Below are 53,662 nucleotides of genomic sequence, written 5' to 3'. Positions count from 1 at the left end.
CGAAAAGAGCACTAAAAAACACTGGCTAACCACGGCCAGTGTTTTTCTTTGCTATTTAGACTGATTCTCCAGCACTTTCTCATTTCTTTGATGAACCCTGTCCAAATAACCTTCATATAATGTGAGTTCCTCACCCTCGAGCTGGCTGGCAAAAATCTTCCCGCTGAATCCTTTCAGGGACTGCAGAAACCGCAGCATTGTATCCTGAATCGTCAGTTCAGTGCCGAGGAGCTCTGACAGTGATGCCATGACTTCCGGGTGGATTTCCGGAAAGATAAATTTCCTGCTTTCTTCCCTTTTTCCGGCGTGATAAAAGTCTCTTATGACCTGCGCCCGGTCCGAACCGCTGCCATTCACACAAAGATAGATCTGCACGGCCACACCGTTCCGGATCCTCCTCTGTGAAATGCCGGCGAACTTCTTACCATTGATGCTGAGGTCATAACTGCCAGGGCAGTAGGAATTGACGATTTCTTTTGCTTCGATGTGAACCGGGAAGTCTTTGAACATTTCCTTTGTCAGCTGAAGCATTGCATCGTACCCGCGATTGATATCGATCCCTTTTTCCGAGTCGGGGAAAACCAGGGACAGATTGAGGACCCCTTCGTCCAGGACGACCGCCAGCCCGCCGGAGTTTCGGACTATGTATCGATATCCGCTGTCTTCCAGTACCTTAAGACCCGCTTCAAGCTCCGGAAGCTTTGTATCCTGTATCCCTAAGACAATCGTATCGTGATGAACCCATGACCTCGCGGCAGATGGGGAATTCCCGGCACCTACCGAGGTGCAAAGGGTGTCATCCATCGCAAAGGATTGAAGCGCATCAAACATCGGGCCCAAACTGGATTGGTCTATGATTCGCCATTCTGGCTGTATTAACAATGATTGATTCTTTTGCAATTCCATCGATCTTTCTCCTTCAATTATCATGGGGATTATTATACCACAACCGGGCTGAACCGGAGATATCGTCCCTTGAACCCAAAAACGGCCCCCGGAGGAGACCGCTGCTTGTATTTATATAGCCTGTGCCGCTGTGATCAGCGCCAGTTTATAAACGTCTTCTTCATTACAGCCGCGGGACAAGTCATTGACCGGTGCGTTCAATCCTTGAAGGATCGGGCCTACCGCTTCAAAGTTCCCCAGGCGCTGTGCGATTTTGTATCCAATGTTGCCCGCCTCAAGGCTTGGGAAAACGAAAACATTGGCATCACCTTTAATTACTGAATCCGGAGCTTTTTTGCTTGCAACGGAAGGAACGAAAGCGGCGTCAAACTGGAACTCTCCGTCCAATGTCAATTGAGGTGCCTTTTCCTTCGCGATGTTTACAGCTTCGGTTACCTTTTCCGTTTCAGGAGACTTCGCTGATCCTTTTGTTGAGAAGCTCAGCATGGCGACACGCGGGTCGATATCAAACATTTCCGCTGTTTTCGCACTTTCAATTGCGATTTCAGCTAAATCCTGACTGTCCGGTGTAATGTTGATCGCACAGTCTGCAAATACATATTTTTCATCTTCCCTTACCATGATGAATACACCCGATGTTTTGCGGACTCCTTCTTTTGTCTTGATGATCTGCAGTGCCGGACGGACGGTGTCTGCAGTGGAATGGGCCGCACCGCTTACCAGCCCGTGCGCTTTTCCTGTATAGACAAGCATTGTACCAAAGTAGTTTTCATCCAGCAGGATTTTTTTCGCATCTTCTTCAGTCGCTTTGCCTTTTCTTCTTTCCACAAAGGATTGCACAAGTTCCTCCATGAACTCGTTGTCTGATGGGTCAAGGATTTCACAGCCTTCAAGAGAAGCATTGACCTCTTGAGCCTTTGACTGTACGCTGACGGCATTTCCGATGATGACCGGTGTAAGGATTCCATCTTTGGCCAGACGGGAAGCGGCTGCCAGGATTCGTTCATCCTGTCCTTCAGGAAATACAATTTTTAAATTTTTGCCAGTAACCTTCGCTTTTAGTGATTCAAATAGATTGCTCATGAAAAGCCCTCCTTCATATATCCACTTTTAGCATACTCTTCTGCGGAAAGATTTCAAGAATAACAGACAGTGGCAGCGTTTCCATTTAAAATGTTTTTGTTTTTCGAAAATTTGTTCCTTTTCAACCTGCTTTATTGTTCCCTTTCCGTTGTGCCGTTATGCAATTCAGCTCAAAAACCCCCTTAAGAATTGTCGTTTTTCAGTCAAGATTCCAATTCGGGATATTGGGCCAAACTATGATATAGTAAGGGTGCATATAAGTTTAAAAGGAGTGATTGACATGAGTGAACCGGCTCAAACGTTAGATGGCTGGTATTCTTTGCATGATTTCCGTGCAATGGACTGGACTTCTTGGAAAATGGTTTCAAGCGATGAAAGACAAGCGGCAATCAAGGAGTTTCACGGATTCCTTGAAAAGTTGAATAATACACAGAGCAAAGAAGAAGGAAGCCATGCTCTATATACAATCGTCGGCCAAAAGGCAGATTTCATGCTGATGATCGTCCGCCCGACGATGGAAGAGTTGAATGAGCTTGAGACTGAATTCAATAAACTGACAATTGCTCAGTATACTGTTCCGACATTCTCTTATGTGTCAGTAGTAGAATTGAGCAATTATCTTGCTGACGGCGAAGATCCATACGAAAATCCGCATGTCCGTGCCCGCCTATATCCGATCCTCCCCAAGGCGAAGCATGTATGCTTCTATCCGATGGACAAGCGCCGCCAAGGCAACGACAACTGGTATATGCTTCCGATGGAAGAACGCCGCAGCCTTATGCGCAGCCATGGTATGATCGGACGCCAGTATGCAGGCAAAGTAAAACAGATCATCACTGGTTCTGTCGGTTTTGATGATTATGAGTGGGGCGTTACATTGTTTGCTGATGATGTCCTTCAATTCAAGAAGCTGGTATATGAAATGCGCTTTGATGAAGTCAGCGCACGTTACGGCGACTTCGGCACATTCTTCGTTGGAAACCTTCTGGAAGAAGACAATATCGGCCGATTCCTCGAAGTTTAATACCTACTGAAGACCAAACAGGTGATTTTCTGTTTGGTCTTTTTTTTCAGGCTCTTTTCGTAAATTTTTATGCTATTCTATGTAAATCTAAAATAATATCCTGATATTCACCCCATAGAACCCCGGGTAAGCACAAAAGAAAAGAGCTGCTCTTTCATGTTCCAGAGTAAAAAAACTTGGAATTTTTCCATAAGCAACAAGTTCCTTTTATACCGGAACAGCCCTTAAGAGAACGCCCGGCTTTCGTTCAATCACCCAGGCCACCTTCTGCAGATGAAATTAGTTTGTGACATCAGAGACTCTGCATATCAACTAATGGATACTCATGAAAATCTCCTTAATTGTATCTCTGTTTTGGAATAATCCGTCCTCCCTCCACATAAAAATGAAATAGTGAAAATAGGCACACTCTCTTTTATCATCATCTTCTTTATTCCTAAAGAAAGGGAGTATCAGCCGTGTATCTGCGTTTTTTTGACTCAGCTGTGTAACACCTTCGTTAAGAAGGATTTTCATTAATCAAGGAGGTCTGTATTGTGAAACAATCAAGCGGTTCAAATCCTTATGGATATGGTTACAGCCAGCCCTATTACGGCCAGCCCCCGACCTATTCCGGAGGGCAGTATTACGGCGGCCAGGGCATGCAGGGTCAACAGGTCGGCGGTGTTCAAAGCCCTTCACAAAACCTTCCCGGCCAGCTGCCTTTAGAAGAATCATATATCGAAAATATCCTCCGCCTTAACAAAGGCAAAGTCGCAACTGTCTATATGACTTTTGAAAACAACCGTGAGTGGAATGCCAAAGTATTCAAAGGGATCATTGAAGCTGCCGGCCGTGATCACCTGGTCCTGAGTGACCCTCAAACAGGTATGCGTTACTTGCTGCCGATGATCTATCTCGACTACATTACATTTGATGAAGAAATCGAATATGAATATCCATTTGGTTCAGGGGCGGGACCGGCAGCCTCTTATCCGCCAAGGTAATAGGCTAAACAAAAGACTGCATGCTGATTAGGCACGCAGTCTTTTCGTTTGGCTTTTTTTCGTAAACTTTGTTGCTATTCAATATAATTACAAATAACATCCTGTAAATCACCGTAAAAATCCCGGTGAGCAGGAAAGAAAAGAGCTTCTCGTTCTTTATCGAGAGTAAAACCTTTGAAATCCGAATGCAACAATATATGCGAAAACAGCCTTTCGTTTACATTGATTTTACCGCTGTGATGATTAACAGAACCCATGCAATCAGGAATGCGACCCCGCCTAAAGGCGTGATGGCCCCCAGGACTTTGACGCCTGACAGGCTTAAGACATATAAGCTTCCTGAGAATAACACAATTCCGATAAGCATTAACCAGCCCGACCAGTTAAGCAGTGAACTCGCAGCAATATTCCCAGCCAGCACCCCGATGATCAGGATCCCGATCGAATGGAACATCTGGTACAGCACCCCTGTATTCCATGTGTCGATATACTTCTGTGAGATTTTCCCTTCCAATGCATGGGCTCCGAAAGCTCCCAGTGCCACCGCTAGAAAAGCATTGATGGCCCCAATAATGATAAATGTTTTCATCTTCCAACACTCCGTTCAGTAAAATTTAAAATTCAAACAGCGAGTCTCCATTTGCTCCGTCATCCGTTTCCAACTTGCTTTCTTCACTGATTCTGACTGTCTGGGACTGCTGGCTGCCGGCAGGCATTGTCATTTGCTGGGCCGGCATTTGATTTGAGTAAGCAGGCTGGCTTGAGCTGATACTGTCATTTTCCAGCATGACTTCGCATAGCGCTTTGATTGAATTGATGTGTTCACGGATGTTTTGCGGCCTTTCTGCTTTCTTGGCTCTTAGCAGTTCCTGTTCCATTTTATTAATCAATGAGACGTGAGATATATTCATCGTGTCCCTCCTCTGCTCTTTTGTTTTCGCCCTTTTCGGAAACTTTATTGTTATTCAATATAAATTTCAAATAATATCCTGTTAAATCGCCGTAAGATCCCGGTGAGCAGGAAAGAAAAGAGCTTCTAGTTCTTTTTCGTGAATAAAAACTTTGTAATCCGAAACCAACAATATATGTGAAAACAGTCTTTATTTTATGTAGTCTGCAGATTGATTTCTGCTTCAGGTTCCCGCTCCAATTTCACAAAAGAATTTTATTAGTAATGAACCAATTCCCTATAACATCTCGAATTGTCTCATTTCATCGTCTTTTAACCAAACAGCACTCTTAAAAAGAATGCCCGCCAATGACAGGAAATCTACTTTCCGTTTCCAGCTTTCGATGTGAATTTCAAGCAGCTTTCTCCCGAAGAACGCAAAACGATCAGGGAAGGCATCGCCTTGGTCTTAAATCCATAGCCTTTGCATCCTCGTGGATGGGCAGGTTCCCATGTTGTATAAAAATGTTGGCATTGAAAACAATTGATCTTTTTCTCCGGCAATTTCCTCGTCTCCCTATCCAGTCATTCTTCCCTATTCTATCAAACTTATATCAAAATTGCCTGCTGAAAACCGTTCTGGTCCCTGGTACAATTTGCCCTTTTTGCATGAGGCACTGAAGGCTTCCCGGTACCTCTCAAATAAACTATTTGTACCAGGAACCTACATGACGAAGCTCTTTCCGTAAACCTTGCTGCTATATAATATGCATTCCAAATTAAACCGGAGGAATTCGCCAACGGGATAGCAAGGAAACCGGCGCTATTCCGTCACTTTGGAAAAAGATCCTGGAATGCATCTGAAAAACGGCATTAATTGCAAAAACAGCCTGGAATCAATGAAAAAAGCAAAGCGTTTTCCGCCTTGCTTCGCTTCAAGCTCCAATGTTTCACGTGAAACAGCTGTTTATTTGTCGGAACATGACATATTTACTCTATACACCAGTCGATCTCTTCTCCTCCATTTTCCTTCAGCCACTCATTTGCCCTGGAAAAAGGTTTGCTTCCAAAGAAGCCTTTTCGGGCAGAGAATGGACTGGGGTGCGGAGACTGGATGACAAAGTGCCTGCTGCTGTCGATCAACTTCAGCTTCTCCTGGGCGGGGCGCCCCCACAACATAAATACAAGCGGATTCTCCCTATTATTCAGGAGCTCGATCACCTTGTCTGTGAAGGTTTCCCACCCTTGTCCTTTATGGGAATGCGCTTGCCCTTCCCTGACTGTCAACACGGTGTTCAACAGAAGCACTCCCTGCTCCGACCACTTACTCAGGTTTCCATGATCCGGGATGCCACAGCCGATATCATCATGAAGCTCTCTATAAATGTTTTTTAACGAAGGGGGAATTCTCACATCTTTCCCTACTGAAAAACTCAAGCCTTGTGCCTGCCCCCGGCCGTGATAAGGATCCTGGCCAAGCAGGACCACTTTCACTTCATTATAGGGCGTCGAATTTAACGCATTGAAGATATTCTGTTTCTCTGGAAATACCTCTTCCGTCCGATACTCGTTTTCAAGAAACTCCTGCAATTCATGAAAATAAGTTTTTTCTGTTTCGTTTTCCAAAACATGGTTCCAATCGTTTCTAAGAATACCTGCCATGATTTACACCCTTTCATGCTAATTCTTATATTCGATCGTTACGTTGTAGCCAAGCTGGCTGAAGAACTCCTTCAGGGATTTTTCAGCATTCTTTTCTGCGGTCTGAAGCAATCCCTGGTCAATCGCTTCCTGCTGAATCAAGTCCTTGGCTACCTCAGCAAAAGCAAAACCTTCTTCCCAATCGACTTCATTCCTGAAGATTCCTTCCACAGAAAAGGTCTTAACGTTCTCCATATCGATTGAAGGCGATTGAAGGATTTCTGCTCTTGGCAGCTTAATCGTCATTTCTTTTCCCTCTTCATCTATCAAAATATCATTTTCGGACACTTTTTCCAGGTCGACCCCGGCTAAAACAGACCCTGGGACCACCAGTAACAATTTCCGCTTCGTTCCGGGAATGTCCGCGGAAATTTCTTTCCCGAAAACTTTATTGTCTTCCTGCTCAATTACTGCCTTTGTGAAAGACTGTGCTGTTGCCAGTGAGTTCATGTCTTTGATCTGTTCCACAAAGGACCCCTGTTCCTGCTGGAAAGTGCTTCCCGAAAGCCAGGAATATATCCCTATCGATAATCCCGATATAACCAGAATCACAATGAACAGCAAAATGAGGAACTTACTCTTCCAAACACTGAATAGTGCTTTTCCAGCCTTGAAGAAAGGCATTCTGATTTTCCCTCTATCTAAAACGGCCGTGGCGCTTGCCTGCTGGCTGCTATCCCTTATTTCTGCTAAAAGAGACTCTATTTCTCTAATTCTAGCTTCATTACTTTTCAATCCATTCACCATCCTCCCTCATATTATAGAAAATATTGCCGAAAGTTGGAATACATATTTCCTAAAGAGGGTAAAGTACTTATTACTATTCAGATGGAGGAAAAACCCATGAAACCCTTGATGAATTGGGGTAAAAAGAGATCTGTTCTCATTACACTCCTTATTTTGGTATATTTTGGATCGGTCATGTTCTATCAAACTCACAAACCCCTCCCCGAGGGCATCTCCTACGAGGGCGAAATCTTCAGGACAAATGATATCGACTTCCTTTACGACCTCTCCTATAAAGATCCCGCTGGACAATTTTTTCATGAATCAAGGATATTCGAACGGGTCAATCAAATGATTGCAGAAGCAAAAGATTTTGTCGTCATCGATATGTTTCTTTTCAACAGCTATTATGATGGAGAATATGAAATGCCCGATTTAGCAGGAAACCTTGCAAAGGCTTTGATTGAAAAAAAGCGGCAGGACCCTGATATGGAAATGGTTTTCATCACCGACCATGTCAACACTACATACGGATCGCACCCTGCTCCTGAAGTGGAAGACCTTAAGGAAAACGGTATAGACGTCATGTACACTGATCTGTTGCCTTTAAGAGATTCGAACTTTGTCTACAGTTCCGTTTGGAGAACTTTTTTTCAATGGTTTCAATCGGAACCAGAAGATAAAGGATGGCTGCCAAATCCAATGGCGTCCACCGCCCCTAAAGTAACAGTGAGGTCCTACCTCGAGCTATTGAACGTGAAAGCCAATCACCGCAAAGTTGCGGTTACTGACCAGTCTGCCCTCATCACCTCTGCAAATCCCCATAACGCGAGCGGACTGCACTCTAACATTGCCTTTGAAGTCAAAGGCCCGATCATCGGGGATATCCTCAAGACAGAAAAAGCCGCTGCCAGGTACTCGGAAGGGCCGAAGCTGCCGGATTACAACAGCAGCGGGGAAAGTGGCGGCAGCATTAAAGCACAGGTGCTGACGGAAGGGAAAATCCATGAAAGAGCCCTGGAAGAACTGGATAGAGCCGGAAAAGGTGATACCGTCTGGCTCGGAATGTTCTATATCGCCGAGCGGAAAGTCATTAACAGCCTGATCGGTGCAGCGCGGCGGGGGGCGGAAGTGAGGATGATCCTCGACCCGAATACCAATGCTTTCGGCCAGCAAAAGATGGGGCTTCCCAACATCCCGGTCGCTTCCGAGCTCCATCGCAGAGGAGAGGAAAACATCCACATCCGCTGGTACAATACGAAAATGGAGCAGTATCACACAAAGCTCCTTTATATTGAGAAGAAAGATAAAGCCATCATCCTCGGCGGTTCGACGAACTACACGACAAGGAACTTCGAAGATCTGAACCTTGAAACCAATCTTTGGGTGGAAACTCCCCTTGACCAGGAAGTGAACAAGGAAGTGGCGGATTATTTCACCAGGCTGTGGGATAACAAGGATGGGCTGTACACAGAAAAGTTCAAGGAAAAAGATTATGAAATCACCTGGTTGAAGTACATTGGCTACCGCATCCAAAAACTTCTAAATTTCACTACCTATTAATCTTGTTTAGCTCTTTGAAAACCGGGTAAATATGAATATACGCTTCAGTAAATAATTAGAGGAGGCAGTTACTATGTATGAAGTACACACTGTAGAAAATGGAGTACATGCAACGAAGGTAATTGAAGAATTGAATTCCCTTGGCTATGACAAAGATCATATCTATATCTTTGCCCATGACAAGGAGCGCTCAAAAGACCTTACTGAAGGAACACATACGGAAAGCGTCGGGATGAGCGAACAAGGTATGTTCGATTCCCTGGGCAACACATTCAAGAAGCGCGGAGATGAGCTTCGTTCCAAGATGAGTTCCCTTGGCTTAACCGAATCAGAAGCAGACCACTATGAAGAAGAATTGGACAAAGGGAAAGTAGTCGTTGTCGGAAGCAAAAGCGAATAATCCTGTTGGCTGACTGCTTTTTATCTTAACCTTTAACAGCTTTTTATCTTAACCTTGATTGGCTCCCGAATGGGGGCCTTTTTTTATGGTTATAGTAAGAACCGTGTAAGCACACGGTTCAGCGGCTGTTCTTTCCGGTTCCTCTTGCAATTTCAACGGCTGCCCGAAACGTTGTTTTCGCAATCCATTGGCGATTTTAGTAAAATGGGAACTAATCATATTTATAACCGGATAAGGAGGCCATGGTATGGAACCTATTACGCTGGCAAAGGTTCAGGAATTGATCAATGAATTTGCCCGGAAAGACGTTTATATACATTTGGAAACAACAAATGGGGCTTATGCTTCCCACTTTAATGAAGACTTCTTCTCTGCAGGCGCATACATACGCAACGCCAGAGTGAATTATGAACACGGGAAAATCATCGGAGACGGGCCTTTCAGGGCCGGCCTGAAACTCGATATCGGCTGGATTTATGCTGAAGGCCTGACACATTATGAGAAAACAGAGAAAAACCAGCTGCTGCTTGCAGGACATGACAATAGCGGCAAGCTCGCTGTGGCACTGCAGATCAGTCCAACACCTTTTTAAACGGACTCCCTTTGAATTCTAGGAGGTTACAGTATGGAAAAAGAAAAACAAGTTCTTGTAATATTCCCTCACCCCGATGATGAAGCATTCGGTGTTTCCGGGACGATTTCAAAACATATCAAAGAAGGCACTCCTGTTACGTATGCCTGCCTGACACTTGGAGAAATGGGCCGCAACCTGGGAAATCCCCCATTTGCAACCCGCGAATCCCTTCCGCTCATCCGTAAAAAGGAGCTTAAGAAGGCGGCTGAAGTCATGGGAATCACTGACTTGCGGATGATGGGCTACCGTGATAAGACGCTGGAATTTGAAAATGACGAAAAACTGGCCAACATGGTGACAGAGCTCATAGAAGAATTGGATCCTTCGCTGATCATCACATTCTACCCAGGGTACTCCGTACATCCAGACCATGAAGCCACAGCGCGTGCAGTGGTAAGAGCCGTCCGCCGCCTTCCTAAAGCTTCCCGTCCAAAGCTTCACTGCCTCGCATTTTCAAATGACTGCAAAGAACATTTGGGGCAGCCGGACATCACGAATGATATCCGGGATGTAAAAGACCAAAAGATCGAGACTATGAAAGCACACAGCTCACAGACAGCCTGGATGCTTCCACAGATCGAGCAGGGAATTGCCGCGCAGGACCCTGAAGCCCTTAGATGGGTGACAATCGAACACTTTTGGACTTATGACTGGGAAAATGACCAGGTCAAATAGCGCCGGACCGAATCACAAAGGGCGGGAATCCTTCATTCCCGCCCTTTTTCTATTTTTAGCCCTTCCTGTTTTTATAAATGGCTGTTTTAGCATATATTGTTATTTTTGGAGAAACCCAAGATTGGACTCTATGTCTTTTGAATGCCTCTATATCACGCTGCTTTTCGCCCTCTCCCTGCGGTTAAGCCATACTTGTGTCAGCGTATCCATTGGAAAACCGTCAAACCTACTCCACACTTCCAGGATTTCTTCTGCTGCCTTCATTAGATTTCCCCTTTATCAATTAAATGTCCACTATATATCTACTATTATTATTCACGTTATTCCTGCAGCACCGTTGGATATTTCAACCAATATGATGCTATACTTTATGAAAGTCTTATTTCAGGAGGACAAGCTTTGAATAACAGTATATTGCCTATAAGCGAACAAAGCTCCAACGTCATGGATTTCTTAAAGAATGCAATCTTGATACTTGATACTGACTATCGCATCATTTATTTGAATCCGGCGTGCGAACAATTGTTAGAGGTAAAAAAAGAAAAAGTCCTTCTTATGAATGCATATGACCTGTTTCCGGATGCCCCGGAAGATGTACGCCATATAGAAAACACAGTAAAATACGGAAAGCCTGTAAAGGTCAGAAGAATGCCTTACCAGTTCGGAAAGTTCAATAGCTACTTCAACCTGGAAACCCATGTATTGGAAGAAAACGGAAGCATCATAGGAGCGTTGGCTGAATTCTCTGATGTAACCGAGTTTGTCCAAAAAGAAGAAAAATTCAAGTTTAACCTGGAGCAGATGGCAGCCAATATCATCCTCCTCCCTGAAGGAAAAGGGGTCCTTCCGCTCAATCAAACGATCATTGATGACTTGGAAATTGAACTGATTACTGAAAAGGTGTTAATCAGTGTTTCCAAACAGAAGCTTTCTTCGCTGATTGTTGATCTTTCCTCCATCATTGAAGCCAACCAACAATTTTTCCATTCCATCAGCGGGCTCCTCAATGCCCTCAGGCTCCTTGGTGTCTCTGTGGCAATCACAGGCATGCGCCCTGCAGTAGCGCAGGAAATGGTAACCTCAGGGGTTTCCCTCAATAAATATGATGTTCAAGTCATCCGCTCTATAAGGGATGCATTTTAGGAAGAAATTTTTCTTCCTTTTTATTTAAGGGATAAAATGAGTGATTACTCACTTTACATTAAACTGTTTGTGATTTATTATAAAAGTGAGTAATCACTCATTAACGTGGAGGTGTTCATTTTGGAATCCATCATCAATATGAAAAGTATTCACAAATCCTTCGGCAAGCAGGATGTTCTCACTGATATTTCATTGAAGGTGCCGAGGGGCGAAATTTACGGATTGATAGGTCCTTCAGGATCTGGGAAGACGACCCTTGTAAAGATGCTCATAGGTTTGGAATCACCTGACTCAGGAACTGTTGAATTTAAAGGCAGTCCTTTAAAGGCAGCAGCAGTTTATACATCTGTGGGTTATATGGCTCAGTCAGATGCTTTATACACTGAACTCACAGCTAAGGAGAATCTAAATTTCTTCGCTTCCCTTTACAGCCTGAAAAAGAAGGACAGGGAGGACAGGATCCGGAGCGTCATGAAAACGGTCGATCTCCTTGCTCATCTCGATAAACCTGTAGCCCTTTATTCAGGCGGGATGAAACGCAGGCTTTCACTTGCCATAGCCCTTCTTCATGACCCGGAAGTGCTCATTCTGGATGAACCGACAGTCGGAATCGACCCTGTGTTAAGAAAGCAGATCTGGGAGCAGTTCCAAGAGTTGAAAGGAAAAGGCAGGACCTTGCTGATCACCACCCATGTCATGGATGAAGCTGAACGATGTGACAGGCTTGGACTGCTGAGGAATGGAACTCTGCTTGGAAGTGAGGAACCCTCTTTAATTAAAGAAAAATATGGTGTCTCCTCACTCGAAGAAGTCTTCTTATCAACGGAGGTGCATTAATATGTCAAGAATCACTGGATTTGTCATCAGAATCATCAAATAGCTTTTCAGGGACAAACGGACATTGGCATTGATGTTTCTTGCACCGATCCTGATCTTAACAATGATGTGGCTCATCTTTGATTCAGACCCATACGTCCCAGAGGTCGGTATTGTGGCGGAGAACGAGAAGATGGTTCAAACAATCGATGAAGATAAATTCATCTCATTCGACAGCCAAAAAGAAGCTCAAGAATCCATCAATGAGGGAGAGCTTGACGGCTACCTTTCCATTAAGCAAGGCGCATCCCCGGCACTTGTGCTGGAGGGCAGTGATCCTTCGATCAATCAAAGTGTCATGAAAGCAGTTCAGTCCGTTTTCTCCAATCAGGAGGGTACAACAAGCCTTAATGTTGAATATATCCATGGAGAAAAGGATATGGGCATGTTCGATTCCTTTGGCCCGGTACTTCTAGGATTCTTCATCTTTTTCTTTGTCTTCCTGATCAGCGGTGTATCTTTTTTACGGGAAAGAACGAGCGGGACCCTCGAACGGCTGCTTGCAAGTCCATTAAAGATTTGGGAAATGGTCGTGAGTTATGTACTTGGATTCGGAATTTTCGCCGTACTGCAGGCAGCTTTCATTTCCTGGTATGCCATTTATGTACTCGACATGCTGATGATGGGAAGCTTCATCAATGTACTCATCATCATAGCGTTACTATCCCTGACAGCACTGACGCTCGGCATCCTTTTATCTGCCTTTGCACAGAATGAACTGCAGATGATGCAATTCATTCCAATTGTCGTGATACCTCAGATATTCTTTTCCGGTCTCTTCAATCTGGACACGATCACTGATTGGCTGAGCTGGATTGCTCCTTTCACACCGCTGTATTATGCAGCGGATGGGCTGCGGGATATCATGATCAGAGGTGCATCTTTCGGTGATTTAATTGGAAATATGTCCTACTTATTTGGATTCTCCCTGCTGTTCATTCTCCTGAATGTTGCAGCATTGAGAAAATACCGTAAAATATAAGATACCTCATTCTTATAAGGAGTTTTCCATGACTGAACAAAATGACATGCTCGATATTCTATTGAACAGTGAAGAAAAGCTGACGGAAAAACAAAAAAGAATCCTTGAAGCAGCATTAGAGATCTTTGCTGAAAAAGGTTTCTCAGCGACCTCGACAAGTGAAATCGCCAAAAAGGCAGGCGTTGCTGAAGGCACGATCTTCCGCCATTATAAAACCAAAAAAGACCTATTGCTCTCGATTGTAGCGCCGACGATGGCCAAGCTTATCGCTCCTTTTATCATCCGGGACATCAATAAGGTCCTTAACACGAAATATGAGAGGTATGAAGACTTCCTGAAAGCAATGATCCTGAACCGCCAGGCTTTTCTGAAAGAAAACATGGCGGCATTCCGGATCCTTATACAGGAAATTCCCTTCCACCCCGAAATGAAGGAGCAATTCAAAGAACATGTCGCCAGTAAGGTATACGAACGGTTTACGCACTTGGTCGAGTTTTATAAAGACAAAGGCCAGATCATCGACCTGCCGACAGAAGCTGTCATCCGCTTTACGGCTTCCAGCGTATTCGGCTTCCTGCTCATCCGTCATTTATTCCTGCCTGAAGCCGACTGGGATGATGAAAAAGAAATTGAAATGACCATCCGGATGGTCATGAATGGAATCAGGGTTGAGGAATAAAAGAAAAAGGATGTTCTGTTAATAGCAAAGGACAAACTTGGTTTTTTTCTGTGATCTTTGTCCGAATACCGGGGGGATTCGGACTAACTTGGCTCCCTTTCCGGCATTTCTGTCCGAATACCGGGGGGATTCGGACTAACTCGGCTTCCTTTCCGGCATTTCTGTCCGAATACCGGGGGGATTCGGACTAACTCGGCTTCCTTCCCGGGATTTCTGTCCGAATACCGATGTGATTCGGACAAAATCAGCTTCCTTCCCGGGATTTCTGTCCGAATACCGATGTGATTCGGACTCACTTGGCTTCCTTCCCGGCATTTCTGTCCAAATACCGGGGGGATTCGGACTCACTCGGCTTCCTTTCCGGCATTTCTGTCCGAATACCGGGCTGATTCGGACTAACTTGGCTTCCTTCCCGGGATTTCTGTCCGAATACCGATGGGATTCGGACTCACTTGGCTTCCTTTCCGGCATTTCTGTCCGAATACCGGGCTGATTCGGACTAACTCGGCTTCCTTCCCGAGATTTCTGTCCGAATACCGGTGGGATTCGGACTAACTCGGCTTCCTTTCCGGCATTTCTGTCCGAATACCGCCACAATTCATACTAACTTGGCCCCGTTTCAAAGTTCCTGTCCAAATACCAGCAAACAAAAAAGAAGCGCCCAAATCCTTGCGATCTGGGCGCTTCTTTTTCGGTTTTACCTCTAAAAATTTCACTAATGTTTACAAATCCCACTTCTCCACTTCAAGCAATTCGATCGGTTTGTCACTGAAGAACCTGATGCCAGAAGAACTTTGGTCCGGATAGATCCTTGCTGTCATCACTTTTTCCCCTCCATTGATAAACACTTCAACTGAAGAGTGGTCGATGAAGATTTGAAGCTTCAAAACATTATCCTGTAACTCTGTTTCCGCTTTTCTCACTCCTCCGGGGCCCTCGCCTGCCAGACTGCGGTCAAGGACGATGCTTCTCTCCTCCTTAAGATAAAGCAGTTCTGTTTCCTGCTTGTGCCCAGCTCTCAGCTTCAAGCCGAATTGGCCGGCATCCTTCGCATCAATGGCCACTTTCAGTTCCACTGCACTCCCTTCAATCCCGGTCAGAGATGTTTCCCCTTCGACTTTTACATTCTGATAATATTTATGATTATGCCGCCTTTTCCCCAACTCCGGAACGGGCTTTGATTTCAATTTCCCGTTTTCCAACACAAGCTCCCTTGGAATGGTCATCGCCCCCGCAAAACCTTCTTCCTGTTCAGGCATATGGCTTTCCCACATATTCATCCAGGCAATCATGATTCTTCTGCCGGAAGGATCGAGCATTGTCTGCGGCGCGTAGAAGTCAAAGCCGTGATCCAGCACCTCAAATTCACCATGAGATAATGTACCTGTTTCATAATCAAGCTGGCCCGCTACATACCCGGCCTGGTGAAGGTTATGGTATCTGTTGCCCTCCGGCTTCATACCTTGCGGAGACATCATAAGGATGGTTTGTCCATTTAATTCAAAAAGGTCGGGGCACTCCCACATGTATCCAAAGTTTCCTTCCCCTTTTGCTGCCACATTGAGGAACTCCCACTGAATCATGTCTTTTGATTGGTATAAAAGAACCTGGCCGACATGGTCTTTGGTGCGTGAACCAAGCACACAGTAATACAGGTCATCTTTTTTCCATACCTTTGGGTCCCTGAAATGATATGGATGAATATCCCCCTCGGGAGCGGCGTCAATGACCGGATTCTCAGCAAGCTTTTCAAATGTGATTCCATCTTCACTGACAGCGAGCGCCTGGACTTGATAGAGGTCCTTGTCATGATCGGGCCCTGTCCACCTGTTGCCTGTATACATCAGGTAAAGCTTGCCTTCCTTTTCAATGGCACTGCCGGAAAAGCAACCACCCTGGTCATAATCTTCCCCCGGTGCCAAAGCTAATGGCGCTTCTTCCCAATTGGCCAGATCACTGCTTTTGAAATGGCCCCAATACATCGGCCCCCATTCTGTAGAGTAGGGGTGATGCTGATAGAACAGGTGGTATTCCCCCTTGTAGTAACTAAAACCATTCGGATCATTCATCCAATATGCCGGCGGAGCCGGATGATAAGCCGGTTTCCAATGACTTCCGCTCACCTTTTCCCGCATGGCATTTACTGATTCTGCTGCCTCTTTGATCTTTTTTTGATGAGTGTTCATAATCTTAACCCTCCTGTTCCCATAATAAGTTCTATTGAATCCTCCTTGAGGTTCTTTAAAACCTTTTATAGATGCCTCTTCTTAAACCACGTAATTTTATCAAACGCCATTTTCCCCTATGAAGAATTATCACGTTGACTGATTATCTCTATCATAAATAACCCTTTCCCTCTAAACAAGAATGCCCCCTACCGGAAATGGATAGGAGGCAGGGGATTTCTATTTCCCGCCTGTGAACGATACCCCTTTAATAAAGTATTTATTAAAGAAGGCATAGATTAACAGGACAGGTAACGTGAAGGCCATCGAGGCCGCCATGATATAGTTCCAGTAGCTGACATACTGGCCTTTGAACGTGTTAAGGCCGAGCGGCAGCGTATACATTTCTGTGTCCGTCATGATGATCAGCGGCCTCATGAAGTCGTTCCAGAAGCCCATGAAGACGAAGATTGCCTGAGCCGCCAAAGCCGGCTTAGCAAGGGGCAGAACGATTTTGAAGAAAATGCCGAGCCTGCTCAGTCCATCGATCTGCGCCGCTTCCTCCAGCTCCTTCGGGAAGTTGACGAAGAACTGGCGCATCATGAAGATGAATGTGGCATTGATCATGGCTGGAACGATCATCCCCTGGTAGGAGTTCAGCCAGCCAAGTTCTTTAAGAATCAGGTAGTTCGGTATCATTGTTACCTGCGCCGGAATCATAAGTACAGCAAGAATGATGATGAACAGGGCCTTCTTCCCAGGAAATGTTAAACGGGCAAGGGCATAGCCGGCCATCGAGTTAAAAATGATATTCAGGAACGTACCCGTACCGGCGATGATCAGACTGTTCAGCATCCAGCGGGGAAAGAGATCCTGTTCTATAAAAATTTGCTTATAGTTGTCGAGTGTGAAGTTCTTTGGCAAAAAGTTCAGGGTTCCGCTCACGATTTCTTCAAGTGTTTTGAAGGAAGAAGAGAGTGCCCAGAAAAACGGAATCAAGGTCGTGACCGCATACGCAACAAGGATGATATATAACAAGCGCTTGCTGAATGACATTTTTTTCGGTTTCATATGATCCTCCTTAATATAGCGATTCTTCTTTTGATAATTTACGCTGAAGCAGGGTTGCCACTAGAATGATAATCGCAAGAGCAAATGCCAGCGCTGCTGCATATCCCATTGTCCCCAATGTCTTGAATGCATATTGATAGATTAGTAGAACGACTGTCAGCGTCGAGTTATCAGGTCCCCCCGAACCCCCTGAGAAGATGTAAGATTGATCAAATAACTGGAAGGTACCGATAAGTCCCATAATCACGACGAATGAAGTGACCGGGCGCAGGAACGGGACCGTTACATAAAAGAATTTCTGGATTGCATTGGCCCCGTCAAGATCAGCAGCTTCATAAAGGGAATCCGGAATATCCTGGAGTGCTGCCAGATAGATGACCATGAAGAATGGTGCTGTTGCCCAGATGTTCATGATCATGATGGCATTTAAAGCTATATCCGGATCACCCAGGAAGTTGTATGTCGGCAGGCCGAGAAAATCCAGGGCATGGTTGATCAGGCCGTTTTTGTTATACATCCACATGAAAATCAGTGTTAATACCGCGGAAGACGTCAGGGTGGGAAGGAAATAGACGATACGGAAGAACTTCTCTCCTTTTAACCCCGCATTCAGAGTGGCTGCGAGTACAAGAGCCAGGAATGTCTGTACAGGAACTACAATGAGTACATATTTAGCTGTGTTTTTCAAGGCAATGATCGCCCTCTGGTCATCCAGGATCCTTGTGAAGTTTTCCCATGCCACAAAGTTCAAGGCCGTGCCTCCGAGCAGTTCTACTTTATGGAATGCGAGGAAGACAGCATATAGAATTGGACCGATGATGAATAGTGTAAGTACGAATATGGCTGGGGACATAAAGAAATATCCTTGTCCTGCTTCTCTCAGCGCTTTCTTGGAAGTTTTTCTGGTCATCTTATAACCCCCGATTGATTTAATGATTGGTATGTTTACATGAACTCTTTCTATCGAAGTCAGCTGAAAATCCAGGACTTCGACAGAAAGAATACAGTAAAAAAAGGAAGGGAAAGAAGAACTTATCGAAGTCCTTCTCTCCTTAAGAGAATTAATTGCTTTCTATTTCACTGTTGGCCTGTTCCTGTGCTTCTTTAAGGGCTTCATCCAGTGGACGGTCGCCAAGGAAGGCACTTACGAACTGGTTGTTGAAGTTGTTCACGATGATCGGCAAGTTTGTTCCTTCAGACCACACTGTCGCATAAGGAGCACCCGCTACAAGTGCGCTGCGCAGTTCATCCTGGTCGTAACCAAGTTTTTCAGCGACAGATTTACGAGTTGGAAGCGCAAATCCTTTAGATGTCCAAGTTTCCATACCTTCTTTCCCAGTCAGGTAAGAAAGCAGTTTCCAGGAAGCTTCTTTTTTCTCAGACGCCGCGTTCATCACATAGGCAACTGTGTAAGCCATTGTGCCTTTTTCGCCATTTATCGTTGGAACTTCTGCTGTGCCGTAATCCACACCTGGGAAGGTATCTTCCATGAATGGAATCGCCCAGTTTCCTTCAATGACCATTGCCGCTTTTTCCTGGCCGAACATTTCCGCTCCCCAAGTAGCTCCCACTTCAGAAGGCTGTGCCGATGTTTTGGCTTCGTTATGCTGATCGATGATCGGCTGAAGTGCATCCACTACTTCAGGAGAAGCGAAGTTGGCTTTATCGTCTTTCACGACTTTTCCGCCAAGTGATTGAGCGATATAGTAAAGGCGGGCAAGTTCAGGCGCTACACCAAATCCATAGACATCGCCATTTGTGAGCTTTTCAGATGCCGCTTGGAACTCTTCCCATGTCTTTGGAACTTCCACGCCTGCTTCCTCAAGCATTTTTTTGTTATAGAACAATGCCAATGTTGAGTAGTCCTTCGGGAATCCATAAGTCTTGCCATCCACTTGGAATGCTTCCAGCATTGGTTTTTCAAAATCCTCGACATCAAATTCCTCTGTTACGTATTCATCAAGGGGCTCCACTACACCTGTTTCAACCAATGCAGGTGCTTCAAAGGCATCAAGATAGAATACGTCAGGTCCCTCACCGCCAATAAGGCGTGTTTTGATGACATCCATATACTGCTCAGAAATAACTTCCAACTTAACATCTATATTCGGGTGTGACGCCTCGAAATCATCCAGTGTCTGCTCAAGGAGTTTTTGTTCAGAAGGATTTCCTCCCCAGCCGGCAAGTGTGACTTGGACCTTTTCCCCATCCCCTTCACCGCTGCTGCTATCGCCATTATCAGAGTTGCTGCATCCCCCAAGGACTGAACCAACCAGCATTGTTGTAATTCCTAAACCAGCCAACCATTTCTTCTTCATATTAAGACCCCTTCCATTTGTTTATAAAAATTATTTAAAGGAAAAATGCATCCTATAAACCAAGATCAACTTTGTTCAATTTCACAGCCAGAGGAATTTTCCAGAATCTCTGTTTGGATTTTGCCGCAGTCCCGTGTAACTTTAAGGGACAGGATACCTTCGCCAATCCTCATTGAATGGACAGTAAGTTCATTCATCCCATCCAGAAGGAAAGGATCGATGGTGATTTTCTTCTCTGTACTGTCCGGCACTATTCCTAACAGCCCTTGAATGAACACAAGCGGAGTTCCTGCTGCCCAGGCCTGAGGAGAACATGCCACAGGGTACTTGACGGCCTTGCCTATCTTATCTCCATATCCGCAGAACAGCTCGGGAAGCCTGTCATATTCGAAGTGGGCACCTGCGTCGATAAGCCCTTCAATCACTTTCTTGGCATGCTGCTGATATCCCAGCCTGCTCATTCCGAGCAAAATCATACTGTTATCATGCGGCCAGATACTGCCATCATGGTAACTCATCGGGTTATAGCCGGCTTCACCCTCTCCCATCGTCCGGATGCCGAACCCAGAGAACATCTTCTCGGATGTGAGCATATCACTGACTTTAAGGCTTCTTTCTTCGTTAAGCATCCCGGAGAAAAGTACATGTCCCGGGTTTGACGTGATCGTGCCTACCTGTTTCTTATCCTGGTCAAGCGCGATTGCGTAAAATTGCTGGTCATCCATCCAGAATTCCTTCTCAAACTTGGCTTTTAAGCTGTCAGCCTGCTTCGACAAATCCTCGGCCTGCTCTGTTTTGCCGAGCTTTTCATATATGGACGCAATTCCTTTCTTTGCCTGATAGACATATCCTTGAACTTCAGACAAGGCGATCGGTGTCTCAGCATAATCACCATTTCGGTGGACAATGGAATCACCGGAATCCTTCCATCCTTGGTTGGCGATGCCTTTCTCCGCCTCCTGGTGATACTCGACGAATAAGTCTCCATCCCTGTCGCCGTATTCATCGATCCATTGCAGCGCTCTCTTCACGTTCTCTTCTAATCTGTGGAATGTATCAAGGTCATTCGTCCATCTTACGTACTCTGTCAGAAGGACCAGAAACAGCGGTGTGGCATCGATGGTTCCGTAATATGGCGTGAAGGGGATCTGGCCCGTATTTGCCAGCTCGCCAGAGCGGATCTCGTGCATGATTTTCCCCGGCTGCTCATCCCGCCAAGGATCAACCTTTGTTCCTTGCAGGCTTGCCATAGTAAGGAGCGTTCCTTTTGCCACCTCTGGCTGGAAAGCGAGCATTTGCAGAGCGGCTATCAAACTATCGCGCCCGAATGGAACACCGAACCATGGAAGACCGGCAACCGGGAACCGTCCGTATCCGATATCAGTCAGCAGGACCCTTAAGTCATCGGTTCCTCTGTCCACAAGTCTTTGCAGCGGCAGATAATCTGTCTCGACAGAAGTCATGCTGTTTTCCCATTCCGTATAGGAAGCTTTTAGCTTTTCCAGAGCCTCATGCGCAGGAAGATGAACCTGATTTTTTTCCTCCCCTTCTTTGGGAGCAATCATGAACGTAATCGCCTTTGACTCCTCATGCCCCAGCGTTATGGAGAAGTGAACATCCCCCTCTTCCGATGCCCTGTCATGAGGTGTGTCCCACTTAACAGATGTTGTTCTTTTCACTTCATCTGCTCCTTCATACAGGAAGTCGAGCTGATTCTTGTTTATCTCCTGCCCCGTCCTTCGTCCGACCTTTCCCGTCTGGAAGCCCCTGACGATGAACATGTCTTTGAAATCAGCATCGAAGTGTGCACTTAGTTCAAATGAGACCGTCTTTGGGTAATAGTTTTTGGCTGTCACTGTTTCATAGAGAATGTCATCATATATAAATCTCGTTCTTTCTATTTCTACAGATTCACGCCATAGAATCAGGCTGCCTTCTTTTTCCTGGTGGGGATTGGTCATCAGGATTTTAGCCATATAATTCTCTGATCCATCCGAATGCAGCAGGATTGGTTCTTCTCCATTGATTTTCAAGTTGAATTTACTGAGATAGCGGGTATCATTCATGTACAGGCCGAGGCCGTAGGAATGGTTCTCCACTATATTTCCATTTTCATCTGTTAAGAAAAATAACTTATTTTCTTTTATGACACGATAGTTCATTGTTGAGACCTCCTGAATGGCTATCCAAAACGTTTCGGAAAAAAGGTAAAAATAGAAACCAATTTTCCGGAAGCGCTTACTTCAATTTCCGAAACGTTTCGGTTTTTGAGTGAAAGATGTTTATATCGAGTGATCAGCACAAGGACAAATATTTTGCCCTTGCGTTTTATTTGTTAGGAGCAGTACTGCCCCGTTTCTTCAATTCGGTTTGTAAAATAACCTGTTTCAGCTGGTCGCCTTTGCTCAAAAGGTTCAACAGCATTTGGGCTGCTTCAAAACCAAGCTGGAATTTGTTTTGCGCTACGGTGGTCAATGCCGGTGTTACATAGGAAGCCAGTAGAATATCATCATATCCGATGATGGAAAGATCTGACGGCACCTGCCTGCCCAGAGCATGGGCTGCCTTCATTGAGCCAATCGCCATAAGGTCACTGGCACAGAAAATCGCGGTGATTTCAGGATGTCTCGATAACAGGTCTTTCGTCGCTTCATTTGCTTCGTCTTCTTTAAAACTTCCATCTGCGACGTATCCGGGATTAAAAGAAATTCCCGCTTTTTCCAAGGCCCTCTTATACCCTTTCAAGCGCTTTTGGCTGACGAAAGCATACTCATGTCCATTTATCATTCCGATATTTCTATGTCCCAGTTCCAGCAGATGCTGTACAGCTTTATCTGCCCCCAGTTCATTATCGGTGGTCACATATCCGACGTTCTCTGAAGCGACTGGAATATCAATCAGCACACAGGGGATATCACTGTCGACAACCTCTTTGAGATAGGGGTCATCTGTCCGGATACCTTGTATGATCACTCCATCGACACGCCTTTCTTTGCAAAGCTGTGTATACGTTTTTTCCCGCTGCATGGAAGAATTGGTATTGAATAAGACTAAGTCGTAATTCATTTCGGATGCACATTCATTCACACCCGCCAACACTTCGACAGTGAAATTATCCTTAACACTCTCTTTAGTAAAGCCCGAAACCAGAAGTCCGATTGTTTGGGACTTATTCATCACCAAACTGCGGGCGAGCGTATTGGGACTGTAATTCAATTCTTTGGCAACGGCAGCGATTTTCTGCCTGGTCAGTTCTTTGACGTCCGAGTACCCGTTCAAAGCCCTTGAAACAGTGGTAACAGAGACCCCAGCCGCTTTTGCAATATCTTTGATAGTAGTCACTTAAGCTCCTCCAAAACGTTTCGGAAATTTCCTCTTGGTTGAATCTTATATCAAATTGAAAACGATTTCAATAGTATTATTTAACTATAAGAATTTTTTTGTTTTCTCCATGCTCATTTGGGTAAAGAAATTAAAAAGCACAACCATAATGGCTGTACTTTTTGTAGTATTTCTTATTTATACACAGGTATTTCTAAGTAAATTAAATACTGTTCGAGCTGGTAAACTTGATACATTATTTCAACTTGTTTATAAGCCCATCCAATATCAGTAGCATATTGATGTCCAGCCGCTCCTTTTGTAGCCATATACTCTGGGTTCCAACGCATCTCATATAACGTATTTTGTACAATTTTAGATGAGTTATTACCATATAAATAATTGTCACTAATATATGCTGCTCCTCCTACAATTGCATCATACGGAGTAAACCAGCCTTCTTCATAGGCTCTTTTCGCTCCACAAATTAGAGCGCAATCGTCGTATGCACCAATACCATACATATTATATACAATTTTATCGTTATACTTAACACCCTTTGCAAGAGTAGAAGTTCCATGGCCAGTTTCCAGCAAAGTATGGGAAATTAAATAGACTTCATTAATTCCGTATTTCTTACCGGCATCAATAAATGCCTTGCCTTGATTTACTAAGATTCCTTTGCCGCTAAGGAAAAGATTCAGTGTTTCTATAGATACATCACTTTGTTTTGTTAAATTCATGAATTGTAGTCGGCGCTTTTCGTCATTAACGAAATTAACAGGATTTAGGTACTCTTGTATATCAATAGCTTTTGCGTTCCGCCAGTTTCCAATATCCACGCTGTTCCATCCGTCAGCTTCTTCTCTCACCGTTAACAAAGTTCCCTTTTTCACCGTACCAAAGACATGGCTGGAAACAGTTTTATTAGAATAAATGACTAATTGATCAGCAGTTACTCTGCCAACTCTTGAATTTACACTTGCAAGAGTACTATGAACATAAAGTTCTTTACCATCATACTCAATCTTGTACCATTTCGTACTTCCTCCAAAGGTATCTCCTGTAACATTCTTATCTAAAATAAGAAATGCTGTGCCTTGCCCTACATTGGCTGCGATGTTTCCAGTTGTCTTTAAATCTGGAGAAGTTCTTAAATTCACACTAGTTCCAACGATTGAACCACCATCAAACATTTGTAAACCACTACCAAGTACATACGCTGGATCCATTCTATATTTATCTGTCTGTGCCGGTGCAGAAGATTTCATTTGCATGTACAGTGCATCATTTAAGGTTATATTATAGTTGCTATTTGTCTGAATTACCTTAGGTCTAATAAATGGATTCGTTGTAGAACCAGGTGCAGTTCCACCTTTTTTGACTAAAACAATTTCAATAGCTTCCAAACGCTTCGCGAGGGATTCAGTTCCAGCCGACTGGCCATTTTTTGCCCACCCTAACCAGCCATAAGTCTCTGCATGAACACGATAATAAATGTCATATTTTTCTGCCATATCTCCTGTTAAGTTGATTTGAATCGCTTCTATTCGTTTACCTTCCACATCGGTACCCGATAAAGCTCCATTAGTTACGGTATCTAACCAGCCATAGCTTTGCACATGTGTTGTATAAGAAACACTTCCAGAAAACGGTTCATTCTCTAAAGATATTTTAATGGCTTCCAAACGTCTCGCTTCGCCCAGTGTTCCTGACATTTCCCCATCTGAAACTGAGGTTAACCAACCCTTTCCTTGTACAAGAGTCATATAATTAACAGTTGGACCTGTCACTAGTGACTGGCTTCTAGAGCCCGGTGCATCTCCACCTTTTTCTACTAGTACCACTTGAATCGCTTCTACTCGCTTTGCAAGTCCCTCTGTACCAGCTGACTGGCCGTTCGCTGCCCAACCTAACCAGCCATAAGTCTCTGAGTGAGTACGATAATAAATATCATATTTTGCAGCCATTTCCCCTGTTAAGTTTATTTGAATCGCTTCTATTCGTTTACCTTCCCCATCAGTACCAGAAATAGCTCCGTTCATCACGCTATCTAACCAGCCATAACTTTGAACATGAGTTTTATACGTGATATCACCGGAATAGGGAGTGTTTTTCAACTCCACTTTAAAGGCTTCCAAGCGTCTTGCTTCTCCTAATGTTCCGGACGTTCCACCATTTGAGACCGAGGTTAACCAACCTTTCCCCTGGACATGAGACGAATAACTGACAACAGGCTTTATCACGAGAGGACGATTCGTAGAACCAGGTGCATCTCCGCCCTTTTCAACAAGCTTAATTTGAATCCCTACCAAACGTTCGGCAAGTCCCAAAGTCCCAGCGGATTGACCATTTTTTGTCCACCCCAACCAACCGTAGGATTCGGCGTGTACACGATAATATACATCGTAATGTTGTGCCATTTCTCCGGTTAAGTTAATTTGAATGGCTTCTAACCGCTTCGCTTCACCTAATGTACCCGATAGAACTCCGTTTTTCACATTATCTAACCAACCATATTTTTGCACATGAGCTTTGTAAATTATATCGCCGGAATAGGGAGTGTTCTTCAAAGAAATCTTAATGGCTTCCAAGCGGCTTGCTTCGTCAGCTGCTCCAGAAATGTCTCCATCTGAGACTGAAGTAACCCAACCTTCTCCTTGTACATGAGTCGAGTAATTAACTGATGGGTCAATTACTAGTGGTCGTTGAGTAGGACCCGGTGTATTTCCACCTTTTTTGACTAGCACAATTTCGATTCCCTCCAAACGTTTCGCGAGAGCTTCAGTTCCAGCTGACTGTCCATTTTTAGCCCAGTCCAACCAGCCATATGTCTCTGCATGAACGCGGTAATAAATATCATATTGTTTAGCCATCTCACCCGTTAAATTAATTCGGATAGCTTCTAATCGTTTTCTCTCCCCTTCAGTACCAGAAAGAGCACCATCCTTTACATTATTTAACCAACCGTAACTTTGGACATGGGTTGAATATGAAATACCTGAATTCGGGGCATTTTTCAATGATATTTTAATGCCTTCTAAACGTTTCGCTTCACCAGCTGTTCCAGACATTTCTCCATTGGACACCGCGGGCATCCAACCATATGTTTGGACGTGGGTTGAATACTCAACAGAAGGCAATGCAGCGGATTTGATTGTACTTTTTTCTGTTTCCACTTCAGATGATTGTAAACTAAGCGGTTTTTGGTCAGTTGAAGTAGGATTTACAACAACCGTTTCCTCGTTAGTTTTTTCTACAGGTGCATTTAAAGTGTTATATTCCTCTGCTGTAATTTCTACTTTTTGATTATCTTTATCTGTTGAAAAGTAAACTGATTCTTTTGGGGTAATCATAGTACCATATTCATCAACTGTTATTTTTTCTTCTAGTGATGTTCCATTCTCATTCTTTTCAATCACAGTTAAATGTTCTTCTAATTCAAGAGGTGTTACATTCTCTACACTGGATGTTTCTGAAACAATAATTCGATAGAAAAACTTTTCATCTATTACTTCCAGTACTTTTAACTCTTTACTAACCTCCAGAGTAATATCTTTTGCTTGATTGCTAGAGTATGAGATTACAGCCGAAACAGTAGATTTCCCCTCATCTAACCAACCAGTCAGGGACAACTTAACCTCTTCATTTATCGCTACTTCTTGTTCCTCTCCATTATAGTGAATAAGGTAATATGGAGATCCTTTGTCAGGAACGTCTGTGTTTAAATCCTCTTGAGCATAACTAATACTAACATTAGTAAGAAAGGGTATACTCATGACTAGTGCGGTGACAAATAATAAAAAAACTTTTCTCGCAATCTTCAAACCTCCGTTAAACCCCCTAAAATATGTTATATATTTCAATATATTAAATAGAATAACAAAATTTATATTGATTATATATAACTATTAAAAAAATTTAGCTATTTTGTCGAAGCGAAAAAAATCTTTTCGCTTCTAATTGCTTTTATATTAATAGAATCGACATAAATCCCTAAATGTTTATGCATAATTGATTAGAATTTTTTTCCATAAAAAGCAGAACCCCAGATGGATTCTGCTTTTTATGACTCTATTATTCTATTGTCCTTCCTGCTCAAGTTTTCTTTCCAAAAATTCTTCTTTGATGGCGGAGAGCAATTGGTGGTCTGTCAGCAATTGGAGTCCTGTCAAGGCAAGGGCTTTGGCTCCTTTAATCAATGCCTCATCTCCTTGAGGGGAGGCAGCCGCTTCTCTGAATGGAACAGTATGGGCGACCAGGTTATCCGATCCGATTTTTATATAGGGGTGGATCGTCGGGATCACCTGGCTGATGTTTCCTGCATCAGTTGATCCGAGTCCTTCTCTATCATTAAGATCAACCGTCTCACCGAATTCTTCGATGGCTTTTTTGAAGACCCCGTCAAAGGTTTTATTTAATAGAAGATTATCGACTTCATTCTGAAAAGCAATGACATTCAGCCTGGCCCCTGTTGCCAATGCTGCTCCTTCAGCCACGGCTTTTACCTTTTTCGTTACCTCATTTAGTGTTGCTCTTGTCCCTGCCCGGATGAAGAATCGTGCTTTTGCGTACTCGGGAATGATGTTTGGCGCGTCTCCTCCATGGGTGATGATGCCATGGATGCGGACATCTCTTGTCAGCTGCTGCCGTAAAGCATTGATACCGTTGAAGAGCTGGATGACAGCGTCCAGTGCGTTCACTCCTTCATGAGGGGAAGCTGCTGCATGGGCTGGGACACCCCGGTATTCAAAATCAAGCGGATCGACAGCGAGGGAAGTAGATGTCACTCTAGTTGAATTGGCGGGATGGACCATCAACGCAGCATCTATTCCTTTCAGCAGCCCATGCTTGACGAAGCTTCCTTTGGCGCTGCCATTCGGTCCGCCTTCTTCGGCAGGTGTGCCCAATACTACAACTTCACCGCCTGTAGTTTCAATGGCCTTGCTAAGTGCGATGGCAGCCGCGACGCTGGTTGTGCCGATGATGTTGTGCCCGCAGGCATGGCCCAGGCCGGGGAGGGCATCATACTCTGCCAAAAAGGCAACTGCCGGTCCCGGTGTTTTCGATTTCTTTCTTGCCAGGAAGGAAGTTTCATGACCGGCAACCGCTCTCTCTACCTGGAAGCCCTCTTCTTCTAAAATGCCGGAAAGAAGCTTCGATGCAAAATATTCTTCGTTTCCGATTTCCGGTTTTTCATGGATGCGGTGGCTTGTGGAGATATATTTCTCTCTTTGGCTTTCAACGTTTTCGATAATCACACTTTTTAAATGCGTATTGATTTCTGCTACTGAAGTCATTTTAATTCCTCCTGATTACTTTTTTGGGCAGGCAGCCGTCCTTGTGCCGTTATTCGACATGGAATGATTGTTATTCGACAAATACCGATCGATATCCGCCACAAACCAGCCAATATCCGGAACCATTCCGTTGACCAGCGATAGTGGTTATCGGCGATTTTTGATTTTTATCAGCGGTTTTCAACATTTATCGGCGATTCTGAGATTTTATCGGCGATTTTCATAATTTATCGGCGATTGCTGAGTTTTATCGGCGATTCGCTAAAATCACCCCCAGCTCCGCCCCTAACTTACTACTCTCCAATCTCACTGAGAGGAACAAACGTAGGGATTGTGCTTCCTTTGTATTCTTTTTCTATGAATTCTTTTACGTCGTCCTGCTGGTAAAGTTCAGCCAATTTCTGAAGTGTCTCATTATCTTTGTCTTCTGTACGTACCGCGATGATATTGATGTAAGGCGTTGCGGTTTCACTTTCATGGAAGATGGAATCCTCTGTCGGATTAAACCCGGCGTCAACGGCGATCCCGTTATTGATTATGGAAGCTGCCACGTCAGGCAGAACCCTCGGTGTCTGTCCCGCCACAACAGGTACGATTTCAAGATTTTTGGGATTGTCGACAATTTTATCCACTGAGCCGTTTCCGTCGAAATCTTCCGGGAGTGTGATCAGGCCGGCTTCCTGAAGCAGCAGCAATGCCCTGCCCATGTTCGTTGCTTCGTTCGGCACAGCGATTTTTCCGCCTTCCGGGATTTCATCTGCTGATTTGTATTTTTCAGAGTAGATTCCCATCGGAGCAATGACAGTTGTGGCGATTGGCGTCAAATCAAGGTCATGTTCTTTCTTGAATGCATTAAAGTAAGAGATTGTTTGGAATGCGTTGGCATCCAGTTCACCTTCTGCAAGGGCGATGTTCGGCTGGACGTAGTCAGAGAAACGGACGATTTCCACTTCGATGCCTTCTTTTTCAGCTTTGTCTGAAACATAATCCCAAATGCGGTTATCGGAGCCGCTTACCCCTACCTTCACTTTCGCTGTTTCCTCTCCGCTTGTTGAGTTTGAGCAGGCAGCCCCCGTGACTGCCAGCGCTGTAATTAGTCCTGCCAATAATAATTTTTTCATAGATGATTCCTCCTGTTATCTTCTTCTGATTTTTTTTGATGTGATGTTTCCCAGGGTTTGCAGGCCTTGCACTATGATGACGAGTATTCCGACGGTGATAAGCATGACGGCGGTATCAAAACGCTGGTATCCGTATGTGATGGCCAGGTCGCCAAGCCCTCCGCCTCCGCCTCCGACTGCCCCTGCCATTGCAGATGCCCCGACAAGGCCGACGGTGGCTATGGTGAAAGCCAGCACCAGTGAACTGAGAGCTTCCGGGATCAAGAATTTGAAAACGATCTGCCAAGGGGTGGCCCCCATTGACTCTGCTGCTTCTATGACTCCAGGCTCTACCTCCAGAAGTGAGTTTTCTATTAATCTTGCAATATACGGTCCTGCATAGAAGACCAGTGGAACGACTGCTGCCGCCGTGCCGATGGACGTCCCGACGATCAGTCTCGTTACCGGGATGATGGCCACCATCAGGATGATGAACGGTATCGACCTGAATACGTTGATGATTCCATTAAGGACGTTGAACACCGGCAGGTTCTCCAAGAGATGCCCTTTCCTTGTCACTACCAGCAGGATCCCAAGCGGCAATCCGAGAAGCGCTGAAAATAAAAGTGAAAATGCGACCATTTGAATGGTTTCGATAAGGGCCTCGATGATTTGCTCCTGATCAACTAGCATTTGCTTCCACCTCCTTGATTCGGACTTTTTCCTGATTGATGTACATCAGTGCACGCTTGATCTCACTATCACTTCCGATGAATTCGACAATCAAGTTCCCGAATGGTATGCCTTGAAGTTCCGTGATATTTCCAAATAATACATTAGTATCGATATCGAATTTCTTTGCAATCTTTGAAAGAAGCGGCTGTCCGGCTGACTCGCCGACAAAATTGATTCTGAAAATTTTCTGCAGGCCGGCATTATACCGGACGATCTCCCTTATAGAGTCCGGTAATGAATCATTCATCACCGTGCCGACAAAGTTCTTTGCTGTAGTGGTTTGCGGTGCAGAGAATACATTGAAGACGGTTCCTTCCTCAATGATCTTTCCTGCTTCAATGACTGCCACCCTGTCACAGATTTCCCGGATGACCGCCATTTCATGGGTAATGATGAGTATGGTGATGTTATATTCTTTGTTGACCCTCTTCAAAAGCTGAAGGATCGAGTTCGTTGTCTGCGGGTCCAAAGCGGATGTTGCCTCATCGCACAACAAGATGGAAGGCTGTGTGGCAAGCGCCCTTGCAATCCCGACTCTCTGCTTCTGGCCTCCTGAAAGCTGATCCGGAAAGTAGTCCGCTTTATCATCCAGCCCGACGAATTCGAGGAGCTCCGTTACCCGTTCCTTGATTTCACTTTTTGGTAATTTGGCAAGCTTCAGCGGCATCGCGACATTGGCAAAGACGGTCTTGGAGTTCAACAGGTTGAAATGCTGAAAGATCATCCCGATGTTCCGTTTCACTTCCCTGATTTCTTTTGGAGTGAGCTGTGTCAGGTCTTTTCCATCGACAACCACACTTCCTGAAGTCGGTTTTTCCAGCCAGTTGACACAGCGGATCAAGGAGCTTTTTCCTGCCCCGCTGAAACCGATGACGCCGAAGATTTCCCCCTCATTTATCTCTAAGTCAATGCCATCCAGTGCCCTGACCGGCTGGTCTCCGCTCTGATACGTTTTGGTCAGTCCTTTGAATTCAATCATCTCTGATAACTCCCTTCCTAGCTGTTGTAAAATGAAAAACCTCTCCCGGAGATGGAAGAGGTTTTTGGCACGCAGGCAAAAAGGACTCTTCTTATCTCCCAAGCTTCAAGCTTGCTGGATTTGGCACAGTACTAATCTATAGTCCGCTGCCGAGGCTTCACAGGGCCAGTCCCTCTGCCTCTCTCGATAAGAAACTTTATTAATTTCATCAGTTTACTCAGATTAAAAAGCGAATAGTCCTCTTATTCCTCCTTTTTGCCGAATTAATTTAATACAAAATAAAATGCCCTCTTCTTGAAAGCGAAGAGGGCATGATTATGTAATCCGTCCTCTTCTCATCTCTCAAGCAATGCTTGCTGGATTTGGCACGGTACTAAATAATAGTCCGCTGCCGAGGCTTCACAGGGCCAGTCCCTCTGCCTCTCTTGATAAGAAGTATGGAAATTTATTCTGTTATTTAACTTGAGTTACACTTTACATTGCCATTTCTAAAGTGTCAATAGAAAATTTGCAATTCATTTGAAAATTTATTTTGTAACCCCTTTCATTTATTAATAAGGAATACAGGCTATACTTGAAGAAAATAGAAGTGCTTAATCTGCTCTTTTCTTAAACTTGAGATACTCAATTCAGGAAAATGGCCATCATCTAAAAAAACTTTGACCATGTGGTGCACCCCATGGTTTATGATAAAGACATACAGGAGGAGAGAAATGTATAAAATCAGTGAATTTGCCGGGATTACCGGTCTCAGTAAAGAGACGCTGCGGTATTATGCAGAAGTGAAGTTACTTGAACCCGCTTATGTTGATCCGAAAAATCACTATCGCTACTATGATGACGGGTCGTACTTTCTGGCAATAATGCTCGTTAAGCTTCGGGAGTTCGGGCTTACCATCCAGGAAATGCAGAAGGTCATGAAGGATGAGTCCTTTTTTAACCTGGAAGGACTTCTGCTGGAAAAAAGAAAAAATCTTGAGGATCAGGTAATCACATTACAGAAAAAAATGACAGAAATTGACGATTTTATAGAATCAGGAAGGGAGACCTCAGAATGATCCAATGGAAGGAGAGACAATCATCTCTGCCAATATTGAAAAGGTATGGAACCTTTTCCTTGAGGAAAACATGCCCAGAATCATGCCAAAGGTCATTGAAAATAAACCTCTCCAGGTGACTGATGAAGTGACCGGCTCAAAGTATCAGCAAAGGTACCAAGAGGGAAAACGAATCGAAACCTATATTGTAGAGACTTTGGGATATGAGAATACAGAAAACAAGAAGCATAAACAAATTGGGTTCATCATTGCCAAAGCTTTTGAAATCAATCTCTCTTTCACCCTTGAAAGAATAGATGAAACGCACACAAAGTTTATCTACCAAGGATATAACAAAGGCCGCAACTTTGTCGGACGGACCATGTTGAAGCTTGGGGGTGATAAGAATAACCAAAAGGTCGTAGAGGACTTCATGGAATTGGTGAGGGAAGAGTCGGTGAAATAAGAAGTATGGCATCCTTTCTTATTTCACCATGCATGATTATACCTTGATTTGCATATCCCTATGCTAGAGAAGGAATCATTCTTCACTCCCGCCGCCATCCAATTCTGAAAGTGAAAGTCTGTATAATTTGTCATCATCCTCTGCAGGATTTCCCCTGCCATCTGTATTGTTGCTGATGAAATAAAGCGTATCTCTCTCGATATGGACGTCCCTTATCCTGCCATACCCTGACAGCACGTCCTCTACCATACCTTTATTGATGGAAAGGCGCTTGATCCCTTCGCCCCTAAGAGTCGCAAAGTATAAGCTTCCATCATGAAATGCTGCCCCGGAAGGCGCCCAGGAAGGTTCCCCTGAATGAACCAAAGGCGGCTGCATTCCCTCTTGTTCTTCACTCCCTGTGATCTTTGGCCAGCCGTAATTTTTTCCGGCTTGGATCAAGTTGATCTCGTCGAAACCTGAAGGACCATGTTCTGTGCTGTAGAACGCTCCGCTTTCATCCCAGGCAAGTCCCTGGGGATTGCGGTGTCCATAACTGTAAACATAAGAATTTTCGAACGGATTATCCGCGGGGACCGAGCCATCCAGGTTCATCCTGAGGATTTTACCGCCCAAGGAATCCAGGTCCTGGGCTATTTCTTTTTCAGTCGCATCCCCGGTTGTGATATAAAGCTTTTTATCAGGGCCGATGTCAAGACGGCCCCCATGATGATACTGCCCGCTCGGTACGTCATCCAGCAAGACAGTTTCTTCTTCCCACACCCCGCCATTCAAGTTCAACGTCACGACGCGGTTATGCGGGCGGCTGCTGTTTTGGTAAGTGTAATAAGCAAATGCACTAGGTTCCTCAGGAAAGTCAGGATGCAGAATGAATCCCAGGAAGCCTGACTCAGGAACCTGTGCCAAGGGCTCTCTTAACTCCACTTTCATTCTCGTGGTCTCACCATTCGTTATTTTGACGATTCCCCCTGTCCGCTCATTGATATAGAATGTATTTCCTGACTTATTGATGGACCATGGAGTTTCCAGTCGATCAGCCAGGACCTCAGCTTTTGGAGCTTCCCTTCCTGCCGTTTCTATCCCTTCCTTTGGGTCTTCAGGCTCAGATGGTGCATTGGAACAGGAACCAAGCAGTAGAATCAAAAGAATGAAAATGAATTTAAGCCGTTTTTTCATACAGCATCTCCTTTTTATTTTTTCACAAAGGCTATTTTCGTGAAGTTTGCTGCTCGTTCATGCGAGTTTTAAAAGAGCAATTCCTCTATCCTCTGAGGAGCTCCGTAAATAAGTAAGACAAAAGCTTCCTCTCCCTAATAAGAGACGAAATTTTGGTACCAGGGGGAAGTCCGGGTTTAGAGATTTTTCCGAAAGCAGCAATTTATGCAAAAACAATCTTTTAGAAACAAAATCTCAGCGGAATGCTTTCCAAAAAACACACCTCCCAGGTAATATCCAGGAGGTGCAGGTATATTCAGTATGTACCCGTTAAAACGGGATTAATCCACAGTTGCGGGTTTATTTTCCAAAGCTTCGTAAATCGCTCTCGCGACACCGTCTTCTTCATTGCTGGAAGTCTTATAGCTGCAAAATGCCAGGATTTCTTCCGCCGCATTGGCCATGGCCACCGGTCTGCCCACAACCTGCATCATTGAAAGATCATTTAGGTTATCCCCGACTGCCAGAGCTTCTTCAACCTTGAGCCCTTTTTCTTCAATCAGCTTTTTCAAGGCGATTCCTTTTTGGGCTTCGACACTTGTCACCTCAAGATTTTCCCTTCCGGATGCACTTATGGCGAGACCGCCTGCACTTTCAAGCTGGTCCCTGGCTGTTTTCAGCAGGGAATCATCAAAAGAGAATACGAGGAACTTATAGACAACATTACCGCTTGCAAATGCCTCGCTGTAATCCTCGACAACTCTGATATGGCCTTTCTCGAAACGCTCCTTCGCTGCATCCCTTATCGCCTGCTCAGAAGTTTCCGGGTTGGCTGTCTTGAAAATATCGATGATCGACTGGATCCCTCTTTCGTAATCCTCTGTATAAACACCTTGGTTTGTATATAATTCAAAGTAAATGCCAAGGTCCTTCAATATCCGCATCACTTCAAGTGCCTTTTCTTCCTGGATGGCATTCGTTTTCACGACTTGTCCTTCCTCATTTCGGACTTCTGCCCCATTCACACAAATAATCGGGCAGCTTATCTCCGCTTCCTCCAGGACATACCTTGCTTCTTCATAAGACCTTCCTGTCGCCACAACGACCTGGACTCCTCTTTCCTGAGCCTCCAGGATGGCTTTGCGGTTCTCTTCGCTTATTTCTTGTTTCCCATTCAAAAGGGTTCCGTCCATATCACTAGCAATTATTGAAATCATTTCTTATTACCTTCTTTCTAAAGGAGATTAAATCCAATGGTGCAGGACAAGTCCTTACCTGCCTAACAGCATTCTACCATCTCCATGTTGATTTTTTGTAAAGATAGACTCTGAGTTAGTTTGCCCTTATCAGGATTCCTTATCTAAAAATGGTCCAATAAAAAAAGAAGCCCCTTATTCAAGGCTGCTTCACTAACGTTAATATCAGACCGCGTCTGTTCATTTCGTCTTTCACCATCTCTGTGAATTCTGCCACGACCTTCTCTTCTACCGATCGCTGGTAGATTTCCAGAACTTCATTATCCGAAAGGTCAAAAAGAGAGTTCATCCTGCTCACCTACAATTGTTTTTAATTTGCAATAATTGAATCTTTACCCCCTTATACCCAGGGGTAAACCTTTATTCCTACTTTTTTTACTTTTTTTTAGGCTCTTTTCGTAAATTTGTTGCTATTCACTATATATTTCAACTAATGTCCTGGTAAATAGCCGTAAAAAACACCGGTGAGCAGGGAAGAAAAGAGCTGCTCGTTCTTTTTCGAGAGTAATACCTTTGAAAACAGGGGAAAAATCCGGCACCTGGGATTTTTCCGAAAGCAACAATAAATGCAAAAACAGCTTTTTTAAAAAGAATCAGAATTACACCGGAAGCCTCTGTCGAATTTGTTCGATTTGTTATAAAATTTTGAATATATCTTCTTCTGTTTCTATAATAGAAGAAAAGGGAAAGGAAGGGAGGGAAACCTGCTCGGCAGCTTGGTATTTTCAGGTATGTCTGGACAGATGAATAAATATAAGTTATCGTGTATTTTATTACGTTGTTGAGGTGAAGTCAAATGGACAATGGACGATCGAATGTCAAAGCAAATGCAAGCGCGGGAAATGTACTTCTATTTCTTATCCCGTCTCTTTTAGGAATAATTCTGTTCATGATCCCGATTCCGCAGGGTGAGGCGGTAACGATCCCGATTGCAATCCTTTCCGGATTTGTTCAGGATACAATAGGGGAATACGTCCCTGCAATCATGACCGGCTTAATCATCGTGACGGTCTTGGGCTCTTTTGCCGCCAAATTTTTCAAACCGGATTTCATTATGAATAACCCTTTTTTAAATAACTTATTTGCTGTAAATATGTTATGGCTCATTATCCGTCTTTTCGGTGGCATCTTCGCCGTGATGACTTTATTCCAGATCGGACCGGAAGCGGTTTGGGGGTCTGCAACCGGAGGCACCCTTTTAAGTGTGGATGGATTACTGACGATCCTGTTCTCAGTGTTTCTTTTTGCCGGGCTTTTCCTTCCGCTATTATTGAACTTCGGTTTACTGGAACTGCTGGGTGCGCTGATGACAAAGGTCATGAGACCCCTCTTCGGACTGCCGGGGCGTTCATCGATTGATGCCCTTGCTTCCTGGCTTGGTGATGGAACAATCGGTGTGCTGCTGACCAATAAGCAATATGAAGATGGCTATTATACCAAAAAAGAAGCAGCGATTATCGGTACGACATTCTCTGTTGTCTCCATCACTTTCAGTCTTGTTGTCATTTCTGAGGTTGGTCTGGGAGATTATTTCCTGCCATTCTACGGTGCGGTCGTACTTTCAGGGGTTGTCGCAGCCCTTATCATGCCCCGTATCCCTCCGCTTTCGCGAAAGCCGAACACTTATTATAACGGCCAGGAGGGCGAAGATACGATGGAACTGATCCCGGAAGGATATTCCCGGCTTGGCTATGGATTCGAGCAGGCGCTCATACAGGCCCGTAAAAATAATAACATTGGCAAGTTCTTCGCAGATGGATTCAAAAACGTGCTGGACATGTGGCTCGGGGTTGCTCCCATCGTCATGGCGATCGGTACTGCTGCATTGATCATCGCTGAAAACACACCGGTATTCAGCTGGATCGGAATGCCATTCATTCCGATTCTTGAATTGCTCCAGGTTCCCGAGGCTGCTGCAGCATCCGAAAGTATCCTTGTTGGATTCGCAGATATGTTCCTGCCGGCAATTTTCGGTTCCGGAATCGAGAGTGAACTGACACGCTTTGTCATTGCCAGCCTTTCTGTGACACAGCTGATTTACCTGTCAGAAGTCGGCGGCTTGCTGCTGGGTTCAAAGATACCAGTCGATTTTAAAGACCTGGTATTCATCTTCCTTGAAAGAACCATCATCACATTGCCGATTATCGTTTTAATCGGGCATCTTATTTTTTAGTCTTCACCCCCCTGCAGAAGGACTGCGGGGGTTTTTGGGTTTGTCCCGGGGATTCAGAGTTTGACGCAGTTCTCTTTCAGAAAGGAATATAAAAAAGCGGATGCACCAGGCACCCGCTCCTCAAAACATCTTTACTTTTTTAATTTTTTAAGCATATCTTCCGTCATGCGTTCAAGATCATACTCCGCCTTGAAGCCCCACTCATCAGCTGCAGCAGAAGCGTCGATCGAGTTCGGCCAGCTCTCGGCAATTCGCTGTCTGACCGGGTCTACATCATAATCAAGTTTGAAATCCGGGATGTGCTTGCGGATTGCTTCCGCCACCATTTCCGGTTCAACGCTCATGGCGGTGACGTTGAAGGAATTTCTGTGTTTAAGCTTGGATGGATCCGCTTCCATCAGGTTGATGATGGCATTCAAAGCGTCAGGCATGTACATCATGTCCATGTAGGTGCCTTTGTCGATGTAAGAGGTATAAGAGCCGCTTTCAATGGCTTTATAATAGATATCGACCGCATAATCTGTCGTGCCGCCGCCCGGTGGTGTCGCATAGGAAATCAATCCGGGGAACCTCAGTCCGCGGGTATCAACGCCAAACTTATTGTAGTAATAGTCACAAAGAAGCTCACCAGACACTTTGTTGACCCCATACATTGTTGTCGGACGCTGGATGGTATCCTGCGGGGTTTGATCCTTTGGTGTAGTCGGACCGAACGCACCGATGGAACTTGGTGTAAAGAACTTGCAATTAAGCTCTCTCGCCACTTCCAGCGCATTGACTAGCCCGCCCATATTCAGGTTCCAGGCAAGCAGCGGCTTGGCTTCTGCCGTTGCTGAAAGCAGCGCTGCCAAGTGAATGATGGTATCCACTTCATGCCTCTTGGCGATGTCGAACATTTTTTCAGCGTCCGTCACATCCAGGATCTCAAAAGGTCCTCCCGTGATGACTTCGCTATCTATTGTACGGATATCCGTGGCGATGACATTGTCTGTGCCATAGATGCCGCGCATTTTAATGACAAGCTCTGAACCGATCTGTCCAAGAGCCCCCGTTACTAAAATCTTTTTCATTTTGCAACCTCCTATATATAAAGCGGAAGCGCCTTGACCAGCCCCGACAGGCAAATGTTCCGAAGAGAAAAAAAGGCGCTCTTCCTTTTATTCTCTTCGGGTTATTTGACCCCGAGGGGCTAGGCGCTGGAGCTGGATTGATATAAAGCGCAAGCGCCTTGTTCAGCCCCGACAGGCATAAGACGAGCCGGCGGAAAGGCTGATCCTTGCCTTTCTGACGGATTGGCTTATGACCCCGAGGGGCTGGGCGCTGGATCGCAGAACTAAATGACCCGGGTTTCACCTGTCCCGTTAATCCTGCAGCTCCTCAGCTTCCGCTTTATCCTACCCTTTATAAATACTGCTCTTTTTATAGTTTTCTGTTAAATAGATTGACTGTTTAGATCAGATTCATTTCTTTGCCGACTTTTTCATAAATGGCAAGTGCCTCATCCAGCATCTCTTTAGTGTGAGCGGCCGTCGGCATATTTCTTACACGGCCTGTCCCGCGCGGCACTGTCGGGAAGACGATCGATTTCGCATAGACACCTTCTTCGTTCAAGCGCTTGCTGAACTGCTGTGTTGTTTTTTCATCCCCGATGATGCAAGGAGTGATCGGCGTTTCACTTTTTCCGATATCATAGCCGAGTTTCTGCAATCCCTCTTTCAGGTAATTGCTGTTTTCCCACATTTTGTCCTGAAGTTCTGTGCTGTTCAGGATCAGCTCGATAGCCTTCGTAGTCGCGGCAACATCGGCAGGAGTCAGCGCTGTCGAGAACAAGAATGGTCTTGACGCTACTTTCAGCCAGTCAATAAGGTTCTGTTTACCAGCTACATAGCCGCCGATGACACCGATGGCTTTGGAAAGGGTACCGATCTGGAAATCGACCCGATCGGACAGCCCGAAGTGTTTAACTGTCCCGGAGCCTTTTCCAAGCACTCCTGAACCGTGGGCGTCATCAACATAAGTCATGATGTCGAATTCTTCGGCTATCTCAACGATTTCAGGAAGCTTCGCAACATCACCATCCATGGAGAAAACACCATCTGTTATGACCATCACTTTATTGTACTGCCCTGATTCAACTGCTTCTTTTGCTTTCGCGCGGAGGTCCTCCATATCAGAGTGATTAAAGCGGATGACCTTGGCACGGGAAAGACGGCAGCCGTCAATGATCGAAGCATGGTTCAGTTCATCTGAAAGGATGGCGTCATTCTTATCCATAACAGCGGAGATGGCTGCCATATTACAGTTGAAGCCCGATTGGTAAGCAATCGCTGCTTCCGTTCCTTTGAACTCAGCGATTTTGCTTTCAAGCTTAAGATGGATATCAAGGGTGCCGTTGATTGTACGAACAGCGCCAGCGCCGACTCCATATTTTTCAACTGCAGAAACGGCTTCTTTCTTAAGCCTTTCATCCGTTGCCAGGCCAAGGTAGTTATTGGAGGAAAGATTGATCAAATCTCTTCCGCCGATTTTGATGATTGGGCCGTTAGCACTTTCAACGGGATCGATTTCATTATAAAGGCCGCGGTCTCTTAAATCATTCAGGTTTTCATTTAGGAACTGATCTAATTTTTTGCTCGTCATATTATTGAACCCTCCATATAATTATGAGAATTGTAAACGCTTCAAAAACAAATGTTCACCTCAGGCGGACATCACTTTCAAGACAATCAATAGATGGATGCTATGTTTCATACCTATTTATTTTAACATGTTTACGTGTGGTGGACAAAGTTATTGTGCTGCAGTCAAACATTCCCTGTGTAGGCATGATTGTTGTACCATATTGTGATGATCAGAAATAAGAAGATGATACTGACAAAGATCAAGGCGAATTTCCTGGAGTTATTTGCCCGCTGAATTTCATCATACTTGATAGGCCGGATCCCTGACAGGTTAAAGACAACTACGGCTGATAGAAGAATGCTATTGATATTCACTGACAGCAGCAGAAAGGAAGGAAGAACATGCTCCCATAGCGCTGCACCGATTGTTACGCCAAGGACAATGGCCGGAGGGAGCAAAGCCACTGCAACCATGACACCGACCAGTGAGCTTGGAGAACCTCTCAAGATTGCCAGTGCTCCTGCCGCTCCAGAAGCAAGTGCCAGGATCCCATCTAAATAATCAACCTTCATCCGAGATATAAATTCTTCACTTTCCACTGGAACAGGCAGCACCAATCCTGACAATATCGCTATCACCAGCGAAATACCCACTCCTGCCATGACAGTAAGCAGAGCCTGCCTGACGAGTTTGAAATCACCGAGGATCGAGCCAAAAGCCAGGGAAATCACCGGTCCAAGCAGAGGGGCGATCACCATTCCTCCGATCACTATCGCTGAACTATTCTTGATGATTCCGATGGCCACCACAATGGACGAAAGGATGACAAATAATAAATAATTCATATGAATAGTGCTCATTGATTCGATCTTTACATATAATTCATGCCTGCTTGCCCGCTGGATTGAATTACGTTCTTCTTCCTTCTCTTTTTTTTCGTTCTCTATCTCCTCATCTGTCTTGCGCCTGATATGGCTTTGAACAGGAAACAATGTAGCTTCGAATCCATCCACCACATTTATGATGCTTTCAAGGTAATTCAGGATTTCTTCTGAATCGTTGGTTTTGACTATCATTCGGACAAGACATTTTTCCTTTGAATGATTACGCACCACGTACGATGTAGAAAAGAACTTGCGAAGCTTTTCATCTACTTTTTCGAAATGTTTTTTGGGAATATACGCTTCAATGAGCTGTAATGACATGTTCTCACCCTCTATCAGCTAGACGTTTGATTTTACATAGTATTGCTGAAAAATAGGGAATTTACTCCATTCGACAAATTCCGGGTTGTGACTGTTACCATTGAAGTATGTTATACTGAAATCAAAAGGAGGCGGTCATTGTGGCGACCAATAAGGTATTGCTGGAACACGGAGAGTTCACCCCGGAACGAATCGCATTCTACAGGGATATTGCTTTTGTTGAAGCAGTCAATTCCCGCCAAGAACTTCATTATCTTTTTTTCTATAAAGAACAATTCCTGACTAACAAAAAAGCCTTGAAGCTCAAACGGAGCTCATTTATCGAACAGGCTTTCAAAGAGGGAATTGTTTTTTTATGTCCTCATCCACTGGCCGACGAGCTGCTGGAACAGAACACCCGATCAAAGGTGATCAGTTTCAATGAGCTTCATAAAAAATTGCAGGCCGGAATGTCACCTCAGGAAATATCTTATATATTCAGTGCACTGGATTCGTTCATCGCACCGGAAAAGCTTTTCCGGCTGATACGAAGCCACTATTATCAGTACCGCCGTGACGGACAGTTCCTTCACGCATACAAGATCTTGAAAATCCTTGCTGATATGGCCCCCGATAACGCTTGGGTACGCCAAACCTCAGCCGACTTAAACTTCCGCCCCTATGAAAAAATCTATATGCAGCATCCACTCAAGCTGCTGGAAAAAGATCCTCTCTATGCAGTCTCGGAGTTTTGGAAAAACAGGCATGAACAAGAAAGCAGCGAAGCGCTTCAACAACTGGTGCTCAAAAGGAATCAGAAGCTGACTGTCACAGCCTTAATGATCGAAAGCTTGCAGAGAAATCCCGGCAATGAAACCCTTCAACCTTTGACCTTATGGTTACGAACCCAATTCAAACAAGACGTCTATCGTGAACTTCTGTACACGCTGGCGATAGCACTCCCGGCTAATCATGAACTTGTGCAGCAGCTCCTCCAGGAACTGCTGGATGCAGGCGAACACGAAAAAGCCCTTGAACTGCTGTGCAATGCACCTGATAGCGCAAGCAGGATCCACACTGATATTCTGACGGACCTCTTTGAAAGAATACAATGGCAGCAGGCATCCATTCCTATTGAAAAACTGAACAATATCTTGATCCCCGCCCTCCAAGAGGAACCGGCAAAGCTGGACAAAATTTTGAAATCCTGTGTCCAATCACTTCTTAAAGGCCATGATGTTTCTTTTGTAGCTGACTGGATGTCGCCTCTTCAATCAAAGAATCTATCACTGCCTATAGCAGAGAAGATTAAAAGAATGAACACACTTCTGGACGATCCTGACCACCAATCGCAATTGGGTGAATTCTACTACCAATTCAATGTCATCGACCGGGCTATCGACTGCTTCAGCTGGGACATGGAGCTGCGTCCCAATGATCCAGCCCCGGTCAAGTGGCTGTCCCGCTTATACAAGGAGAAAGGAATGGCAAACGAAGCAAAAGCCTATCAGCAGGTATTGATGGAGATGCAGAAAAGGGCGTAATTCAAGGGTCTAAGGTGGGAGCAGCACAGCGAGGAGGTTCACCTGAAGAATCTGGGGAGGAATACTGTTATATAAAAAAAAGCCTGTAGACATGGTCCATATCCAGGACCTTATCCACAAGCTGAGAGGCTGCTTGTTAAGCAGCCTCTTTCTAATACTAGCATTTGCCTCCATTTGCAGAGGATATTTGAGCACGGTCCTCAACACGTTTCCGCAATACTGCCTCGTCCATTCTCTGAAGGGCCATTTCGAGACGTTCACGCGGGCAGGCAATATTCATCCTGACAAACTTTCCGCCGCCCGGCCCGAATTTGTACCCTTCGTCAAACTTGATTTTGGCTTCCACCAGGAAGAACTCAAACAACTCCTCATGTTCCATGCCCAACTCTGAACAGTCCAGCCAAATGAGATGAGTCGCTTCTGGTATGACAGCTTTCACTGAAGGGATGTTTTCTTGTAAATAATTCACGGTAAACTGACGATTTCCTTCAAGATACATCAGCAGCTCATCAAGCCACGGTTCTCCCTGCTCGTAAGCCGCTATCGTTCCTTCCACACCGAAAGCATTCGGCCGGGACATCCCAAGGTTCAGCAGCTTCTGCTCATATTTCTCCTTCAGCTCTTTATTCGGAATCATCATTATCGACGTCTGCAGCCCTGCGATATTAAAGGTTTTGCTTGGAGCCGCACAAAGGATGCTGTTCTGCTGAAGGTCCTTTTGAATACTGAAAAGAGGATGATGCACAGCGCCTTCATAGACAAGGTCGCCATGCATCTCATCCGAAATGATCCAGACACCATGCTTCAGGCAGATTTCCGCGACTTGCCCCAGCTCTCTCTTTGTCCAGACCCTGCCAACAGGATTGTGGGGGCTGCAGAGGATCAACACTTTCGTCTTTGGATCCGCTGCTTTTGACTCCAGATCTTCAAAATCCATTTCATAATGTCCATTTTCATATGTAAGGGTGTTTTTTAAAATTGTACAGCCATTATTTTCAACTGTACTGTAGAACGGATAGTATACAGGATCCTGCACAATGACAGAATCACCCGGTTCCGTCAGCAGTCCCAGCAGGATATTCATCCCCGGGATGATCCCCGGGCTGAAAGCGATCCATTCCCTTTTCACCTCAAGGCCATGGCGTCTCTCCCACCACATTTGTATTGCATGGAAGTACCGCTCGCTAAACGTCGTATATCCATAGATGCCATGCTTCGCTTTCTCTTTCATGGCTTCTGTGATAGCTTCTGATACTTGAAAGTCCATATCGGCAATGCACATCGGGATGATCTCTTCGTCTGAAAAAGACCATTTGACTGAATGGGTATTATGCCGCTCTATACAGTTATTCCAATTCATCACTATTTCCCCCTTTTCCCCCTGATTTTGAATCCCCTATGTATCACTATACCATGAATCAAATGGCTGTTAACCTCGAACCTTATGTCAAGGATTCCCTTATCTTTAGCACGTTAAACCGCTAAAAGGGACAGTCCCTCTTAGTGGTTTAACGTGCTAAAGAAGCAAAGGATGGGCCTGGTGAAACGGTCCATCCTTTGCTTCTAGTCTTTTTGAGCCAGCTGTTCCAATTCGGACTGTATCTTATCCTTCAATTCACCAACAATATCAAAGTTCATTGCGCTGATATAGTAAGCTTCAAGTTCGTCATGAAGGGACTTGGCTCTTGCCAGGCAAGAAGTGGCTTCTTTCATTTTTCCCGCATAGTTCTTGCTGATTTCCTTGATTTCATAGGCATATTTCTCGTCAGTTCCCGGCGTCACAGCCCTTTCATACACATCGATGATTTCATCCCCACTGCGTTCAGGGAAATACTCATGAGGAGCAGTGCTGTCAAAAATTGCGAAGCCAAGTTCGCGGACAATCACCATATCGAGGCTGTTCGGGTCGAAGCCGCAGTGATAAATCTCAACGTCGAGTCCCCTGTCCTCTGCAGCCTGTGCCAGTTTTTTCAGCATTGTGGATTTCCCTGTCCCCGGCCTGCCTTTGATGAAGTACCGCTTTGGAAGGTCTTCTGTCAGGTTGCCGATGAAATCACGCGGGCCCTTTGGCGTTGCGGCCCCCAGGAAGCGGTGCCTTACCTCACCTTTTTTGTTTAAGTATATATGAGAGAAAAAGGTTTCCATCAACTCAGCAGTCAATGCATCGCATTTTTCAAAGCTCATGTTTTCGATATAAATTTTTTCCCAGTCATCGTGTATCTTCAAGGCCTGTGCAAATGTGCTGTAGGCTGCTTGAAATGCCGAGGAAATTTCACCTGTCAGGGCTGCGATCTCTTCCTTATGGCTTCTCAGCATATTTGAATCCCAGGCAGAGCCGAGGTTGATATATTCCTCCACCACTCCCGGGAGATTCGGCTCTATGACATGGGGGGCTGTTCCATCAACAATGCCGACACTCAATGCCGGGATGATCAGTCCGTCAATACTTTCATTATCGGATGAACAGTGCAGGTACTCGATATCCCACCCCTCTCCGCTCCAGTAACTGCCGATCGATTTCATCAACGATGACTTTCCGGTCCCAGGCCCGCCCTTCAAGATAAAAAGGCGGTCGAGCCCATGCAAGTTGGAAGCATATAAGCTGTGAAAGCCCCTTGCTGTATTTCCGCCGGCATAATAATTACGTACTTTTCCGCTCACTGCAAACACTCCTTTTCGTAAACTGATAAAATAGGAGAACACATTCTATCTTATGCAGCATATCCGCCTGGGTGAATGCCCAAATGAAAAAGGATAAGCAGGAAGTTGACTCTGCGTGCAGGTTGATGGCTTCCATTTTGAGATTCAGGAACAATGGCAAGCAAAGACGATGTTAACTTTTTCGAAGGATGAACCGGGGGAGCCACTTCCCGCCGGCACCGAGTATTAGTCTGCTTCCAAATTCCAGCTCATTTAGCTTTACTGCTATTCACGTGCTTCAAGCCTTCCCTCTTGCTCAACGGGCGCAGGTCTTCTTTTTCAATGAACCTTTTAACCTGCTCCGGGGCCGTCTTGGAATATTCCCTCAGTGCCCACCCGATCGCCTTTTCAATAAAGAATTCCCTGGAGGAAGAGTGCTGCCGGATATAGGTGAACAGCTTTACTTCATCTGTTTCCCCTTTATAGCTCAGCTGATGAAGGATCGCTGTCCTGTTCAGCCAGAAGTTATCGGAGGAAATCCATTTCACCAAATAAGCTTCCCCCTCTTCCGGATATTTTCTGATAATAAAACCGGCTATCCTTGAGGCAATCGTATCGATCGTATCCCACCAGGACTTCCTTAAAACAAGCTCTTCCAGCAGGGCGAGATGTTCAGGACCGAGCTTTCTCCGTTCCTTATCCAGTAGAGTAAGAGCCAGATATTGAAATTCCCGTTCAGGTTGACCCCAAAGTTCCCGGACCGCTTCGGGCAGTTCATCCAGCGGCGGAATGCCATTCTCTTTTATAAAACCGCGAAGAAGTTCCTTTCTTTCAGGCGTTTTAATTCCCAGGAATTCAAACTGATTCCGCATATAAGCTTTCATAGGACCGGCATTTTCTTCATTTTCATGCTGCCGGAAAAGACCGATCAACTGCTGTGCATACGTCATTTTTCATCCTCCTCTTGTTTTTTTTCGCACTCAAAACACACAATCTCCTTTGAATCCGGGTCGTGTATACCATTGAAAAAACCATCCAGACAATATACAGGCTTGCTGCAGGTTTTACAATCTCCCACATACTCTCTCATTGATCCATCTCCCTCAGGAAATAGATATAATCAGTTGAAATCCCGATGTATCCCTGCTGGCGGAGCATGGCACTGATATTTCCCCGGTGATAAGTTCCATGATTGACCAGGTGCTGAAGCAAATCCCCACGCTGGTTGGTGAACTCTTCACCAGACGAGGTGCGATAGTGTACCAGGCTGGTCAAATCCCGGCTTTCCGCAATAAACCGCTGAATGTCCATATGTAATTCCTGAAAAGCCTGCCGGTATTCACCGGGTGAAGAAAGCGTTTTGACCTCACCTTGAAATTCTTTATTCATTCGGCCGTACCATAGAAGATCGACTTCATATTGATGAAAAAATGTCTCCTCTATCGATGGAAACACGCTTACAATCTGTGCTGAAAAGGCTTGAGGCACCTCCTTTTCTATGTATGAAAGCAGCTTTTCCACAGCCCAGGCATGATAGTGGAACAGCTGTCCTGATTTTTTCATCTTCATCCCCCAATTCACAGGTTTTACTACTTCCTTCTGCACCCGGATGGCTTTCACCTTCTTTCCTTTAGGTTTCTTTCGTCAGGCTCTTTTCGTAAACTTTGTTGCTATTCAAGATGAATTTCAAATAATATGTTGATATATCGCCGTTAAAATCCCGGGAAGCAGGAATATGTAAAGCACCCTTCCTTTAATAATCATGGTATTTTACCCTGGATACTAAAAAGTTCACTTCCGATCCACAGCAGAGTGTTCGAAAAGTCCCTATTTAAAAAGGCATTGTCACCCGGTGACATGCCTTTTGAAGTAAGCTATATTTTTGTAGAAGCCGCTTCTGCCCCTCTCGCAATCATCGTGCGCATAAGACGCTGGCATTGCGGAAGGGAGATTCCGACAACCGATCCAAGGAAGAAGGCTATGATGATTGTACCGATTCCGACCGGTCCGCCCAACATCCAGCCCAGCAGGAATACGGTCACTTCAATCCCGTTCCTGACCCACTGAATCTTCCAGCCTGTCTTTTCTACAATCAGCAGCATCAAGCTGTCCCGCGGGCCTGCACCGAAGTCAGCAGATACATACAATCCGATACCGTATCCAACGATGATGGTACCAACAGCGAATAAAATACTTTGAATCACGATGGACGAGGTGTCCGGAATGATAAAATTGAAAAAATCTATGAATAAACCGATCAACAGCATGTTAAGGAATGCGCCTATCTTAGGAAAGGTCCTGGTTGCAAGTCCGGTCACCAATAATAGCACAAAACCGGCAATGATCGACCATGTTCCGATGGTCAGGCCAAGCTTCAGGAACAAACCATAATGGAAAACATCCCAGGGTCCGATGCCCAGGTCTTTACCCTTGATAGTCAAGGTGATGCCGAATGCCAGGACTAATAATCCGATGGTGAAGAACGACCAGCGCAATCTATATTCTCTGTTCATGATATCCCATCCTACTTGTTAGTTTGTCACCCGGAATACTTTATCATAGATTCCTATTTTAATAAACACCTCACCCGCGGGAAAGGAGCTCAATCATTTCCCCGTCAGGCCCTTCATAGAATATCACAGTCGCACCGGAGTCTAAATGATACGGCCCTTCTGATGGATGCAGGCCGAATTTCCCCAGATGCTCCCTCCACAATGGCAGATCCTCCACTTCCCAGGCAAAATGCATATTCGATGACCCTGTAGATTCTTCTCCGGTTTCAACTAACTCGAGGATAATGGATCCCCGTTTCATGAAGATTATTTTTTCATCCTCCAGTATGAGGCATTCCTTCACAGTGAATTGGAAGATCTCTTCATAAAAGCCGCACGATTTCTTGAGGCTGCTTACCTCAATTCCTCCGTGGTGCCACTTCATTGCAGGACATTCTTTCTTAAAATCAGGTTCATGTCGCCAAACTCATGCCAGAGGTAGCCCCTTTTCAGAGCTTGCCGGTAAGCCTCAAACAGTTGATGTTCCGGGGTGAACGCTGTGAGCATTTCCAAGTGGGTCGCTTCCGGTTCATGGAGTCCTGTGATCAACCCATCAACAGTCTTCAGTCTATATTCTTTTCGGATATAAAGGCTGGTGATCCCCTCAGCCTCCGTCAGATCTCCATTTTCATCAGCTGCTGTCTCTAAAGCCCGGACAACAGTTGTTCCGACTGCGATCACTCTTCCATGTGCTTTCTTAACAGAACGGATGAGGTCAACGGTTTCTTTCGGAATATGGTATGATTCAGGATGCTTTTCAGGATTCGGCCATCGGTCATGCCCGTAATAGCTCAAACCCGTATGCAGTGTCAAAAAGGCTGTCTTGACCCCTTTCTCCTTGAGTTTCCCAAGCAGATTCCAGGAAAAAGCACGTCCGGCGGAAGCCATCTCGACTGAGCCGGGAACGGATGCATAGGCAGTTTGATAGGCATCAAGCGTCCAGGCTGAATCGATATATTCATAGCGTACCGGCTCCCCCAGCCTGTATATATAGTCCATCAATTCGACTCCGCTTATTGAAAAGGCGAGGATAATCAGCGGCTTTTCTTTCCCTGTGCCTGTTACCACAGCGCTCACACCTTCATTCAACATCAATTCATCCCCAGCTGAAAAAAGTCCGCCCCATATCAACGCTTCCCACCTGTGATCATCCAGCTGCCTGGATAACCTTACTTCCACTTCGCGATTGCCAGCTGCAGCCTTTAAGACCGCCGGGATGGTCCGGCTATTATTGAAAACGAGAAGATCCCTCTCATTAAGGAAGTCCGGAAGAGAGGAAAATCGTTCATGATGAACGTCCTCCCCCTCCATGACCATCAACCGGACGTCGTCCCTGCCCGATCCCCGCCGTTCTGCTGGAACTTTGGCGTTAAGTGATTGCGGTATTTTAAATGCATTTCCAATGGCAGCCATCAGAGTACCCCCTCATTCACATCGAATTTCTGAGCTTCAAACCTCTCCCCGTTTACATCTGACGCCTGATCGGATGCAAGGTACAGGAAGATTCCCACAGCATCCGCAGGCTCTGCAAGCTCATACTCACAATCAGGGACAGCCTTGGCATGCATTTCTGTATCCATCTCCCCAGGATCGACCATATTCATCCGCACCCCGGTCCCGCTTAGTTCGTCTGCCCATGTCTGGGTCATCCCTTCAACAGCGAATTTACTTATTCCATAAGCTCCCCATTCCGCAAACCCGATTTTGCCTGCTTCTGACGTCAAATTGATGACTGAGCCTGTTCCACGTGAAACCATCCCGGGTAGAACACGTTTAGTCATGATGAACGGATTCATTGTATTGACCTTCATTACTTTCTCAAACTCCTCATCAGTGTAATCCAGCAGCAAGCATGGCCCTTTCCCGAATATGGAAGCATTATTGATTAACACATCAATACGCCCATAGACTTTTTCCGTGATGGAAACGACCCTGTCGGCATCCCTGGAATTTGATACATCGGCAGCCACCGCAAGCACTTCTGCACCCATTGCTTCCAAGTCCTGCTGCACTTCCTTCAACTTTTCTTCACCTCGTGCACAAATGGCAAGCTTGGCACCCTCTTTGGCAAAAGCAAATGCCAGCTCTCTCCCCAGTCCTTTGGAAGCCCCTGTAATCATAACCACTTTGTCTTTACTCATTGTAATATCCCCTTTCGTTTTGCTAGTACTTTCATTATATTGAGGATACCTCTTGAACTAATCGGATATAAGGGAGAGACCGCTTTCACTAATTAGCCGGATTCCTTTCTACGACTTTTGGATGAACCTTTTGATTGCTTTTCACTGCAGGCCTCCAAGACTCCGCTGAGCAGGCGGTGAATAAAAAGCGAAAGCGGCCTTTAGCGACGTACAGATGGAGGGCTCCCGCATGAGAATAGAGGAAACACAACGAACAAAGTGAGTTGATATTGACTAATCGCAAGGAGGGAGAACGAAATCTGCCAGTCGCTGGAGCTGGATTGGTCTCCTCAGCTTCGCTTGCATAAAAAGCGGAATAGCCCTGACCAGGCAAGACAGGCAAATGTTTCGAAGAGAAAAAAGGCATTCTATCCTTTTTTTCTCTTCGGGTTAATTGACCCCGAGGGGCTGGGAGCTGGGTTGGTGGTCTCATCTGTCCTGCTAATCCCCCAGGAAGGCGCAAACTTTACCTTTCAAGCAATCACTGATTGTTAAAACCCTCTAATTACAGCTTAAAAAAATACATAAAAAACGAACATTAAAGGTAGAAAATAATTTTATATTCGTGTTATACTGAAATCAACAATTAAATCGATGAAAGCAGTGACTGGCGAAGACTGTGGAACCAACCACAAGGGAGCTGCTTTTTTTAGCTTAATAGCCGTTCGCCTGGGCTGAGGCTGATTTTCAGGACCACGCTTTTAGGGAGAAGCATGTTCTGCAAGTCAGTCTCTTTTCTTGTTCTGAAATCAAACCTACAAACAGTAACCAGGAGGGAATAGAATGATTGTAAACGAAAAGCTGATTCTGGATGGCAGCCGTGTCGCATCTGCAGTAAAAGAGGATTTGAAGCCAAGAGTCGATAAACTGAATGAAAGTGGGATCACACCTTGTCTTGCCACTATCTTGGTGGGAAATGACCCTTCTTCGGCCACTTATGTCAAAATGAAAGGAAATGCCTGTGAACGTCTAGGCATCCTCTCCAAGAAAATTGAACTGGCAGAAAACACCACGACAGAAGAATTATTAAAAACGATTCAATCATTAAATGAGGACGAAGGGGTTCACGGAATTCTCCTTCAGCATCCGGTTCCCTCCCAGATCGATGAACGCGCAGCCTTTGAAGCCATAGCCATTGAAAAAGATGTGGATGGAGTCACTTCATTGGGGTTTGGGCAGACTTCGCTCGGATTCGGCACATACCCATCCTGCACTCCTGCAGCCATCCTGGAGATCATGGATTATTATGAACTTCCAATTGAAGGGAAACATGCTGTCGTAATCGGCAGGAGCCCTATCCTTGGAAAGCCTGTCTCTATGATGCTTTTGAATCGCAATGCTACGGTCACAACCTGCCATTCCTATACTGAAAATCTTGAAAATATCGTGAGAAATGCCGACATCGTTGTAGCTGCAGTCGGCAAGCCGAACTTCGTTAAAGGCTCCTGGATCAAGGAGGGTGCAATGGTGCTCGATGCCGGTTACAACAAAGGCAATATCGGTGATGTCGACTACGAGGAATGCCTCAAGCCTGCAAGTGCCATCACACCCGTTCCAGGCGGCGTCGGCCCTGTAACCATCTCCATGCTTCTAAGGCAGACCGTCGAAGCAGCTGAAAAGTTAATCTGACATGCATTAGACCCTGCATCTTTGCAGGGTCTTTTTGATGGCTGGCATTATTCCTTTAGCGCTTTAAAGCAGCCGGGGACTGTCCCCGGCTGCTTTAAAGCGCTAAAGTATATGGCCAAAGGCATAATTACCCTCTTTATGGAAATTATAGTTCTATCAGGATATTTAGGAGGATTAATATGTCATCAGATGAGAAGAAACAGGCTTTGAATGCAGCGCCAGAGCCCTATTGGAGGGAAACAGCCAGCTTTGACAGCTACCCGGCACTTGACCAGGATACAGAAGTGGATATTGCCATTGTCGGCGGTGGAATCGCAGGGATTACAGCAGGCTATGAACTGGCCAAGCAAGGAAAGAATGTAGCAATCATAGAAGCGGACAATATCCTTAATGGCACAACCGGCCATACGACAGCCAAGATCACCGCTCAGCATGGGCTTATTTACGATGAACTAATCCAGCATTTCGGCGTCGACCTCACAAAGACATACTACCAGGCAAATGACGATGCACTGCAATACATAAAGAAGAATGTCAGCAGCCTGCAAATCGACTGTGACCTGACTGAAGAAGATGCGTATGTCTACGCCATCACAGAGAAATACGATCAAAAGGTTCGTAAAGAATTCACTGCTTACAATAAACTTGGAATTGATGGGGAACTGGTTGAACAACTGCCGATCGACCTCCCTATCAAATCCGCCGTAGTGATGAAGAAACAAGCACAATACCACCCATTGAAATATTTAAAAGCACTCGTTGAGGAGTTTACCAAAAGCGGCGGTACCATCTACGAGAAAACAACAGCCGTTGATATCCAGGAAGGGAGCAATCCAGTCATAGTGACAAAGGACGGCCGTAAAGTGACCTGCAGCAATGTCCTTATTTGCTCTCACTTTCCTTTTTTCGATGGCAAGGGCTTTTATTTTGCCAAAATGTATGCCAGCCGCTCCTACATTCTTGGTATCAAAGCAAAGAAGGACTTCCCCGGCGGTATGTATCTGAATGCCGAAAGTCCATCACGCTCGCTGCGATTTACCGATACGAACGGAGAGAAATTGATACTGGTCGGCGGAGAGGATCACAAAACCGGCCAAGGGAAAGATACGGTCAAGCATTATGAAGCCTTGGAAGAGTATGCAGAATCAGTCCTTGGCATTGAAGAAAACCCTTACCGGTGGTCAGCACAGGATTTGATATCAGTTGATAAGGTCCCATACATCGGCCAACTGACTTCCAGCCATAAAAACATCTTTGTCGCAACAGGCTTTAAAAAATGGGGAATGACATCGGGAACTGCTGCTGGTATGATCCTGTCGGACTTGATTGTAAAAAAAGCAAGCCCATACGAAGAAATTTTCAGCCCATCACGGTTTGCGGCCGACCCGAGCATCAAACATTTCCTTCAGCAGAATGGCGATGTTGCCAAGCACCTGATCAAGGGCAAGTTGACACCGGCTTCCACTTCACCTGAGGACCTAAAAGAAGGAGAAGCCGGCCATGTAACCGTCAACGGCCAGAAAGGCGGCGCCTTCAGGGATGAAGAAGGCAACCTCCACATCGTTGATACGACATGTACCCATATGGGCTGCGAGGTTCATTGGAATCATGGAGAGCGCACATGGGATTGTCCATGCCACGGTTCACGCTTCTCATTCGACGGGGAAGTATTGGAAGGTCCGGCTAAAAAGCCATTGAAGAAACTGGATTGAGAAATCTTGCTCTTTTACTGGGTATACGGGATAGTGTTTATCGGCGATTTGGGAGATATATCAGCGATTTTTCAAATTTACCGGCGATTTCGGAAATATATCGGCGATTCTCATCTTTTATCGACTATCCGACAAAAATCGACTAACAAACATACAAAGCCTTTTCACCAAACCAAATACAAAAGGGTACCTCACCAAGATGAGGGCACTGAAAATCTTCATATTTTTAAAACTTAATTATAAATATCAAACAAAA

The 53,662-nt window shown here is 45.1% G+C and carries 47 protein-coding genes, 1 pseudogene and 3 riboswitches; of the genes and pseudogenes, 16 read left to right on the top strand and 32 right to left on the bottom strand.

Going from position 1 to position 53,662, the window contains the following annotated elements; genetic code table 11:
- Positions 1-51: 51 nt before the first annotated feature.
- The gene (gene lipL, locus D3H55_RS19975; protein ID WP_276310257.1) at positions 52-900 is read right to left on the bottom strand and encodes an octanoyl-[GcvH]:protein N-octanoyltransferase; all 849 of its coding nucleotides are present in this window, start codon (positions 898-900) and stop codon (positions 52-54) included.
- 117 nt (positions 901-1,017) lie between these two features.
- Positions 1,018-1,989: a phosphate acetyltransferase gene (gene pta, locus D3H55_RS19970; RefSeq protein ID WP_119549068.1), complete on the bottom strand. Its 972-nt coding sequence runs from the start codon at positions 1,987-1,989 to the stop codon at positions 1,018-1,020.
- Between the two features lie 280 nt (positions 1,990-2,269).
- Between pta and hemQ the strand changes: the two genes are divergently transcribed.
- On the top strand, positions 2,270-3,013 hold the full coding sequence (gene hemQ, locus D3H55_RS19965) for a hydrogen peroxide-dependent heme synthase (protein ID WP_119549067.1): 744 nt from the start codon (positions 2,270-2,272) through the stop codon (positions 3,011-3,013).
- Between the two features lie 536 nt (positions 3,014-3,549).
- Positions 3,550-3,999 (top strand): spore coat protein GerQ, encoded by a 450-nt coding sequence (gene gerQ, locus D3H55_RS19960; RefSeq protein WP_240628696.1) that lies wholly within the window; start codon positions 3,550-3,552, stop codon positions 3,997-3,999.
- 217 nt (positions 4,000-4,216) lie between these two features.
- On the opposite strand, the gene D3H55_RS19955 is transcribed toward gerQ, so the two are convergent.
- The 4 genes from D3H55_RS19955 to D3H55_RS19935 all read right to left on the bottom strand — a co-directional run bounded on the left by D3H55_RS19955 (position 4,217) and on the right by D3H55_RS19935 (position 7,336).
- Positions 4,217-4,588 (bottom strand): DUF423 domain-containing protein, encoded by a 372-nt coding sequence (locus D3H55_RS19955; protein ID WP_119549066.1) that lies wholly within the window; start codon positions 4,586-4,588, stop codon positions 4,217-4,219.
- Between the two features lie 25 nt (positions 4,589-4,613).
- Positions 4,614-4,910 (bottom strand): YwdI family protein, encoded by a 297-nt coding sequence (locus D3H55_RS19950; RefSeq protein ID WP_119549065.1) that lies wholly within the window; start codon positions 4,908-4,910, stop codon positions 4,614-4,616.
- Between the two features lie 968 nt (positions 4,911-5,878).
- The gene (locus D3H55_RS19940; RefSeq protein ID WP_119549063.1) at positions 5,879-6,550 is read right to left on the bottom strand and encodes a uracil-DNA glycosylase; all 672 of its coding nucleotides are present in this window, start codon (positions 6,548-6,550) and stop codon (positions 5,879-5,881) included.
- 18 nt (positions 6,551-6,568) lie between these two features.
- A complete protein-coding gene (locus tag D3H55_RS19935; RefSeq protein ID WP_119549062.1) occupies positions 6,569-7,336 on the bottom strand; it encodes a DUF4230 domain-containing protein in 768 nt (255 codons plus the stop codon).
- A 96-nt stretch (positions 7,337-7,432) separates the two neighbouring features.
- Here D3H55_RS19935 and D3H55_RS19930 point away from each other — a divergent pair, with 96 nt between their 5' ends.
- From D3H55_RS19930 to D3H55_RS19895, 8 genes and pseudogenes are all read left to right on the top strand, one after another.
- Positions 7,433-8,878, top strand: a complete 1,446-nt coding sequence (locus D3H55_RS19930; protein WP_119549061.1) for a phospholipase D family protein — start codon at positions 7,433-7,435, stop codon at positions 8,876-8,878.
- 73 nt (positions 8,879-8,951) lie between these two features.
- Positions 8,952-9,278, top strand: a complete 327-nt coding sequence (locus D3H55_RS19925) for a YflT domain-containing protein (RefSeq protein WP_119549060.1) — start codon at positions 8,952-8,954, stop codon at positions 9,276-9,278.
- Positions 9,279-9,525: 247 nt separating this feature from the next.
- The gene (locus D3H55_RS19920; RefSeq protein WP_119549059.1) at positions 9,526-9,870 is read left to right on the top strand and encodes a YojF family protein; all 345 of its coding nucleotides are present in this window, start codon (positions 9,526-9,528) and stop codon (positions 9,868-9,870) included.
- Between the two features lie 33 nt (positions 9,871-9,903).
- Positions 9,904-10,587, top strand: coding sequence for a bacillithiol biosynthesis deacetylase BshB2 (gene bshB2, locus D3H55_RS19915; RefSeq protein WP_119549058.1), 684 nt, complete (start codon positions 9,904-9,906; stop codon positions 10,585-10,587).
- A 399-nt stretch (positions 10,588-10,986) separates the two neighbouring features.
- Entirely contained in the window at positions 10,987-11,730 is a 744-nt protein-coding gene (locus D3H55_RS19910) for a PAS domain-containing protein (RefSeq protein ID WP_119549057.1), read from the top strand.
- Positions 11,731-11,841: 111 nt separating this feature from the next.
- Positions 11,842-12,567, top strand: a complete 726-nt coding sequence (locus D3H55_RS19905; RefSeq protein WP_338067965.1) for an ABC transporter ATP-binding protein — start codon at positions 11,842-11,844, stop codon at positions 12,565-12,567.
- Position 12,568: 1 nt separating this feature from the next.
- Positions 12,569-13,588 (top strand): annotated as a pseudogene (locus D3H55_RS19900) (ABC transporter permease).
- A gap of 28 nt (positions 13,589-13,616) precedes the next feature.
- Positions 13,617-14,267, top strand: coding sequence for a TetR/AcrR family transcriptional regulator (locus tag D3H55_RS19895; RefSeq protein ID WP_119549056.1), 651 nt, complete (start codon positions 13,617-13,619; stop codon positions 14,265-14,267).
- A 135-nt stretch (positions 14,268-14,402) separates the two neighbouring features.
- Here the strand turns inward: D3H55_RS19895 and D3H55_RS24530 are convergent, their stop codons facing one another.
- The 12 genes from D3H55_RS24530 to D3H55_RS19835 form a co-directional block, all read right to left on the bottom strand.
- Positions 14,403-14,738 (bottom strand): hypothetical protein, encoded by a 336-nt coding sequence (locus D3H55_RS24530; RefSeq protein WP_168413182.1) that lies wholly within the window; start codon positions 14,736-14,738, stop codon positions 14,403-14,405.
- Between the two features lie 251 nt (positions 14,739-14,989).
- Positions 14,990-16,453 carry a glycoside hydrolase family 32 protein gene (locus D3H55_RS19885; protein ID WP_119549054.1) on the bottom strand — a complete coding sequence of 488 codons (1,464 nt, stop codon included), beginning with the start codon at positions 16,451-16,453 and terminating at the stop codon, positions 14,990-14,992.
- A 219-nt stretch (positions 16,454-16,672) separates the two neighbouring features.
- Complete coding sequence (locus tag D3H55_RS19880; protein ID WP_420808778.1) at positions 16,673-17,488, bottom strand: carbohydrate ABC transporter permease; 816 nt, start codon at positions 17,486-17,488, stop codon at positions 16,673-16,675.
- Positions 17,489-17,513: 25 nt separating this feature from the next.
- Positions 17,514-18,413 (bottom strand): carbohydrate ABC transporter permease, encoded by a 900-nt coding sequence (locus D3H55_RS19875; protein WP_119549052.1) that lies wholly within the window; start codon positions 18,411-18,413, stop codon positions 17,514-17,516.
- A 151-nt stretch (positions 18,414-18,564) separates the two neighbouring features.
- On the bottom strand, positions 18,565-19,821 hold the full coding sequence (locus tag D3H55_RS19870) for an ABC transporter substrate-binding protein (protein ID WP_119549051.1): 1,257 nt from the start codon (positions 19,819-19,821) through the stop codon (positions 18,565-18,567).
- Between the two features lie 65 nt (positions 19,822-19,886).
- Complete coding sequence (locus D3H55_RS19865; protein WP_119549050.1) at positions 19,887-21,983, bottom strand: amylo-alpha-1,6-glucosidase; 2,097 nt, start codon at positions 21,981-21,983, stop codon at positions 19,887-19,889.
- Positions 21,984-22,149: 166 nt separating this feature from the next.
- Positions 22,150-23,163, bottom strand: coding sequence for a LacI family DNA-binding transcriptional regulator (locus D3H55_RS19860; protein ID WP_119549049.1), 1,014 nt, complete (start codon positions 23,161-23,163; stop codon positions 22,150-22,152).
- Between the two features lie 173 nt (positions 23,164-23,336).
- Entirely contained in the window at positions 23,337-26,969 is a 3,633-nt protein-coding gene (locus tag D3H55_RS19855) for a glucosaminidase domain-containing protein (RefSeq protein ID WP_119549048.1), read from the bottom strand.
- Between the two features lie 255 nt (positions 26,970-27,224).
- Positions 27,225-28,442: a M20 family metallopeptidase gene (locus D3H55_RS19850; RefSeq protein WP_119549047.1), complete on the bottom strand. Its 1,218-nt coding sequence runs from the start codon at positions 28,440-28,442 to the stop codon at positions 27,225-27,227.
- Positions 28,443-28,735: 293 nt separating this feature from the next.
- Entirely contained in the window at positions 28,736-29,563 is an 828-nt protein-coding gene (locus tag D3H55_RS19845) for a MetQ/NlpA family ABC transporter substrate-binding protein (RefSeq protein WP_119549046.1), read from the bottom strand.
- A gap of 15 nt (positions 29,564-29,578) precedes the next feature.
- The gene (locus tag D3H55_RS19840; protein WP_119549045.1) at positions 29,579-30,235 is read right to left on the bottom strand and encodes a methionine ABC transporter permease; all 657 of its coding nucleotides are present in this window, start codon (positions 30,233-30,235) and stop codon (positions 29,579-29,581) included.
- Positions 30,225-31,256, bottom strand: coding sequence for a methionine ABC transporter ATP-binding protein (locus D3H55_RS19835; protein ID WP_119549044.1), 1,032 nt, complete (start codon positions 31,254-31,256; stop codon positions 30,225-30,227). The genes D3H55_RS19840 and D3H55_RS19835 overlap by 11 nt, the downstream gene beginning before the upstream one ends.
- Positions 31,257-31,344: 88 nt before the next feature.
- Positions 31,345-31,449: riboswitch (SAM riboswitch) on the bottom strand.
- Positions 31,450-31,588: 139 nt separating this feature from the next.
- Positions 31,589-31,691: riboswitch (SAM riboswitch) on the bottom strand.
- Positions 31,692-31,969: 278 nt separating this feature from the next.
- Between D3H55_RS19835 and D3H55_RS19830 the strand changes: the two genes are divergently transcribed.
- Together D3H55_RS19830 and D3H55_RS19825 are read left to right on the top strand one after the other, a co-directional pair.
- Positions 31,970-32,314 carry a MerR family transcriptional regulator gene (locus tag D3H55_RS19830; RefSeq protein WP_119549043.1) on the top strand — a complete coding sequence of 115 codons (345 nt, stop codon included), beginning with the start codon at positions 31,970-31,972 and terminating at the stop codon, positions 32,312-32,314.
- A 4-nt stretch (positions 32,315-32,318) separates the two neighbouring features.
- Positions 32,319-32,759: an SRPBCC family protein gene (locus tag D3H55_RS19825; protein ID WP_119549042.1), complete on the top strand. Its 441-nt coding sequence runs from the start codon at positions 32,319-32,321 to the stop codon at positions 32,757-32,759.
- 75 nt (positions 32,760-32,834) lie between these two features.
- On the opposite strand, the gene D3H55_RS19820 is transcribed toward D3H55_RS19825, so the two are convergent.
- From D3H55_RS19820 to sda, 3 genes are all read right to left on the bottom strand, one after another.
- Positions 32,835-33,935 carry a PQQ-dependent sugar dehydrogenase gene (locus tag D3H55_RS19820; protein ID WP_119549041.1) on the bottom strand — a complete coding sequence of 367 codons (1,101 nt, stop codon included), beginning with the start codon at positions 33,933-33,935 and terminating at the stop codon, positions 32,835-32,837.
- A gap of 320 nt (positions 33,936-34,255) precedes the next feature.
- Positions 34,256-35,131 carry an HAD family hydrolase gene (locus D3H55_RS19815; RefSeq protein WP_119549040.1) on the bottom strand — a complete coding sequence of 292 codons (876 nt, stop codon included), beginning with the start codon at positions 35,129-35,131 and terminating at the stop codon, positions 34,256-34,258.
- Positions 35,132-35,309: 178 nt separating this feature from the next.
- Positions 35,310-35,459 carry a sporulation histidine kinase inhibitor Sda gene (gene sda / locus D3H55_RS19810; RefSeq protein WP_119549039.1) on the bottom strand — a complete coding sequence of 50 codons (150 nt, stop codon included), beginning with the start codon at positions 35,457-35,459 and terminating at the stop codon, positions 35,310-35,312.
- 507 nt (positions 35,460-35,966) lie between these two features.
- Here sda and D3H55_RS19805 point away from each other — a divergent pair.
- Entirely contained in the window at positions 35,967-37,343 is a 1,377-nt protein-coding gene (locus D3H55_RS19805; RefSeq protein WP_119549038.1) for a YjiH family protein, read from the top strand.
- A 131-nt stretch (positions 37,344-37,474) separates the two neighbouring features.
- Here D3H55_RS19805 and D3H55_RS19800 read toward each other — a convergent pair whose 3' ends face one another.
- From D3H55_RS19800 to D3H55_RS19790, 3 genes are all read right to left on the bottom strand, one after another.
- Positions 37,475-38,413 (bottom strand): L-threonine 3-dehydrogenase, encoded by a 939-nt coding sequence (locus D3H55_RS19800; protein ID WP_119549037.1) that lies wholly within the window; start codon positions 38,411-38,413, stop codon positions 37,475-37,477.
- A gap of 379 nt (positions 38,414-38,792) precedes the next feature.
- Entirely contained in the window at positions 38,793-39,983 is a 1,191-nt protein-coding gene (locus D3H55_RS19795; RefSeq protein ID WP_119549036.1) for a glycine C-acetyltransferase, read from the bottom strand.
- A 164-nt stretch (positions 39,984-40,147) separates the two neighbouring features.
- On the bottom strand, positions 40,148-41,170 hold the full coding sequence (locus D3H55_RS19790) for a TIGR00341 family protein (RefSeq protein ID WP_119549035.1): 1,023 nt from the start codon (positions 41,168-41,170) through the stop codon (positions 40,148-40,150).
- A gap of 140 nt (positions 41,171-41,310) precedes the next feature.
- On the opposite strand from D3H55_RS19790, the gene D3H55_RS19785 reads away from it, so the two are divergent.
- A complete protein-coding gene (locus D3H55_RS19785; RefSeq protein WP_119549034.1) occupies positions 41,311-42,693 on the top strand; it encodes a hypothetical protein in 1,383 nt (460 codons plus the stop codon).
- Between the two features lie 157 nt (positions 42,694-42,850).
- On the opposite strand, the gene D3H55_RS19780 is transcribed toward D3H55_RS19785, so the two are convergent.
- The 8 genes from D3H55_RS19780 to D3H55_RS19745 all read right to left on the bottom strand — a co-directional run bounded on the left by D3H55_RS19780 (position 42,851) and on the right by D3H55_RS19745 (position 50,026).
- Positions 42,851-44,053: a MalY/PatB family protein gene (locus D3H55_RS19780; RefSeq protein WP_119549033.1), complete on the bottom strand. Its 1,203-nt coding sequence runs from the start codon at positions 44,051-44,053 to the stop codon at positions 42,851-42,853.
- 203 nt (positions 44,054-44,256) lie between these two features.
- A complete protein-coding gene (locus D3H55_RS19775; RefSeq protein ID WP_119549032.1) occupies positions 44,257-45,354 on the bottom strand; it encodes a PRK06851 family protein in 1,098 nt (365 codons plus the stop codon).
- Between the two features lie 248 nt (positions 45,355-45,602).
- Positions 45,603-46,283 (bottom strand): DNA alkylation repair protein, encoded by a 681-nt coding sequence (locus D3H55_RS19770; protein ID WP_119549031.1) that lies wholly within the window; start codon positions 46,281-46,283, stop codon positions 45,603-45,605.
- Positions 46,284-46,419: 136 nt separating this feature from the next.
- Positions 46,420-46,896, bottom strand: coding sequence for a DinB family protein (locus D3H55_RS19765; RefSeq protein WP_168413181.1), 477 nt, complete (start codon positions 46,894-46,896; stop codon positions 46,420-46,422).
- 311 nt (positions 46,897-47,207) lie between these two features.
- Positions 47,208-47,846, bottom strand: a complete 639-nt coding sequence (locus D3H55_RS19760; RefSeq protein ID WP_119549029.1) for a YczE/YyaS/YitT family protein — start codon at positions 47,844-47,846, stop codon at positions 47,208-47,210.
- A 70-nt stretch (positions 47,847-47,916) separates the two neighbouring features.
- Positions 47,917-48,270 carry a VOC family protein gene (locus tag D3H55_RS19755; RefSeq protein ID WP_119549028.1) on the bottom strand — a complete coding sequence of 118 codons (354 nt, stop codon included), beginning with the start codon at positions 48,268-48,270 and terminating at the stop codon, positions 47,917-47,919.
- On the bottom strand, positions 48,267-49,298 hold the full coding sequence (locus D3H55_RS19750) for an S-adenosylmethionine:tRNA ribosyltransferase-isomerase (protein ID WP_119549027.1): 1,032 nt from the start codon (positions 49,296-49,298) through the stop codon (positions 48,267-48,269). Before D3H55_RS19750 ends, D3H55_RS19755 begins: the two co-directional genes overlap by 4 nt.
- Positions 49,298-50,026 carry an SDR family NAD(P)-dependent oxidoreductase gene (locus D3H55_RS19745; protein WP_119549026.1) on the bottom strand — a complete coding sequence of 243 codons (729 nt, stop codon included), beginning with the start codon at positions 50,024-50,026 and terminating at the stop codon, positions 49,298-49,300. The genes D3H55_RS19750 and D3H55_RS19745 overlap by 1 nt, the downstream gene beginning before the upstream one ends.
- Before the next feature lie 632 nt (positions 50,027-50,658).
- Positions 50,659-50,747, top strand: a riboswitch (ZMP/ZTP riboswitch).
- 101 nt (positions 50,748-50,848) lie between these two features.
- On the opposite strand from D3H55_RS19745, the gene D3H55_RS19740 reads away from it, so the two are divergent.
- Positions 50,849-51,694 (top strand): bifunctional 5,10-methylenetetrahydrofolate dehydrogenase/5,10-methenyltetrahydrofolate cyclohydrolase, encoded by an 846-nt coding sequence (locus D3H55_RS19740; RefSeq protein ID WP_119549025.1) that lies wholly within the window; start codon positions 50,849-50,851, stop codon positions 51,692-51,694.
- 179 nt (positions 51,695-51,873) lie between these two features.
- Entirely contained in the window at positions 51,874-53,406 is a 1,533-nt protein-coding gene (locus D3H55_RS19735) for an FAD-dependent oxidoreductase (protein ID WP_119549024.1), read from the top strand.
- Positions 53,407-53,662: the final 256 nt, after the last annotated feature.

Source organism: Bacillus salacetis (genome assembly GCF_003581585.1).
GTDB lineage: Bacteria > Bacillota > Bacilli > Bacillales > Bacillaceae_B > Rossellomorea > Rossellomorea salacetis.
This window is presented reverse-complemented; position numbering and strand designations above follow the sequence as displayed.

Bases quoted from the DNA above. Each gene is read 5' to 3' on its own strand.
- D3H55_RS19740 (WP_119549025.1), top strand. From the start codon at position 50,849: ATGATTGTAAACGAAAAGCTGATTCTGGATGGCAGCCGTGTCGCATCT.
- D3H55_RS19850 (WP_119549047.1), bottom strand. From the start codon at position 28,442: ATGACTTCAGTAGCAGAAATCAATACGCATTTAAAAAGTGTGATTATC.
- D3H55_RS19805 (WP_119549038.1), top strand. From the start codon at position 35,967: ATGGACAATGGACGATCGAATGTCAAAGCAAATGCAAGCGCGGGAAAT.
- D3H55_RS19800 (WP_119549037.1), bottom strand. From the start codon at position 38,413: ATGAAAAAGATTTTAGTAACGGGGGCTCTTGGACAGATCGGTTCAGAG.
- D3H55_RS19760 (WP_119549029.1), bottom strand. From the start codon at position 47,846: ATGAACAGAGAATATAGATTGCGCTGGTCGTTCTTCACCATCGGATTA.
- D3H55_RS19830 (WP_119549043.1), top strand. From the start codon at position 31,970: ATGTATAAAATCAGTGAATTTGCCGGGATTACCGGTCTCAGTAAAGAG.
- D3H55_RS19745 (WP_119549026.1), bottom strand. From the start codon at position 50,026: ATGAGTAAAGACAAAGTGGTTATGATTACAGGGGCTTCCAAAGGACTG.
- D3H55_RS19920 (WP_119549059.1), top strand. From the start codon at position 9,526: ATGGAACCTATTACGCTGGCAAAGGTTCAGGAATTGATCAATGAATTT.
- D3H55_RS19840 (WP_119549045.1), bottom strand. From the start codon at position 30,235: ATGCTAGTTGATCAGGAGCAAATCATCGAGGCCCTTATCGAAACCATT.
- D3H55_RS19955 (WP_119549066.1), bottom strand. From the start codon at position 4,588: ATGAAAACATTTATCATTATTGGGGCCATCAATGCTTTTCTAGCGGTG.
- D3H55_RS19825 (WP_119549042.1), top strand. From the start codon at position 32,319: ATGGAAGGAGAGACAATCATCTCTGCCAATATTGAAAAGGTATGGAAC.
- pta (WP_119549068.1), bottom strand. From the start codon at position 1,989: ATGAGCAATCTATTTGAATCACTAAAAGCGAAGGTTACTGGCAAAAAT.
- D3H55_RS19790 (WP_119549035.1), bottom strand. From the start codon at position 41,170: ATGTCATTACAGCTCATTGAAGCGTATATTCCCAAAAAACATTTCGAA.
- D3H55_RS19770 (WP_119549031.1), bottom strand. From the start codon at position 46,283: ATGACGTATGCACAGCAGTTGATCGGTCTTTTCCGGCAGCATGAAAAT.
- hemQ (WP_119549067.1), top strand. From the start codon at position 2,270: ATGAGTGAACCGGCTCAAACGTTAGATGGCTGGTATTCTTTGCATGAT.
- bshB2 (WP_119549058.1), top strand. From the start codon at position 9,904: ATGGAAAAAGAAAAACAAGTTCTTGTAATATTCCCTCACCCCGATGAT.
- D3H55_RS19780 (WP_119549033.1), bottom strand. From the start codon at position 44,053: ATGAATTGGAATAACTGTATAGAGCGGCATAATACCCATTCAGTCAAA.
- D3H55_RS19870 (WP_119549051.1), bottom strand. From the start codon at position 19,821: ATGAAGAAGAAATGGTTGGCTGGTTTAGGAATTACAACAATGCTGGTT.
- D3H55_RS19865 (WP_119549050.1), bottom strand. From the start codon at position 21,983: ATGAACTATCGTGTCATAAAAGAAAATAAGTTATTTTTCTTAACAGAT.
- D3H55_RS19950 (WP_119549065.1), bottom strand. From the start codon at position 4,910: ATGAATATATCTCACGTCTCATTGATTAATAAAATGGAACAGGAACTG.
- D3H55_RS19930 (WP_119549061.1), top strand. From the start codon at position 7,433: ATGAAACCCTTGATGAATTGGGGTAAAAAGAGATCTGTTCTCATTACA.
- D3H55_RS19925 (WP_119549060.1), top strand. From the start codon at position 8,952: ATGTATGAAGTACACACTGTAGAAAATGGAGTACATGCAACGAAGGTA.
- D3H55_RS19820 (WP_119549041.1), bottom strand. From the start codon at position 33,935: ATGAAAAAACGGCTTAAATTCATTTTCATTCTTTTGATTCTACTGCTT.
- D3H55_RS19735 (WP_119549024.1), top strand. From the start codon at position 51,874: ATGTCATCAGATGAGAAGAAACAGGCTTTGAATGCAGCGCCAGAGCCC.
- D3H55_RS19815 (WP_119549040.1), bottom strand. From the start codon at position 35,131: ATGATTTCAATAATTGCTAGTGATATGGACGGAACCCTTTTGAATGGG.
- D3H55_RS19835 (WP_119549044.1), bottom strand. From the start codon at position 31,256: ATGATTGAATTCAAAGGACTGACCAAAACGTATCAGAGCGGAGACCAG.
- D3H55_RS19895 (WP_119549056.1), top strand. From the start codon at position 13,617: ATGACTGAACAAAATGACATGCTCGATATTCTATTGAACAGTGAAGAA.
- D3H55_RS19755 (WP_119549028.1), bottom strand. From the start codon at position 48,270: ATGAAGTGGCACCACGGAGGAATTGAGGTAAGCAGCCTCAAGAAATCG.
- D3H55_RS19875 (WP_119549052.1), bottom strand. From the start codon at position 18,413: ATGACCAGAAAAACTTCCAAGAAAGCGCTGAGAGAAGCAGGACAAGGA.
- D3H55_RS19880 (WP_420808778.1), bottom strand. From the start codon at position 17,488: ATGTCATTCAGCAAGCGCTTGTTATATATCATCCTTGTTGCGTATGCG.
- sda (WP_119549039.1), bottom strand. From the start codon at position 35,459: ATGAACTCTCTTTTTGACCTTTCGGATAATGAAGTTCTGGAAATCTAC.
- D3H55_RS19765 (WP_168413181.1), bottom strand. From the start codon at position 46,896: ATGAAAAAATCAGGACAGCTGTTCCACTATCATGCCTGGGCTGTGGAA.
- D3H55_RS24530 (WP_168413182.1), bottom strand. From the start codon at position 14,738: ATGCCGGAAAGGAAGCCAAGTGAGTCCGAATCCCATCGGTATTCGGAC.
- D3H55_RS19845 (WP_119549046.1), bottom strand. From the start codon at position 29,563: ATGAAAAAATTATTATTGGCAGGACTAATTACAGCGCTGGCAGTCACG.
- D3H55_RS19935 (WP_119549062.1), bottom strand. From the start codon at position 7,336: ATGGTGAATGGATTGAAAAGTAATGAAGCTAGAATTAGAGAAATAGAG.
- D3H55_RS19795 (WP_119549036.1), bottom strand. From the start codon at position 39,983: ATGACGAGCAAAAAATTAGATCAGTTCCTAAATGAAAACCTGAATGAT.
- D3H55_RS19750 (WP_119549027.1), bottom strand. From the start codon at position 49,298: ATGGCTGCCATTGGAAATGCATTTAAAATACCGCAATCACTTAACGCC.
- D3H55_RS19885 (WP_119549054.1), bottom strand. From the start codon at position 16,453: ATGAACACTCATCAAAAAAAGATCAAAGAGGCAGCAGAATCAGTAAAT.
- D3H55_RS19940 (WP_119549063.1), bottom strand. From the start codon at position 6,550: ATGGCAGGTATTCTTAGAAACGATTGGAACCATGTTTTGGAAAACGAA.